Source organism: Roseateles sp. AC306 (assembly GCF_979253795.1).
This window is the reverse complement of the sequence record NZ_CEEDEB010000013.1, coordinates 1-55,353: the sequence shown is the minus strand read 5'-3', so window position 1 is coordinate 55,353 and position 55,353 is coordinate 1. Positions and strand designations below refer to the sequence as shown.

The window sequence follows — 55,353 nt, the reverse complement described above, 5'->3', positions numbered from 1 at the left end:
CTGTGGAAGCCACCGGAATGGCGGCGGCATTACAACGGTTTCCGGGATCAGGGCTGAAGGTGCTGGGCCAGGAAGGCCGCCATGCGCTCGGCGAAGTCCACGCGGTTCTTCAGCTTGCCGAAGCCGTGGCCTTCGCCGGGGTAGGTGAGCCAGACCGGCTCGTTGCCGACCTTCTTCAGCGCGTCGCGCAGGCGTTCACCATGAGCCTGGGGCGCGATCCTGTCTTCCTCGCCGACGGCCAGCAGCAACGCGGCCTTGATGCGCGCCGCCTGCCTGACTGGTGAGTTGGCCGCGAGCATTGCGGCGTCCTTGACCGGGTGGCCGACCAGCTCGGGCAGGGTGTGATTGCGCGCCTGGTCGCTGATGTCGTCGTCCACAAGCCAGGCGTTCAGGTCGCGGCCATCTCGCGCCTGGATTCTCTGGAAATCCATGGACGTCGGCAGGCTTGATGTCATATCCAACGCCTTCGTCGCGCGACTTGCGACTCCCTACCTGCCAGTCGCCGCCGCCTCGACCGGTCCGAGATGCCGGGCCAGAAACGTCTCGACGCGGCGCGCGAAGTCCAGCCGGTTCTCCGGCTTGTTGAAGCCATGGGCCTCGCCGGGATAGCTGACCCACTCCGGCGGTCGCCCCACGGCGGCCAGCGCGTCCCGCATGCGCCTGCCGTGGGCCAGCGGCACGCGCATGTCCTCCTCGCCATGGGCCAGCAGCAGCGGGGCCTTCATGCGCGCGGCCAGCTTGACGGGCGAGTGGGCGGCGATCATGGCTGCGTCCTTGGTGGCGTCGCCGACCATGTCGGGCATCGTCAGCTGGCGGGCCATGCGCCCATCGTCGGGAACAAACCAGGAGCCCTGCACCAGCAGTTCCAGGTCTGAGACGGCCACCCAGGCGACGCCGCAGCGATAGAGGTCAGGATCCTTGGCCAGGCCCATCAGCGTGGCGTAGCCGCCGTAGCTGGCGCCCATGATGCAGGCCTTGTCGCTGGCCAGCCCCTGCTTCTGCGCCCAGCGCAGCGCGTCGGTCACGTCGTCCTGCATCGCCTGGCCCCATTGCTTCCAGCCGGCGCGGAAGTGGTCGTCGCCATAGCCGGTGCTGCCGCGGAACTCCGGCTCGATGACGACGTAGCCGCGCGAGGCGAGGAATTGCGCCCAGGGGTTCCATTGCCACTCGACGCCCCGCATCCAGGGGCCGCCATGCACCAGCACGACGGCGGGCAGCGGGCCCTTGGTGTTGTCCGGTCGTGTGACCCAGACGGGCAGCTCGCGGCCATCGCGAGCGGGAATGGTCTGCAGGTCGACGCCGGCCATCTGCTCTGGAACGATGGCTTCGCGGATGCTGCCGATGGCGCGCCACTTGGGCTCGCCCGCGGGCGGCTTGGCCTGGTAGAGCCAGAACTTGCCGGGGTCGTGGTCGTTGTAGGACTTCACCAGCGCGACCATGTCCGGCTGGCCGCAGCGGCGGCAGTCGATGCGGTTCAGGCGGCCGGCCATCAGGCGGTCGACCTGGGCCTGGAACTTCTTCATGCGCTCGTCCAGCCAGACGGTGACCTGGCTGTCGGTCTTGGCGCGCACGCCCAGCAGCGCGCCCGCCTCCCTGATGAACTCGCCCTGGAAGTCGAAGCCCGGTGCGCTCACCAGTGGCGGTTCGGCCGGCGCCCGGCTCACGGCGTCGTAGCGCGCCAGCACGCTGTGGCGAGCGCCCTTGGGCACGTGGCTGACGTAGAGCGCGCCGCCGTCGTCCACGCTTTCGAGCTGGAAAGGCTGGTCGAGTACCGGCTTGTCGAAGAGCTGCTGGAATTCGCTGCCTCCCGGCGGCAGCCAGTGGGCCTGGACGCGGTTGTCCTTCAGCGTCAGCGTGGCGCGCGCCTGGCCTTGGGCGTCAAGCAGCCACTGCAGGTTGTTGCCGGGGGCGGCGCCGATGACGTGGCGCGTCTGGCCGGTGCGCGTGTTGATCCACACCGGGCTTTCGATCCGCACACCGCCCACTTCACCGATCTCGGCGAGCAGCACCGCCTCGTTCGCCTCACCGGCGCGCGGCTCGGGCACCATCAGCAAGCGGTGGTTCCAGCCGAGCGCGGTCTCGTCGGAGTCGGTGTTGATGAAGTTGTGGTTGCGCCGCACGAGCATGCGCGCCCTGCTGCCGTCGGCATTGACGGCAAACAGCCCCGGCGCATGGAAATGCCGGCCGCTGGCCTCGGCCATGTCCACCAGGCTGAACAGCAGCCGGTCCTCGTTCACCCACCGCACCCCGGAGACGTCGAGGTTGGCTGACTGCGTCACGCGTGTCAGCTTGCCGCCGGCGCCGAGGTCCATGACGACGAGGCCGACGCGGTTGGCGCCCTTGGCCGATGTGAGGGCGAGTTGCCGGCCGGAGGGCGACAGCGTGGCCTCGTTGATGTCGGCGTCCTTGAAGAACACGTCGACTGGTGGCGGCGCCGCGCTGGCGGCGAGGGTGGTGGCCGCAAGGATGGCGGCCAGCAGCTTGGGCTTGGTCATGGCTTTTGTCATGGGCGTGCAGGGTTCAGATGCTTGGCCAGGAAGGCCTCCATGCGCTGGGCGAAGTCGAGCCGGTTTTCGGGCTTGGCGAAGCCGTGGCCTTCGTTGGCGTAGGTCACCCAGACCGGCGGGTTGCCGGCGGCGCGCAGCGCGTCGCGCATGCGCTCGCCGTGAGCGAGCGGCACGCGCCGGTCGTCTTCGCCAAAGGCCAACAGCACCGGCGCCTTGATGCGCGCGGCCAGCTTGACGGGTGAATGGGCGGCAATCATGGCGGCGTCCTTGGCCGGATCGCCGACCAGGTCCGGCAGGCTGTAGGCGCGGCTGTCGGTGTCGATGTCGTCCAGCACGTTCCAGGCGCCACCGACGTAGAGGTCCAGGTCGGTCACGGCCACCCAGGCAACGCCGCAGCGGTAGAGGTCCGGGTCCTTGGCGAGTCCCATCAGCGTGCTGTAGCCGCCGTAGCTGGCGCCGGCGATGCAGGCCCTGTCGTTGGCGATGCCTTGCTTCTGTGCCCAGCGCAGGGCATCGGCCACGTCGTCCTGCATGGCCTGGCCGAACTGCTTGAAGCCGGCGCGGAAGTGGGCGTCGCCATAGCCGCTGCTGCCGCGCATCTCCGGCTCGATGACCACATAGCCTCGCGAGGCGAGGAACTGGGCGTGCGCACGCCAGCGCCAGTCAACGCCCCGCATCCAGGGACCGCCGTGCACCAGGACGACGGCCGGCAACGGGCCTTTGGTGTCGGCGCTCTTCGTGACCCAGACGGGCAGGTCGCGGCCGTCTCGGGCCTTGATGCGCTGAAGCTCCAGCACGGCCATCTGCTCGGGCTTGATGTCTTCCCGCACGGCCTTGATGAGCCGCCAACTCTTTTCGCCCTCCGGCGGCTTTGCCTGGAAGAGGTAGAGGCGGCCCGGGTCCTGGTCGCTGTAGGAGCGCACCAGGGCGACCATGTCGGGCCCGCCGCAGCGCCGGCAGTCGATACGGTTGACGTGGCCGGGGAAGAGCTTGTCGGTGCGTTCCTGGAAGGCCTTCATGGCGGCGTCGAACCACAACGTGGTCTCACCATCCACGACGAGCCGCACGCCGAGGGTCCTGCCTGCCTCATCCGTGACGAGGTCTCCCCTGAAGTCGAAGCCGGGGGTTGCGATCAGTGGCTTGACTGATGGCGCGCGGCGCTCGAAGTCGTAGCGGCTCAGTGCGTGGTAGCCCAGCGGCCCTTCCGGGCGGCTGACGAAGAGGCTGCCGTTGCTGTCCACGGCCTCGACACCGAATGGCGTGCTGAGCAATTCGCTCTCGAAGAGCTGGGTCCAGGTCTTGCTGCCCGGTGCAAGCCAATGGGCGGTCACGCGGCCCTTGTCGAGCGAGTAGGCCACGCGCGGCTCGCCCAGGCTGTCGGCGATCCAGCTGATGGCGCGCGGCACCTGCCTGTCGTCGAAGTTGCGCGTGTTGGCCGTGGCGGTGTTGAGCCACACGGGCGTCTCGTAGCTTTGTTCGTCGAGGGAGAACTCGACGAGCAGCACGTCCTCGTTGACCTTGTCCGGGGTCGATGGCGGTATCGCCAGCAGGCGGTGGTTCCAGTCGAGCGCGGGGCTCTCGAACCGGTTCGTGGAGACGCCCTTCCAGCGGCGCCGTACGAGCTGGTGGAACTTCGTGCCATCCGCCTTCACCGTGAAGAGGCCACGCGCTTCGACGGATCGGCCGCTGCCCTGGCTCAGGTCCGTCTGGCTGTAGACGAGGCGTTCGTCGTTGACCCACCGTACATCCGTCACGTCCGTATCGGCGAACTGGGCCACGCGCAGGATGCGGCCCCCGGGCGCGAGGTCGTACACCACGAGGCCGACCCGCGCCATGCCCTTGGCCGTGGTGACCGCGAGCCGCCGCCCGGAAGGCGACAGCACCGCGTCGTTGATGTCGGCGTCCTTGTAGAACACCTCGGCCGGCGGTGGCGCGGCGTACGTGGCGGCGACCAGCAGCAGGCCGGTGATCACGCCGGCCAGGCTCTTCAAAGTCATCACAGGTCTCCTCCGGCTGCTCTATGTCAGCGTTGTCATCGGCGCGCAGCATAGTGCGGCCGGCGCGGAGCCTGGTTGCTCGAATCGGCAATCCTCACATCGCCGCGCCGAGGGTGGCGCTGCTGGACAATGCTTCGCCATGACTGCTGCCTCCCCCGCCGACGCCCCCGTCGTCATCATCGGCGCCGGCCTTGCCGGACTGACCGTGGCCCTGCACCTGGCCGACCATGTGCCCGTCGTCGTCCTGGCCAAGCGCGAGCTGAACGAAGCCGCCACCGCCTGGGCGCAGGGCGGCATCGTCGGCGTGCTCGGCAGCGACGATTCCATCGAGAGCCATGTGCGCGACACGCAGGACGCCGGCGCCGGCCTGGTCGACGAGGAGGCGGCTCGCTTCATCGCCGAGCGCAGCGCCGCCGCCGTGGGCTGGCTGGTGGAGCAGGGCGTGCCGTTCACGACCGACGACACCGGACCCATGGGCCTGCACCTGACGCGCGAAGGCGGCCACGCGGTGCGCCGCATCGCCCACGCGGCCGACGCCACCGGCAAGGCCATCCACGACCAGCTGCTGGCCGTTGCCCGCGCGCACCCCAACATCAAGCTGTGCGAGCGCTGGATGGCGCTGGACCTCATCACCTCCCGCCACGCCCAGCGCGACGAGCCGACGCGCGTCTATGGCGTCTACGCGCTCGACATCGACACCCAGCGCGTCGAGACGCTGCCGGCCCGTGCCGTCGTGCTGGCCACCGGCGGCGCCGGCAAGGTCTACCGCTACACGACCAACCCCGACACCTCCACCGGCGACGGCATCGCCATGGCCTGGCGGGCGGGCTGCCGGGTGGCGAACATGGAGTTCATCCAGTTCCACCCGACCTGCCTCTACCACCCGCTGGAGCGCAGCTTTCTCATCACCGAGGCGCTGCGAGGCGAGGGCGGGCATCTCAAGTTGCCGGACGGCACGCGTTTCATGGCCGCGCACGACGAGCGCCTGGAACTCGCACCGCGCGACATCGTCGCCCGCGCCATCGACTTCGAAATGAAGAAGCACGGCCTGGACTTCGTCCTGCTGGACGCGACGCATCTCGGCGAAGCCTTCCTCATGGAGCACTTCCCCACCATCCACGCGCGCTGCCTCGCGCTTGGCATCGACATCGCGAAGCAGCCCATCCCCGTCGTGCCGGCTGTCCACTTCACCTGCGGCGGGGCGGTGACCGACCTCAGCGGCCGCTGCGACCTGCCCGGCCTGTACGCCGTGGGTGAGACCGGCTACACCGGCCTTCACGGCGCCAACCGCCTGGCCAGCAACTCGCTGCTGGAATGCGTGGTGCTCGGCCAGACCTGCGCGGCCGACATCCTCCAGCAGCCTGTTCCTGACGCCGCGCCACTGCCGGCCTGGGACGAGAGCCAGGTCGAGAACGCCGACGAGCAGGTCGTCATCGCCCACAACTGGGACGAACTGCGCCTGCTGATGTGGAACTACGTCGGCATCGTGCGCACCACCAAGCGCCTGGAACGGGCGCTGCACCGCATCAAGCTGTTGCGTGGCGAGATCGACGACTACTACGGCAGCTTCCGCGTCACGCGCGACCTGCTGGAGCTGCGCAACCTGGTCGACTGCGCGGAGCTGATCGTCCGATCGGCACTCATGCGGCATGAAAGCCGCGGTCTGCACTTCAGCCGCGATTACCCGCGCACGCTGCCGGTGAGTTTCCCGACGGTGTTGATCAGCGAGAGACGGCGGCGGTGAATCCGCTCGTCAGCTGGCCGGACTGCCCTTACTTCCGCGCCCGCAACGCCGTCCGCGCCTGCACGAAGTTGTAGGCATAGCTCACGGCCTCGGCGATGCCGTTGTCGATCTCCAGGCGCTCGTGCTCGGTCAGGTAGAAGCTGAAGTCCACCTCGTGGCGGATATAGCGCGGGGGCAGGCGGTTCAGGGCCACGCAGCAGACGTCGCAGAGCAGGTCGTTGCTGGCGGCGATGTCGGGGAAATCCTTGGCCGCATCCATGACCGCGCCGAAGACTTCGCGCTCGTGGTGGTTGTACAGGGAGCTGAAATCGGCGTTCATGGCGGGCCTTTCGAGAATGCCGATTTATAGCGCGGGAAACGCCGGGCAAGCTCCTGCGATGCAGCGCGCGCAGGTTTGGGATGTGCTGCAAGGCGCAAAGCGGAGCCGGGTTGAACACCCGGCGAGCATTTGCAACGCAGCAGAACGCCCAAAGCTGGGATGCGCTGCGCGCGAGGGGCTTGCTCGGCGTTTCCTTAGGCGGCGCCGATACCCGGCGTCATGCCGCCGGCGGCAGCCTTTCTCGCTGCGACGAAATCCAGCATGCGGTTGATGCAACCCTGGGCCTTCACGCGGACGTCTTCGTCGACGTGGATCTGCGGCTCGCCGCTTTCCAGGCAGTCCACCAGATTCGCCAGGCCGTTCATGGCCATCCACGGGCAATGCGCGCAGCTCTTGCACGTCGCGCTGTTGCCGGCGGTGGGCGCCTCGATCAGCGTCTTGCCCGGCGCCAGCTGGCGCATGCGGTGCAGGATGCCGTTGTCGGTCGCGACGATGTACTCCTGCGCCGTGCCCTCGACGACAGCCTTGATCAGCGCCGACGTGGAGCCGACGACATCGGCCTGCTCGACGACATGCTTGGGCGATTCCGGGTGCACGAGGATCAGCGCGCCGGGGTGCTGCTCGCGAAGCAGTTCCAGCTCCAGGCCGCGGAACTCGTCGTGGACGATGCAGGCGCCGTTCCACATCAGCATGTCGGCGCCGGTTTCGTCCTGGATGTAGCGGCCGAGGTGGCGGTCAGGCGCCCACAGGATCTTCTGGCCTTTGGCATGCAGGTCGGCCACGATGTCCAGCGCGCAGGAGCTGGTGACCATCCAGTCGGCGCGGGCCTTCACGGCGGCGCTGGTGTTGGCGTAGACGACGACCTGCCGGTCCGGATGGGCGTCACAGAAGGCGGCGAAGTCGTCGGCCGGGCAGCCCAGGTCCAGCGAGCAGGTGGCGTCCAGGTCGGGCATCAGCACGCGCTTCTCGGGGCTGAGGATCTTGGCCGTCTCGCCCATGAAGCGCACACCGGCGACGACCAACGTCTGCGCGGCGTGGTCGCGGCCGAAGCGGGCCATCTCCAGCGAGTCCGAGACGATGCCGCCGGTGGCCAGCGCCAGGTCCTGCAGTGCGCCTTCCACGTAGTAGTGGGCGACGAGCACGGCGTTGTGCTTCTTCAGCAGCGCATTAGCGCGCTCGGCCAGCGCGTTGCGCTCGGTCGGCGTCAGCGGTGCGGGCACCTTGGCCCAGGCGAAGGCGGTGGAGCAGGCGCCGGCGGCGTCCTGCTTGGTGTAGTCGAAGAGGGTTTGGGACATCTTGGGGCTAGGCGAGGGCGGCCGCAGTTCTTCGCCAAGTGTCGCGCAGAGCCGGCCGGATTGCCCGGCCGGTGGCATCAAGCCCTATCCCTCTCAGGGCAGGCGCAGCCAGTCGCCTTCGTTGACGCGCACGGTCAATGCCCGCTCATTGCCGCGGCGGTAGGTCACGGTCAGCACCTTGTTCCTGCCCGGCGCCGGGTCGATGCGGAAGAGCTCGTTGCGCACCTCCGCCTCCAGCCGGTCGCCGCGCACCTGGGCACGCACGGCCTCGGTCACGTCCGCCCTGCGGCCACCGTCGCCGTAACTGGCGTTCTCGATGACCAGGCGACCGTAGCCCGGCCGCACCGGGCCGGCGTCGCCTCCGCCCCGGTTGTGCCCCCAGTCCCCGCGGCCCCAGCCGATGAACTGGCTGCCGTCGACAACCATGTACTCGCGGTATTCGAAGCTGCGCTCCTGGCCGCCGCGGTCACGCGCGACGATGCGCAGCCGCTTGGTCTCGCCGGGGTCCGGGTCCACGCCGAAGCTGTCGTTGCCGAGGCGAAAGCGCTGGTCGGCCCGCGCCAGCTCGCGCAGCCGGTCGGTCACGTCCACCTCTCGGCGCGGCGTGCCATAGCTGGCGTAGAGGATGGTGAAGTCGCCGCTGTCTCCGCCACCGTTGCGGCGCTCATCGCCGTGCCAGCCGCGCGAGCCGTCGCCGTCGCCCCAGTTGCCGCGGCCCCAGCCGACGAAGCGCGAGCCTTCGATCCAGTCGCGCTCCCGGTACTCGAAGGTGCGTTCGCGACCCTGGCGGTCGCGCGCAAAAATGCGCAGCGTCTTGGTGCGGCCAGGGTCGGGGTCCACGCCGAACAGATCGTTGCTCAGCCGCATGCGCCGGTCCTGGCGGGCCAGGTCGCGCAGGCGACCGGTCACATCCGCGTGGTTGCGTTCCGTGCCGTAGCGCGCGTGCAGGATGGTGAATTCGCCGTCGTCACCGTCGCGGGCCAGTGCCGGCAGGGCCAGCCCGCCCAGTGCGGCGGCGAGCAGGGCATTGCCGGCTGCCAGCGTCCATTGGCGTCGTTGCATGGCGGTTTCCTTGTCTTTGATGCGCTCATCCTCGCATGCACATCTCAACGGTCGGGACCGCCCGGCGGTGGACAGCCCGCCTCCGGCAAACCGCCCGTGACCGCTCAACGACCCCACTCGCCGCGGCGCCAGCCGCGGAACTGGGTGCCGTCCACCCAGCTGCCTTCCAGGTAGTCGAAGCTGCGCTCCTGGCCGCCAGGTTCGCGCGTGACGATGCGCAGCCGCTTGGTGCGGCCCGGGTCGGGGTCGACGCCGAAGGTGTCGTTGCCCATGCGGAACTTCTCGTCCTGGCGAGCCAGCTCGCGCAGGCGGCGTGTCACGTCCACTTCGTGGCCGGGGGTGCCGTAGTTGGCGTAGAGGATGGTGAACTGGCCGCTGTCGCGGCCCTGGCCGTTGCCGTCGCGGTAAGGGTTGCCGGCCCAGCCGCCGTTCCAGCCCTTGTCGCCCCAGCGGCCGGCGCTCCAGCCGGTGAACTGCGAGCCATCGACCCAGGCGTATTCGGGGTACTCGAAGCGGCGCTCGCGGCCCTGGCGGTCGCGGGCGTAGATGCGCAGGATCTTGTCGCGGCCCGGGTCAGGGTCCACGCCGAAGAGGTCGTTCGTCAAGCGCACGCGGCGGTCGCGCCGGGAGATCTCGCGCAAACGGTCGGTCACGTCGGCGTGATTGTTGTCGGTGCCGTAGTGCGCACGCAGGATGGTGAACTCGCCATCGTCCGCGTTTTGCGCGAATGCGGGCGTGGCCAGCCCGGCCAGCATGGTTGCTGCGAGGCCAAGGCCCGCGCCCAGGAGGTGGTGACGTCGATTCATGGTGCCTGTCTCCGAAGTGATGGCGACAACATGCTCCCGCCGCCCGCGGTCTGGTCACGTCGGAGAGCAAGAGATTGAACCGTCAGCGGGCGTGTGGCCGGCCGCCCAGCAGGTACTCGCGCGCCAGGGCCCGCGCCCGGTGCAACCGGCTCTTCACGTTCGGCCGCGACAGGCCGGTGCGGTCGGCGATCTCTTCAATGGTCAGCTCCTCCACATCGCGCAGCAGCATGACCTCGCGGTAGTGCGCCGGCAGGGACTCCAGCGCGGCGACGAGTTCCAGCCGCAGGCCGGGCTCGTCATGCGTGACGAGCCACTGCGCGAGCTTCTCCTCGTCATAGGGGTCGTAGCGCAGCGCGACACGGCCCAGACGGCGGCATTCCCGCTGCACCAGCCGGAAGGCCCAGCCGGAGAAGGCCGCCAGCACGCGCACCGAAGGCAGCTTGCGCGAGACGATGAGCAGCGCCTCCTGCACCGCGTCGTCAACGTCGCTGATCAGGCAATGCCGCTGGGCATAGCGGCGGATGTCAGGGCGGGTGATCCTGAGCAACGCCTCCAGCGCCTGCGGGTCACCACCGTGGGCGGCGGCGAGGAGCGGCTGGTGTTGGGCGGCCAGCGTCACGGCTACTTGAGCTTGCGGCCAACCATGGCGCAGGCCGGGCAGAAGCCGAACAGCCCTGACAACACCAGCCCGCCCGCGCTCGCGGCGATCAACCAGCCTGCCATGCCGCCGACCATCGCAATTCCGGCGCCCGCCACCGCGGCGCCGAGCAAGACACGCAGCACGCGCTCGCCGTTCGGAACGTTCTTCACATAGACCATGACGCAACTCCCAATGTTCGAGGACGACCCTCGGGAGCTAAGAGGCGCCGGCAGGCGGATCGGATTCGCGGCCATCGAAATATTTTTCAAGCGCGCTCAAAAAAGCGGCTCGGCGGCATGCCGACGGTGCGCGTCACCATCGCCGTGAAGGCGCTGGCGCTGGCATAGCCCAGCTCGCTGGCAATGAGGCTCATGGGCCGGCCGCGCGCGGCCAGCGTCAGCGCGTGGGCCAGCAGCAATTGCGAGCGCCATTGCGCGAAGCTGGTACCCAGCTGCTCGCGGAACAGCCGGCTCAGCGTGCGCGGGCTGTAGCCGGCCTCCTGGGCCCATTCGTCCAGCCCGGCGTGGCGGCCGGGTTCGCGCAGCATCGCCTCGCACAGCTTGCGCAGGCGGGCGTCCTGCGGCAGGGCCACACCCAGTGCAAGCGGCCGGGCGCGTTTCAGTTCGGCAAGCACAAGGCCTTCGATGCCGCGGCGCCGCTCGGCGTCGTCCGGGTTTTCGGGCGGCTGCGGGTCGGGCTCGCCGGGCAGGGCGGCCACCAGCTCGCGCAGCAGCGGCGACACCTCCAGCACGCGGCCCACGGTCCATGCCTCGCCGGCCAGCAGGTCGGGACCGAGGTAGAGCGTGCGCAGGTCGGCCTGCTCGATAGCCGTCACGGCGTGGACGATGCCGGGCGGGATCCACACCGCGCGGGAGGGCGGCACGATGTAGGTCGAGGCTTCCGTGTTCACGCGCACGGCCCCGGTCATCGAGAACACCAGCTGCGCCCAGTCATGGCGGTGCGGCTGGATGTCGGTCAGGTGCTCCAGCATGCGGGCCTTGGCGCGCAGCGGCCGCGCAGCCGTCGGTGCGAACCGCTCGGGCGACAGGGCAGGGATGCTGGTGCGGCTGGCCATGGCTGGATTTCGATAGAACTTGACGAACCATCGTAACCGGGCCGATCCCTCCATCCCTAGAGTGCTGCGCATGGACACCGCTCTCCCTTTCGACGCCGGCCAGCAGCGCCGCCGCGACGTCACGACCATCTCCACCATCGGCGTCGCCCACGGCACCTCGCATTTCTTCCACATGCTGCTGCCGCCGCTCTTCCCGGCCTTTATCCAGGCCTTCGGATTGAGCTATTCGGAGCTGGGCCTGCTGGTGACGACCTTCTTCGTCATCTCCGGCGCGGGCCAGGCGGCGTCGGGCTTCATCGTCGACCGCATCGGCGCGCGGCCCGTGCTGTTCGCGGCGATGGCCTGCTTCTTCCTCGCCTCCATCGCGGCCGGCCTGGCACAGGGCTTCGGCGGGCTGATGCTGGCGGCGGCACTCGCCGGCTTCGGCAACGCGCCCTTCCACCCGGCGGACTTCACCATCCTGAACAAGCGCGTGTCGCAGCCGCGCCTGGGCCATGCGTTCTCGGTGCACGGCATCAGCGGCAACCTCGGCTGGGCCTTCGCGCCGGTGTTTTCCATCGGCATCGCTCAGGCGACGGGCAACTGGCGCTTCGCCTACCTCGGCACCGCGCTGATCGCCTTGGCCGTCATGGCGCTGCTGTTCTGGCAGCGCTCGGCCATCGACGACCGCCAGGGCTCCTGGGGTCACGCCAAGGCCGCTGCCGGCGCCAAGGTCGAGCATCCGATGGCCTTCCTGAAGCTGCCCTCGGTGTGGATGTGCTTCTCCTTCTTCTTCTGGACGACCGCGGCGCTGTCGGCCATCCAAAGCTTCGCCAGCCCGGCCCTGCACCAGATCTACGGTCTGCCGCTGGCGCTGACGGCCTATGTCGTCACCGGCTACATGCTGGCCGGCGCGGCCGGCATGGTGGTGGGGGGCTTCCTGGTCGCCAGGGCCGAGCGGCTGGAGCGCACGATTGCCATCGCGATGGCCTTTGCCGCAGCGATGCTGCTGCTGGTGGCCAGCGGCGTGTTGCCTGGCGGGCTGGCCGCCACCGTCGCGGCGCTGGCCGGCTTCGGCACCGGCCTGGCCGGCCCGTCGCGCGACATGCTCATCAAGCGCGCCTCGCCGCCGGGGGCGACGGGGCGCGTCTATGGCACGGTGTACTCCGGCCTGGACATCGGCTTCGCGCTGGCCGCGCCGGTGTTCGGCGCCATCCTCGACCACGGCATGCCGCGCGGCGTGTTCGCCGGCTCTGCGGCGGCGTTGACGCTGGGTATCGCGTCTGCGGCGTTCGTGGGCTTGGGCCTGTCGCGCCGGTCGGCGGCCGCCGTGCCGGCTTGAGTGGCAAGCCCGATGACCTACTACCACGGCACCAAGGCGGCCCTGAAGCCGGGCGATCTCATCGAGGCGGGTAAGCCTTCCAACTACGGCCAGCGCAGGAAGGCGAATCACGTCTACCTCTCCGCGACGCTGGACGCTGCCGTCTGGGGCGCCGAACTGGCCGCAGGCGAGGGGCCTGGCCGCATCTACATCGTCGAACCCACCGGCCCCATCGTCGACGACCCCAACCTGACGGACAAGAAGTTCCCCGGCAACCCGACGAAGTCCTATCGCTCGCGCGAGCCGCTGCGCGTGACCGGCGAAGTGGCGGAGTGGACAGGCCACTCGGCCGAGCAGCTGATGGCGATGCACGAGCACCTCGCCCGGCTCAAGGCGCAGGGCATCGAGGCCGTCGACGACTGACGCATCGGGCTGGCCGTCGCCCGTACCATGCGGCCATCGCCCACTCCTGGGTTGACCGGTCCCCGCATGAACTTCAAGAACTTCGTCAATTCGCCGGCCCTTGAGCACAAGGTCTTCCTGGCGCTGATGGTCGCGGTCAGCGCGGCCTTCGTCTGGATCCTGCTGCCCTTTGGCGCCGCGGTGTTCTGGGGGGTGGTGATCGCGATGGTCTTCATGCCGGTCCATGTCGCGCTGCTGCGCCGATGGAAGCAGCGGCGCACGCTGGCGGCGCTGGCCACGCTGCTCCTGGTCGTGCTGATGGTCGTGCTGCCGCTGACGCTGCTGACCGGCATGCTGGTGAAGGAGGGCGCTGCGCTGTACCAGCGCGTGCAGTCGGGCGAGACCAACTTCGTCCTGTACTTCGAGAAGATCGTCGCGGTGCTGCCGGCCTGGCTGCACGACCTGCTCGAGCATTTCGGGCTGACGAATGTCAACGAGCTGCAGACCCGCATCAGCGATGCCATCGGGCGCGGCAGCCAGGCGATTGCGACCTACGTCTACAGCATGGGCCAGAACGCGCTCGACTTCGTCGTCGGCTTCTTCGTCATGCTCTATCTGGCGTTCTTCCTGCTGCGCGACGGTGCTGCCCTGAGCCGGCGCATCCGCGATGCCGTGCCGCTGGCGCCCGAGCATCGGCGGCAGCTGGCGGTGAAGTTCATCACCGTGATCCGCGCCACCGTCAAGGGCAACATCCTGGTGGCTGCCGTGCAGGGCGCGTTGGGCGGCCTGGCGTTCTGGTTCTTCGGCATCAAGGGCGCGCTGCTGTGGGCGGTGTTGATGGGTTTCCTGTCGCTGCTGCCGGCCATCGGCGCGGCGCTGATCTGGCTGCCGGTGGCCCTGTACTTCCTGGTCACGGGTGCCATCTGGCAGGGCCTGACGCTGATCGCCTATGGCGTGGTGGTGATCGGGCTGGTGGACAACGTGCTGCGCCCCATCCTCGTGGGCAAGGATATCCAGATGCCCGACTATCTCGTGCTGATCTCCACCATCGGCGGCATGGCCGTCTTCGGCATCAGCGGCTTCGTCATCGGCCCCGTGATCGCGGCGATGTTCATGGCGGTGTGGGACCTGTTTGCCGCTGAGCGCGAAGAGGCCACAGCGACGCCTGAGGCCTGAGGTTCGTCCATGTCACTTCGGGGTGTTGTCGTTGCAGCGGCCTGTCTGGCAACGCTTGTCTTCGCCTGGCAGAAACGCGAGCCATTGCAGGCCTGGGTCGGGGCGGCGCAAGCGTCGGCCGCACCGGCTGCGGGCCCCTTGCGCAAATGCGTCAACGGCCAGCAGGTGTCCTATACGAACGCCCAATGCCCGCTCGGCCACAGGGAGCAGGCCGTTGCTGCGCCGCCGGTCAACGTGGTGCCGGCCACGCCCGTGCCCAAGGTGGCGCATGCCAGCAGCGCGCCCTTGCTTCACCAGGCGTTGGATGTGAAGCAGGAGGCCACGCTCAAGGACAAGATGATGGAGCGCACCATCGACGGGGTGCGCTGACGGCGCTCCCGCTAAAGTTCCAACATGACTAGACAAGTTACTGCTCCCCGTCTCGCCGGCCACAAGCTGGTCGAGGCGCTGATTGCCCAGGGCGTCGACACCGCATTCGGCGTGCCCGGCGAATCCTTTCTCGCCGTGCTCGACGGTTTCCATGAGTACGCCGACCAGATTCGCTTCATCGCCTGCCGGCAGGAAGGCGGAGCCGCCTTCATGGCCGAGGCGCAAGGCAAGCTGACCGGCCGTCCCGGCATCTGCTTCGTCACGCGCGGCCCCGGTGCAACGAACGCCAGCATCGGCCTGCACACGGCCTTCCAGGACAGCACGCCGATGATCCTCTTCATCGGCCAGGTCGCCAGTGACCAGCGCGACCGCGAGGCCTTCCAGGAGGTCGACTACCGCCAGATGTTCAGCCCCGGCACGCTGGGCATGGCCAAGTGGGTGGGTGAGGTGCATGACGCCGAGCGCCTGCCCGAGTACGTCGCTCGCGCCTTCCACACGGCCATGCAGGGCCGGCCTGGTCCTGTCGTGCTGGTGCTGCCCGAGGACATGCTGACTAAGCCGATCACGGCGCCCGTCGTCGCGCCCGCGCGGCCGGCCGAAGCCGCGCCCACCCCCGCCGCGCTGGCCGAGTTGCGGGAGCGGCTGGCTGCAGCGAAGAAGCCGCTCGTCATCGCCGGTGGCGGTGGTTGGACGCCCGAGGCGACGACCGCGCTTCAAGCCTTTGCCGAGGCCTGGCAGTTGCCCGTCGGCTGCGCCTTCCGCTTCCAGGACTTGTTCGACAACGCACACCCGAATTACGCCGGCGACGTCGGCATCGGCATCAATCCCAAGCTGGCCGCGCGGGTCAAGGAGGCCGACCTCATCCTTGCCGTGGGCCCGCGCCTGGGCGAGATGACGACCGGCGGCTACACGCTGCTGCAGGCGCCGCGGCCGGCTCAAGCGCTCATCCATATCCACGCCGGCGCCGAGGAGCTCGGCCGGGTCTACACGGCCGAGCTGCTGATCAACGCGAGCATGAGCCAGGCCGCGCCGGCGCTTGCTGAACTGCAACCGCCCACCGACATTCCCTGGCGCGACTGGACCGCCGCCGCCAACACCGACTATCAGGCCAACCTGGTGCCCACGCCGGTGGCGCCGCTGGACATGGCCGAGGTCATCCACCTCATCGACGCCAAGCTGCCCGAGGGGACCATCTTTACCAACGGCGCCGGCAACTACAGCGGCTGGCTGCATCGCTTCCACCGCTACACGGCGCTGCACCGCTTCGGCAAGACGCAGCTGGCGCCGACCTCCGGTGCGATGGGCTATGGCGTGCCGGCGGCCGTCGCGGCGGCTTTGTTGCAGGACCGCTGGGTCGTCAACATCGCCGGCGATGGCGACTTCCTGATGACCGGCCAGGAGCTGGCCACGGCCACCGGCTATGGCGCGAAGAAGCTGCTTGTCATCGTCGTCGACAACGGCACCTACGGCACCATCCGCATGCACCAGGAGCGCGAGTACCCGGGACGCGTGTCGGGTAGCGACCTCTTCAACCCCGACTTCGCCCAACTCGCCGAGGCTTACGGCTTCGCTGCGTTCAAGGCCGAGAGCACCGAACAGGTCGGCCCGGCGCTGGACGCGGCCATCGCTGCGGGCAAGCCTGCGTTGATCCACCTGCGCCTGTCCAGCGACGTCTCCACCTCCCGGTCCACGCTGACGGCTATCCGCGAAGCAGCCAAACCTAGATTCGGCAGTTGACCGCTTGCCACTTTGCACAATGCTCGATGCATCAACACCTCTTGCCATGCGCGCCGATCACCACTTCGATGACCACCGCTGCACAACCGCTGGTCTGGCGCTTCGGGCCGCTGACGGCGTTGCTCCTTCTTGTGGGCAGGAGCCCACTGCGTCGTCCCGCCTTGTCAGCGACCCGCTTCGCCAGTCCCTCGGTCGTGCCCAACTACCGAATCTAGGTTGAATCCCCATGCTTGAACTCCAACTCCGCGGCGACTACATCGAGCTCGACAAGCTGCTCAAGGCCACCGGCCTGGTAGAAAGCGGCGGCCGGGCGCGCGTGTTGATCGCGGCCGGCCAGGTCCAGGTGGACGGCCAGGTCGAGCTGCGCAAGACGGCCAAGATGCGAGCGGGGCAGGTCGTCAGCTTTGACGGCCAGCAGGTCACCGTGCTGCCTGCCGACGGCTGACAACGCTGCCCGCGGGTTCCCCCCGCCCCCCAGATGAATGCCGCTAGGGATAGCCCGGCGTTGACCTAGGGATACGAAAACGAAACACTGTTCCAACTGTTCGCTGAACCGAGTTCATTTCTGAAAGCCGCCGGGCTTTCGGGGTCTCGACAGACGATGCAGTGCGGTGCGCCTGCTGTGCCCGCTCCCCTGATTGACGCCCTCGCGAGCCGGTGCTGCGCGGGCGTCAAGCCCCCCTCGGCCTGCTGCCGATTCCCCGCCCTCTGACCGCTGTGCGCTTGCGCGCCTGACCCCTGACGGGCCGGGTGCCGGGTGGGCCTGTGCCTGCCTGCCTGTTGCGCCACGCGGCCGGGAGCGGTCATGCACAACGAATTGCGCGCCAGACGAGCGCGCCCAGGAGACACGTCCATGATTTCAAGCATGCCCAAGCGGGGCCTGCTGGCTTCGTCCATCTCGCTCGGCCTGTTGGCCTGCGGCGGCGGCCAGGAGACCCCGGCGAACTTCGCGTCCACCCAGTCCAGCGAGCAGCCGTCGCCCGGTCGCCAGGACACCACCGCGGCTGCCACGGAAACCGCCACCGCGAAGGCGCTGGCCGTCCGCGACCCGCGCCCCGTGACGCCGCCGCCCGCACCGGTCATCGACGCCAAGAGCCTGACCGACACGACCGCGCCGCTGCTGTTCGACATCGGCACGCGCACCTATGCGGCGCCGGCCACGATCAGCGGCCTGCACAACCCCAGCAACTTCCGCGCGGCACCGAAGCTGCCGGCCTGGCAGTTCGCCACCGTCGACCCGACCAATGGCGTGCTGAGCTTCGAGCGCGAAACGGCGCCGGACATCGGCTGGCACGGCCAGTCGCGCAAGGGCAAGGTGCTGGTCACCGGCGGCTCGTCGGCGGCGGCCAACCGCGTCTACACGGTGTTCAACAAGGAGCAGCTGCTGGCGGCGCTGCGCGAGGCGAAGAACGAGCCCAAGATCATCCGCATCGTCGGCCACATCGACTTCCGCTGGCGCAATGGCAACACGGTGTTCGAGGAGTACACCGGCTTCCTGGACCAGAAGAACGGCGGCAGCTTCTCCATCCCGTCCAACACCACGCTGGTGGGCATCAACGACAGCAACGGCCGCCCGGCGCGCATCACCGGCACGCAGATCCTGATCGGCATCGAGGCCGCCACAACCGCCGCCGGCCCGGAGGCCGACTTCAAGGCCTGGGTCGCCGCCGGCAAGGACCCTGAAGCGTTCCCGACCTGGACGCGCAACATCATCCTGCGCAACCTCGCCCTGGACACGCCCTGGGACGTGAACCCCGAGGACAGCGGCAATGCCTACATGGACGGCATCGCCATCACGCGCGCCCAGCAGATCTGGGTCGACCACGTCACCATCAGCGACGGCGACACGCCCGACTCGCTGGCCAGCGACACCCGCCACGACGGCTCGCTGGACATCATCCGCGGCAGCGACTACGTGACGGTGTCCAACAGCATCTTCACCAAGCACCACAAGACGACGCTCGTGGGCAACGGCGACTCCGGCCGCGCCTGGAGCGACGCCGGCCGCCTGCATGTGACGCTGACCGGCAACTGGTGGGACCACCCCTACAGCCGCCTGCCGCTGGTGCGCTTCGGCCAGCTGCACATGTACAACAACCTCGTCAGCGGCAGCACGACGACGGACGACGTCGACAAGAAGTTCGCCTCCGGCCTCGATGCGCGCTACCAGTCCGACGTCATCAACGAGAACAATTTCTACGAGTTCACCGGCCTCAAGCCCAAGGAGGTCTGCGGCAAGCTGGCCGGCGGCAAGGACGCGATCTCGATGCGCAGCAGCGGCCATCGCTTCATCAGCGACAAGGACGATCTCGGCAAGCCGATGACGGGTGTCATCGACATCGAGCTGCAGGGCTGCGAGGGCGTCCCGGTCAAGCAGAACTGGGTGCCGCCCTATGCCTATACGCTGCGCACGGCCGACGCCACGCGTGGCGCCGTGCAGGTCTCGGCCGGTGCCGGCCGCGTCGGCATGTTCGCCGTGCAGGGCCCGCTGCCGGCGCCGCTGCCGAGTTCGCCGGCGCCCAGCCCTGCGCCCACGCCGACGCCCGCGCCGAGCCCGACCCCCACGCCGCCTCCGCCGAGCCCCGCGCCGGGTCCGAACCCCGCCCCCGTGATTCCCGGCACGGCCTGCACGCCGACGCTGCCCTGCGACGTGAGCGGCGGCAACGAGCTGGTGCTCAGCCCGCTGGTGACCGTGCCGGTGCCGGCCGCAAGCTATGTGCAGGCCACGGGCACGTACACGATGTCGGGCGCGGGTGTCATCAACACCGGCAGTCCCTACACCTTCAACTTCAAGTACCGGGAGCTGACGGGCAACTTCACGTTCACCGCTCGCGTCGTCAGCCAGGGCGGCAATGCCGATTCCGCGCGTGCCGGGGTGCTGGCGATGAATGGCCTGAGCGGCACGCCGGCCTACGCCTGGACGGCGCGCTACTCGTCCACCGGCGCGATCAGGGCGGCCATCAACGGCAACAACAAATCCAACATCGGCAGTTTCTCCGCCTCGGCACTGCCGGTCTGGGTGAAGGTGGAGCGGCGTGGCAACGCGGTGTATTCGGCCGCCTCGACCGACGGCGTCACCTGGTCCGAGACCACCAACCTGACCGTGAGCGTGCCCACGCTCTACGTGGGCCTGGCGCTTTCGTCGGGCAGTAACAGCGCCACCGTCACGGCCGACTTCGACAACGTCACCGTTGTCGGCGGTCAGTAATCAAGGAGAAAACCATGAAGTACGACTACCGTCCCCTCACCGCGCTGCTGTGCGGCCTGAGCATCGCCGGCGCCGCCCAGGCCGGCGCGACCAATGCAGTGGCCTACGCCTCCCTCATCGGCCCGACCATCACCTTCAACGAACTTGCCGATGGCGCCATCGACGGCCTGCTGACCAGCGGCGGCGTGCAGTTCGGCGAGCGCTTCGCCGGCCAGGAACTGGCCGTGACCAAGGCGCCTAAGTGGCCTGGCGCGGTGGTGCAGGACTGGTTCGACGACCTCAACAACGGCACGCCTACCGCCGGCCTGACGCTGCTGGCCGGCGCGGCCGGCGCCAATCTCGGCGCCTACAACTACGGCGATGTCCACGGCGCCGCGCTGTTCGGTGCGGGCCCGCTCGTGGGTGATGCCGACGGCTTCGGCGCGATCTCGGCTCGCTTGGCGTCGCCGGTGTCCGCGCTGGGCTTCCAGCTGCGCGACATCGACTACGGCGTGGTCACGCTGAGCCTGTACCGCCTGGACGGCAGCCTGATCGAAAACGTGACCTTGAGCGGGGTCACGGACTTCGAGGCGCCGCCCGTTTTCGTCGCGTTCGCCCGCGCGGGCGGCGTGGCCGACATCGCCGGTTTCACGCTGACCCACCGCGACAGCTACTACGGCGTGTCGCTGGACAACCTCGTGCTCGCCACCGCCCCGGTGCCCGAGCCGGCCTCGGCACTGCTGCTCGTGCCGGGCCTCCTGACGCTGGCCGCCGTTGCGCGCCGCCGCCGTGCCTGCTGATCCCATCACAACCCAACGGAGACAAACCATGAAGCGCATCCTGACCCTGTCCATCCTGACCGCCGCCAGCCTCGCCGCCCAGGCCACCTCGCTGACCAACACCGACTTCGCCTTCACCGGCGTGAACGGCAATACGACGGTGGGCGGCTGGTCCTTCGTCAGCTTCGTCGACATCGCCGCCGGCACGACGATCTACTTCACCGACACCAATGTGCTGGCCACGCCCACGTCGAACGGCGTGTTCTCGACGACCGCCGAGACCTTCTGGTCCTGGACGGCCGCCGCCAATGTGGCGGCAGGCACCTCCGTCGCGCTGCGCGGCACCGGCGTCAGCGGCCAGTACGCCGCCAAGTCCGGCGCGGCCGGCGGCGCAGCCAACGGCACGGTCACCAACCTGAACGGCGGCGCATCCAACATCTCCAGCGGCGGCGACATCCTCTACGCCTTCCAGGCTGCGTCGTACACCACCAACTACCAGCCCGCCGCCATCACCTTCCTGGGTGCCATCTCCAACCGCGGCACCTACGCCAGCGCCGACAACCCGACCGCTGCCACCGGCCTGTCGGGCATCCAGCTGCGTGAGTACAAGGAGGGCGCGAACGCCACGCGCTACACGCAGTTCACGGCGCAGGTGACGACCAGCGACACGCCCTATGCCTCCGTCGCCGAGCTGAAGGCAGCGCTGGCGGTCGGCACGAACTGGACGACGGTACAGGCCTCGAACACGACGCCCATCGTGTCTGACGTGCTGGCTGTGACGGCCGTGCCGGAGCCTGAAAGCTACGCGCTGCTGCTGGCCGGCCTGGCGGTCGTGGGCGGCATCGCGCGCCGCCGCACTGCGCGCTGAACGTGCGCTGAAGAAGGCGGGTCGGCTGCGCCGGCCCGCCGCGTCAGGCGAGCAGGCTGAGCAGCCGCTCCAGCCCGCCCGCGTTGATTGCCACGCGCGCCTGCTCTCGCACCTTGGGCTTGGCGTGGTAGGCCACCGACAAGCCGGCCGCGCCCATCATGGGCAGGTCGTTGGCACCGTCGCCCACGGCGATGGCCTGGTCCGGCCGGCAGCCGATCGCCTCGCAGCAGGCCAGCAGCATCAGGCGCTTCTGCTCGCCGTCGCAGATGTCGCCCCAGTCCTGCATGACGACGCGGCCGGTGAGGGCGCCGCCCTCGATCTCCAGCTCGTTGCTGCGCACGAAGTCCATGCCCAGTTCGGCCGCGACGTGGCGCGTGAAGAAGGTGAAACCGCCGGAGACGAGCACGAGCTTGAGGCCGGCCGCCTTCAGCGCCGCGCACAGCTCGCGCGCGCCGGGGTTGAAGGTCAGCCGCTCCGCCAGCACGCGGTCCAGCACGTTGGCGGGCACGCCGGCCAGGATGGCGAGGCGCCGGCGCAGGCTGTCCTTGAAGTCGGTGATCTCGCCGCGCATCGCGGCCTCGGTGATGGCAGCCACCTCTTGACCCTTGCCGGCCAGCGCGGCGATCTCGTCGATGCACTCGATGCTGATCAGCGTCGAGTCCATGTCGAAGGCGGCTAATCTGAAGTGGGAGAGCGGCGGCAGTGCGGGGCCGTCGCGCAGGACGAGGCCTTCAGGGGCAGGGGAGGTCACGGGTCGGGATGAGCGGAGCCAGGAGAGCCCCGCATTATCCCGAGGCTGTCAGCGCCTGCGGCGCGCGGCGATCAGGCCCAGCCCACCGAGCAGCAGCGCAGCAGTGGCTGGCTCCGGCACGGGCGCCGTTTGCAGGGCAAGCTGGAAGTAGGCGTCGCCGCCGACGTGCAGGGCCTGCATGTCCACGCGCACCATATGCTCGCCGAAGCTGATGCGCGAGGCGTCCAGGCCGGCGATGTTGGTGGACAGCTGCACGCCGGTGATGACCGTGTCGTTGCCGTAGAGCGAGGTGAACAGGAAGCGGTTCTGCTGCGCGTCCAGGAAATCGGCGCCCGCGCCGGTATAGGTGTAGCGGATGTCGTTGGCGCCGAAATCGAGGCTTTGCACCGGTGCCGTCAGCACGCTGCAGAGCGAGGCCGCGCTGGGGCAGCTCAGCTCGGGGCCCGAGCCGACGACGATCTTGTCGAGCGTGTTCTGAGTCTGCGCGCCGGCGACCAGGTGGTAGTGCACGTTGACGGTCGAGTCGAGCAGGCTGCCGGCATGGGCGGCGGCAGGCAGCAGCGCAGGGACGAAGGCCGCGAGGGTCAACAAGGTCTTCTTCATTCGGTGTCTCCAACGACGATGGGGGCCGGAGGATATGAAGGCCTCGCGGCACTCGCTGCCCCTAGGTCATCGTGAAGTTACGTCTGTGGGCTTGCCCAACAGCCTCAGCACCTCTCGAACCGCTTGGGCGCGGTCCTGCGGGCTCGTCAAGGCTTTTTCAATTCGCAGCTTCTCGTTACCGACCAGCTTGATGTTGCGGTTCTTCTGGACCAGCTCGATGACGCGCATCGGGTCGATGGGCGGGTCCTTGCGGAAGTTGATGTTGATGAGCCCCGGCGCCGCGTCGATCTTGCTCACGCCGTAGGGCTTGGCCAGCACGCGCAGGCGGTGGGTGTCGAACAGCGTCTGCCCCTGTGTGGGCAGCTTGCCGAAGCGGTCGGTGATCTCCTCCAGCATCGAGTCGATCTGCTCGTTCTTCTCGGCCGTGGCCAGGCGCTTGTAGAGGCTCAGGCGCACCTGCACGTCGCCGCAGTAGGCGTCGGGCAGCAGGGCCGGCGCGTGCAGGTTGATCTCGGTGGTGGCCGCGAAAGGTGACAGCAGGTCAGGCTCCTTGCCCGCCTTCAGCGAGCGAACGGCCTCATTGAGCATGTCGTTGTAGAGCTGGAAGCCCACCTCCATCATGTTGCCGCTCTGGTTGTCGCCCAGCACCTCGCCGGCGCCGCGGATCTCCAGGTCGTGCATGGCCAGGTAGAAGCCGGAGCCGAGTTCTTCCATCGCCTGGATGGCGTCCAGCCGCTGCGTGGCCTGCTTGGTCAGGCCCTGGATGTCCGGCACCATCAGGTAGGCATAGGCCTGGTGGTGGCTGCGGCCCACGCGGCCGCGCAGCTGGTGCAGCTGCGCCAGGCCGAACTTGTCGGCGCGGGCAATGATGATGGTGTTGGCGGCCGGCACGTCGATGCCGGTCTCGATGATGGTGGAACACAGCAGGAGGTTGTGCTTGCCGGCGACGAACTCGCGCATGACGCGCTCCAGCTCGCGTTCGGGCATCTGGCCGTGGGCGATGACGCTGCGCGCCTCGGGCACCAGCTCTTCGAGCTTCTGGCGCCGGTTCTCGATGGTCTCGACCTCGTTGTGCAGGAAGTAGACCTGCCCGCCGCGCTTCAGCTCGCGCAGCACGGCCTCGCGGATGGTGCCGCTGCTCTCGGCGCGAACAAACGTCTTGATCGCCAGGCGACGCTGCGGCGCAGTGGCGATGACCGACAGGTCGCGCAGGCCTTCCAGCGCCATGCCGAGCGTGCGCGGGATCGGCGTTGCTGTCAGCGTCAGCACGTCGACCTCGGCGCGCATCGCCTTCATCGCCTCCTTGTGGCGCACGCCGAAGCGGTGCTCCTCGTCGATGACGAGCAGGCCCAGGCGGTTGAACTTGACCTCGGGCGACAGCAGCTTGTGCGTGCCGATGACGATGTCGATGGTGCCGTCGGCCAGGCCCTCCATCGCCGCCTTGATCTCCTTGGCCGAGCGGAAGCGGCTCATCTCCGCCACCTTCACCGGCCAGGCGCCGAAGCGGTCGGCGATGTTCTGGTAATGCTGCTCGGCCAGCAGCGTCGTCGGCGCCAGGATGGCGACCTGCTTGCCACCCATGACGGCGACGAAGGCCGCGCGCAGCGCCACCTCGGTCTTGCCGAAACCCACGTCGCCGCAGACGAGGCGGTCCATCGGCTTGGGCGAAATCATGTCCTGCACGACGGCGTGAATGGCGGCGCGCTGGTCCGGTGTTTCCTCGAAGCCGAAGGACGCTGCGAAGGCTTCGTAGTCGTGGCCGGAGTAGCGGAAGGCGTGGCCTTCGCGAGCGGCGCGGCGGGCGTACAGGTTCAGCAGCTCGGCGGCTGTGTCCCGCACCTGCTCTGCGGCCTTGCGCTTGGCCTTTTCCCACTGGCCGGAGCCGAGCTTGTGCAGCGGCGCTTCTTCCGCGCTCACGCCCGTGTACCGGCCGATCAGGTGCAACTGCGCCACCGGCACGTAAAGCGTCGCCTTGTCGGCGTATTCCAGGTGCAGGAACTCGCTGGTCTGCCCGTCGCCAAGATCGATGTTGACCAGGCCCTGGTAGCGCCCGATACCGTGGTTGATGTGCACGACCGGGTCGCCCACCTTCAGCTCGGACAGGTCCTTGATCAGCGCGTTGACATCGCTGACCTGCTCCTGCTTGCGACGGCGGCGCGTGGTCGGTGTCGTCGCGAACAGCTCGGTCTCGGTGAAGAGCTGGACGGACCTGTCTCCATCGACCCACAAGAAGCCCGACGCCAGCGGCGCCGCCGTGATGGCGTACTTCTCGTCGCTGGCGAGGAACTCGGCCAGGTCCTTGACCGAAGGCGGCTCGATCTTGTGGTCGCGAAGCTGTTCCAGCAGGCTTTCGCGGCGGCCCTCGCTTTCGGCCAGCAGCAGCACGCGATGCGGCGTGGCCTTCAGGTGGGCTTCCAGTCGCGCCAGCGGCTCCTGCACGCCGCGCTCGACGCTGATGTCCGGCAGCGGCCGGGCGAAGTCCACCGGGTCCGTTCCGCGCACCGACAGCACCGCATGCGGCTTCGTCAGGCCGAAGAAGTCCTCGATGGTCAGGAACAGCTCGCCCGGGGCCAGGATCGGACGCTCGGGGTCGTGTTGCAGGAAGCGGTGGCGTTCCTTGGTATCGACCCAGAAGCGCTGGATGGCCTCGTCCACCTCGCCGTGAAGCGCCAGGGCAGCGGTGTCACCGAGATAGTCGAACACCGACGCCGTCTGCTCGAAGAAGATCGGCAGGTAGTACTCGATGCCGCCGGAGGCGACGCCCTCGCCGATGTCGCGGTAGATGCGTGCCTTGGTCGGGTCGCCGTCCATCTTCTCGCGCCAGCGCTCGCGGAACTTCTTGCGTGCCGCGTCGTCCATCGGGAACTCTCGGCCGGGCAGCAGGCGAACGTCTGGCACGGGGTAGAGGCTGCGCTGGCTGTCGGGGTCGAAGGTGCGGATCGAGTCGACCTCGTCGCCAAACAGGTCGACGCGGTAGGGCACGGCGGAGCCCATGGGGAACAGGTCGATGAGGCCGCCGCGCACGGCGTACTCGCCCGGCTGCACGACCTGGCTCACGTTCGTGTAGCCGGCCAGCGTCAGCTGGGAGCGCAGCGAGGCCTCGTCCAGCCGCTGCTTCTGCTTGAAGTTGAAGGTCGTGCCGGCCAGGAAGCTGGGCGGTGCCAGGCGCGTCAACGCGGTCGACGCCGGCATCAGCACGACGTCGATGCTCTTGGTCTTGCGCGACTGCAACAGCTCCCACAGCGTGGCCAGGCGCTCGGAGATCAGGTCCTGATGCGGGCTGAAGCTGTCGTAGGGCAGGGTCTCCCAGTCGGGGAACACGGCCACCTTCAGCTCCGGCGCGAACACCTTCAGCTCGTCCTCCAGCCGCTGTGTGTCGCCAGGCTCGGCCGTGAAGATGGCGGCCATGCGGCCGGCGTCGCGCTGCTGCTGCACGAAGCGCGCGAGCAGCAGGGCATCGGCGGAGCCGACGGGGCGGGAGTGGGTGAACTTCTTGCCCGGTTGGATGACCGGCAGCGAGGACAACGTCATGGGGGCGGGGTCTGTTGGCACTGCAAACGACAACAGCCCCGAAGCGGGGCTTGGGCGCATTTTAGGGAGGCCATGCCCTTTGGCTGTGGTCCAAGGTCATCGCTAGCATCGCGGCACGTCCCACCGGAGATTCCATGCGCCGCCGCCACGCCATCAGCCTGCTCGCGACCTCACTGTCCCTTGCCTTTTCGACTCTGCCCGCCTTTGGGGCCCCCACCGAGAGCGAACGCTTCCACCAGTGGCTTGCCGCCCAGTGGGAGCTGACGCTGCAGCGCCAGCCCGTGCTGGCCACGTCCCTGGGCGACCCGCGCTACAACGACCGCCTCATCGACGAGACGACCGCCGCCTACCGCGCCGAGGCCCGGCGCGTTCTGCGCCAGCGGCTGAAGGACCTGGCCGGCTTCAACAAGGCCAGGCTGGCCCCGAAGGACCGCGTGTCCTACAGCATCCTCAAGCTCGACCTCGAGGAGGACCTGGCCGGCGAGCGCTTCCCGGAGTGGATGCAGCCCATCAGCCAGATCGGCGGTCTGCCCAACTTCCTGGCGCAGATGGGCACCGGCCAGTCCATCCAGCCCTTCAAGACGACCAAGGACTACGACGACTGGCTCAAGCGCCTGGCCCTGGCCGTGCCCACCTTCGACGGCATGATCGCCAACATGCGTGAGGGCCTCAAGGCAGGCGTGACCCAGCCCCGCGCCGTGATGGAAAAGGTACTGCCGCAGCTGACGGCGCTGGCCGTGACCGACCCGGAGAAGAGCCTGTTCTGGGGACCGATCAACAGCTTCCCGGAGGCCGTGCCGGCCGCCGACCGCGAGCGGATCACCGCCGCGATGCGCCAGCTGCTGTCCACCCAGGTGCTGCCCGCCTATGCCCGCCTGCTCGCTTTCGTGCGTGATGAGTACGCGCCCAAGGCACGGGCCAGCACGGCCTGGTCGGCCCTGCCCAATGGCAAGGCCTGGTACGCCCGCCGCGTGCGCCAGTCGACAACGCTGGCGCTGTCGCCCGACGAGATCCATGCCATCGGCCTGAAGGAAGTGGCGCGCATCCTCGGCGAGATGGATGGCGTGCGCCGCCAGGTCGGCTTCCAAGGCGACCTGAAGGCCTTCTTCAAGCACTTGAACGACGACCCGCGCTACTACTTCACCAAGCCGGAAGAGCTGCTGGCCGGCTACCGCGACCTGCAGAAGAAGATCAACGGCCTGACGCCGAAGCTCTTCGACATCGCGCCCAAGGCCGACTACGAGGTGCGCGAGGTCGAGGCCTTCCGCGCCGAGAGCGCCGCTGGTGCCTCCTACCAGGAGCCCGCAGCGGACGGCTCGCGCCCCGGTGTGTTCTACGTCAACACCTTCAACCTGAAGGCCCAGCCCATTTTCGGCATGGAGACGCTGTCACTGCACGAAGCCTCGCCCGGCCACCACTTCCAGATCGCCATCGCGCAGGAGGACAAGGAGCTGCCCGCCTTCCGCCGCTTCGGCAGCCATTACACGGCGTATGTCGAGGGCTGGGCGCTGTATGCCGAGAGCCTGGGCAAGGAGCTGGGCCTCTTCACCGACCCCTACCAGTGGTACGGCCGACTGTCGGACGAGCAGCTGCGCGCCATGCGCCTGGTGGTCGACACCGGCCTGCACCACAAAGGCTGGAGCCGCGAACAGGCCATCAAGTACATGCTGGACAACTCCTCGATGGCCGAGAGCGATGTGGTGTCGGAAGTGGAGCGCTATATCGTCTGGCCCGGCCAGGCGCTGGGCTACAAGATCGGGCAGCTGGAGATCACCAAGCTGCGTGCTGAAGCGGAGAAAGCGCTGGGCAACAGGTTCGACATCAAGGGCTTCCACCGCGTCGTGTTGACGGCGGGGCAGGTGCCGCTGCCGGTGTTGCGGGAGCTGGTGATGGAGTGGGTGAAGGCGCAGGCCGCCCGCTGATCTGCAGTTCATCCCACCGCAGCTGCAGTGCGTCGCACGGCCGGCGCGGGCGAGGTCCAGCGGCGGCTAGTCTGTGGCCCGACGCCAACGACGAGGAGCCGACATGACCCGCCGCACCCACGCCCTGCTGACATTGCTGATGGCCGCCACTGCGGCGACCACGGCGACCGCGCAGTCCGACAAGGGCTTCAGCCTCGAGGCGCATGCGCGGACGCGCGTGCAGGACGTCGGCCTGCCGGCCTACCCCGGCGCGACGCTGGCGGTGGAGCGGGGCGCCAACGGCGAGGAAGACCATTCGGGCGGCAGCTTCGGCGCCTGGATGGGCAACGTCGGCATGCGCGTCGATGCGCTCAAGTTCAAGAGCAGCGACAAGCCCGAGCAGATCGCGGCCTTCTACGCCAGGGCCATGGCACGTCAGGGCGAGGTGCTGGACTGCCGGCTGCCGTCGTCACGCATCAAGCAGGTCAAGGACGAACCCGAGCGCTTGAGCTGCGACGAGAAGCCCATCCAGCCCGGCCACTTCGAGTACCGCGTCGGCCAGCCCAAGCACATGCGCATCCTTCATGTGCACCCCGAGGGCGAAGGCACACGCTTCGAGATGGTCCGCCTGCAGCTAGGCCGCTGACATCAGGCTGGATTGCGGTGCGCCCAGCGGTACAGCAGCGGCAGCACCAGCAAGGTCAGCGCCGTGGACGACAGGATGCCGCCGATGACCACGGTGGCCAGCGGCCGCTGCACCTCGGCGCCGGTGCCGGTGGCCAGGGCCATCGGCACGAAGCCGAGGGACGCGACCAGGGCCGTCATCAGCACCGGCCGCAGCCGCGACAGTGCACCTTCGCGAACGGCCTGATCGAGCGGCAGGCCGTCGTCGCGCAGCCCGCGGATGAAGCTGAGCATCACCAGCCCGTTCAGCACCGCCACGCCCGACAGCGCGATGAAGCCCACGCCGGCGGAGATCGACAGCGGAATGTCGCGCAGCCACAGCGCCGCGATGCCGCCGGTCAGCGCGAAGGGCACGCCGGTGAACACCAGCAGCCCGTCTCGCACATTGCCGAACATCGCGAACAGCAGCACGAAGACCAAGCCCAAGGCCACCGGCACGACGACCTTCAGCCGCGCCGTGGCTGACTGCAGTTGCTCGAAGCTGCCGCCCCAGCTCGTCCAGTAGCCGCTCGGAATCTTCACCTTCTGCTGCAGGCTGGCCTGCGCCTCGGTCACAAAGGAGCCGATGTCGCGGCCACGCACATTGGCCGTGACGACGACGCGCCGCTTGCCGTTCTCGCGGCTGACCTGGTTGGGCCCCGGCGCCTCGTCGAAGCCGGCGACCTCGCCAAGTTGCACATGGGCGCCGCTAGGCAGCCGCAACGGCAGGCGCTTCAGCGCGTCGACATCGCTGCGCACGCTGTCGGGCAGCCGCACCTGGATGTCGAAGCGCCGGTCGCCCCGGAACAGCACGCCCGCCTCCTGGCCGCCGATGGCTGCGGCCACGGTCTGCTGCACGTCGGCCACGCTCAGGCCCAGGCGAGCGAGCTTGCTGCGGTCGATCTGCAAGGTCAGCATGGGCAGGCCGGTGGTCTGCTCGACCTTCACATCGGCAGCGCCCGGCACGCCCTGCAGCAGCTTCGCGATCTCTTCGGCCGTGCCCTCCATGACTTCCATGTCGTCGCCGAACACCTTCACCGCCACGTCGCTGCGCACGCCCGAGATCAGTTCGTTGAAGCGCATCTGGATGGGTTGAGTGAACTCGTAGTTGTTCCCGGGCAGGCGGCCCGCCAGGGCCTGCAGGTCCTCGACCAGGGCCGTCGTGCTGCGCCCGGGGTCGGGCCACTCGCTGCGGGGCTTCAGCATGACGAAGGTGTCGGCCACGCTGGGCGGCATGGGGTCGCTGGCGATCTCGGCCGTGCCCAGCTTGGAGAACACGCGTGCCACCTCGGGCGACTGGAGCAGCGTGCGCTCCAGCTCGCGCTGCATCTCCACGGCCTGCGTGAGGCTGGTGCCGGGGATGCGCAGCGCATGCACGGCGAAGTCGCCCTCGTCCAGGCTGGGGATGAACTCGCTGCCCATGCGCGTGGCCAACAGCGCGCTCAACGCGACGGTCACGCCGGCAATCGTCAGCACGAGCGGCGGGTGGGCGAGCGTCCAACCCAGCAGCGGCGCATAGCCACGTCGGGCCCAGGCCATCAGACGGTTGTCCTTCTCGCTGACCTTGCCATTCATCCACAGCGCCACGGTCGCAGGGATGAAGGTCACCGACAGCAGCATCGCGCCCAGCAGCGCCGCCACGACGGTGAAGGCCATCGGGTGGAACATCTTTCCCTCTACGCCGCTGAGCGCAAAGATGGGCAGATACACCACCATGATGATGAGCTGGCCGAACAGCAGCGGCCGGCGCGCCTCGCGGGCGGCGGCGAAGACCTCGGCGAAGCGTTCGTCGCGGCTCAGCGCCCGGCCCGCCGCAGCCTGGGCGTGTGCCAGCCGCCGCACGCAGTTCTCGACGATGACGACGGCGCCGTCGATGATGATGCCGAAGTCCAGCGCCCCCAGGCTCATCAGATTGGCGCTGACCTTGTTGGCCACCATGCCGCTGAAGGTGAACAGCATGGCCAGCGGAATGACAGCCGCCGTGATGACGGCCGCGCGCAGATTGCCCAGGAAGGCGAACAGCACCGCGATGACGAGCAGGGCGCCTTCGAGCAGGTTGGTCCGCACCGTCGCAATCGCCTTGTCGATCAGCGTCGTGCGGTCGTAGACCGTCTGCGCGATGACGCCGGCCGGCAGGCTGCGGTTGATCTCCTCCAGGCGCTTGTCCACGGCCAACGACACCTGGCGGCTGTTCTCGCCCATCAGCATGAACACCGTGCCCAGCACGACCTCGCGGCCGTTGTCGGTGGCCGCACCACTGCGCAGCTCGTGGCCGATGACGACGTCCGCGACGTCTCGCACGCGTACCGATCCACGGATGACGATGCCGGCGATGTCGTCGACGTCGGCCACCTGGCCCGGCGCTCGGATCAGCACCTGCTCGCCGCGCCGCTCGATATAGCCCGCGCCGACATTGGCGTTGTTGCGCTCGAGCGCCTGCACCAGCTCCCGCCAGTCGATGCCGTGGGCCGCCAGCTTGTCGGGCCACGGCGCCACCTGGTACTCCTTGGCATAGCCGCCGATGCTGTTGATCTCGGTCACCCCCGGCACGGTGCGCAGCTGCGGCTTGACGACCCAGTCCTGGATCTCGCGCAGGTCCATCGGCGTGTAGGGCGTGCCGTCGGCTTTGAGCGCACCGGGCTTGGTCTCGACCGTCCACATATAGATCTCGCCCAGCCCCGTCGCGATGGGCCCGAGCGCGGGCGACAGGCCGGCCGGCAGGCTGGCGCGCGCCTGCTGCATGCGCTCGCCCACGAGTTGGCGCGCGAAGTAGATGTCGGTGCCCTCCTTGAACACGACGGTGACCTGCGACAGGCCGTAGCGCGACAGCGAGCGTGTCTGCTCCAGGCGCGGCAGGCCAGCCATGGCCGTCTCGATGGCGAAGCTGACGCGCTGCTCGGCCTCCAGCGGCGAATAGCCCGGTGCCTCGGTGTTGATCTGCACCTGCACGTTGGTGATGTCGGGCACGGCGTCGATGGGCAGGCGCTGGTAGCTGAACACGCCCAGCACCGCCATGCCGAGCACGGTCAGCAGCACCAGCCAGCGTTGATGGATGGCGAATCGGATGAGGTTCTCGAACATCGTCGCGCCTTCAGTGATCGTGCTCGGCCCCGGCCTTGCCGATGTCGGCCTTGACCAGGAAGCTGTTCTTCGCCGCATAGCGCTCGCCGGCTTCCAGCCCCTTGAGCACTTCGACGTTCCGGCCGTCGCTGCGTCCCAGCGTCAACGGCCGTGACTCGAACTGCTGGCCATAACGGCCGAACACGACGGTGGCGCCGCGCAGTGTCTGCACCGCCTCGGTCGCGACCGCCACGGCCACCTCGGCCGCGCTGGCGCTCAGGTCCACGGTCACCGGCAGCCCCGGCCGCCACAGGCCCTTCGGGTTGGCCAGCACGAGGCGCGCGGTCGCGCTGCGGCTTTGCTCGCCAACCAGCGCGCCGACGTAGCTCAGCCGCGCCTCGCCCTGCGCCTCGAAGGCACTGGCCTTGACCCGGGCTGCCATGCCCTCCTGCAGCTGGCCGAGGTCCCTGGCCGGCACGGTCAGCTCGACCCAGACGCTGGACAGGTCGGCCAGCTGGAAGATGGGCGCGTCCTCCTTCAGCGCCTCACCGACGCTGATCTTCTTGTCGACGACGACGCCGTCAATCGGCGCGCGGATCTCGTGGCGCGTCAATGCCGAATCGCTCGCCGAGGCGCCCATTGCAGCCAGCTTCTGCCGCGCGGCGTCGACGGCGATCTCGGCTTCCTGCATGGCCTGGCGCGCGGCCAGGTAGTCCTGTTCTGCCGAGATCTTGTCCTCCCACAGCTTCTTCTCGCGCTCGTGCGTCGTGCGTGCCAGCGCCAGCCGTTTGCTGGCGGCCAGCAGCTCGCTGCGCTGGTCAGCCAGCGCCGGACTGGAGATGACGGCCAGCACCTGGCCGCGCTGCACGCGGTCGCCAGCATTCACGCGCACGGCTTCGACGAGGCCCGCCAGCCGCGGCGTGACGACGACGGCCCGGTCCTGATTGAGCTTCACCTCGCCGAGCAGCTGCAGCGTGCTGGCGATGCGCGCCGGCCCGGCGGTGGCCAACACGATGCCGTTGTGGCGCAGCTGTTCGTCGCTGACGGTGACGCGGTCCTCGATCTGCTCGAAGCGGAACTCGTGGCTCTTGCCGCCCGCCTTCGCGGTGATGGTCGCGGCGAAGGAGTGGGGCTCCTCGACGACGCCAGCGCCCTTCAGGTACGCGCCCTCGGCGCTGAAGCTGAAGGCTTGCGGCGGGCGGCCCAGGCGCTGCAGCATCACAGTCACCTCGGCCTGCGTCGGCGCCAGCGGCTTGCCGTCGCGATAGAGGTAGACGCGGAACTCCGGCTCCCTGCCGGTCTCGAAGATCGTCAGCTCCAGGCCGAAGCCGTCCTGGCTGAACAGGCGGCCACCCTGCGGGCCCTTGCTCGCTGCAGCAGCCGGCTCGGCGACGTGGGTTGTCTCGTCGGCGTGGCCGTGTTCGTCACCATGGGCATGGGGCTTGTCGTGGCGCAGGATGGCCACACCGAGCAGCAGGCCCAGGGCCAGCACGGCGGCGATGGCCACAGTGTTTTTCTTGTTCATCGCTTCAGTCCTCATTCGATGCTTGGCGGCCCAGCAGCCGGTCCAGCTCTGCGGCGGCGCGGTGGGTCTCGGCGCTGGCCTGCAGTTGCTGGCGGCGCAGTGCAAAAAGCGTGCGCTGGGCGTCCAGCACGTCCAGGAAGGCGAACTTGCCCAGCTCGTAGCCCTTGAGCGCCGCGTCATAGGCGGTCTGCGCCGTCGGCAGCACTTCGTCGCGCAGCAACTGCGCCTGCTCGCGGCCCAGCCGCAGGCGCGCAGTGGCCTGGGCCACGTCGGTGTGCAGCTTCAGCGTGACGCTGGTCAGCGCCTCGCGCGCCTGATCCTCGCGGCGGAGGGCTTCCAGCAGGCCGCCCTGGTTGCGGTCATGGATGGGCAGCGGCAGCGAGAAGCCGACGACGGCCTGCGTGCGGCCTAGCTCGGCGTCTCGTTTGGCGCCCAGCGTCACGGTCACGTCGGGCACGCGGCGCGCGCGTTCTCCCTCGGTCAAGGCCTGGCGGCGGGCGATGTCCAGGCGCGCCAGGCGCAGCGCCGGCGCGTCAGCCATCGCTTCCGGCAGGCGCTGCTCATCGGGCAGGTCGGGCAGGGCGGCCGCGTCGCCATCGGCCTGCGCCGCCGCCTGCGCGCCCTGGCCCCACAGCGCCGCCAGCCGGCCGCGTGCCAGCAGCAGGTCGCTCTGCGCTTGTGCCAGCTCGGCGCGCGTGCCGGCCTCGGCGACACGGGCCTTGGACAGCTCCAGCGGCGGCACCTTGCCGGCCTGCAGGCGCTTGTCGGCGGCGCCCGTGGCGCTGCGCGCCAGCGCCAGCGACGACTCCGCCAGCCGCTGCTGCTCCTGCGCGCCGAGCAGGTCGAAGAAGGCAGTGGCCACGGCCGCGCGCACGTCGGCCTGCCGGGCGGCCAGCGCCACGGCGGCCTGCTCGCGCGCTTGTCCGGCTGCTGCCTGGCGCGCCGCACGCTTGCCGCCCAGCTCGATGGCCTGGGACAGCTGCACGGTCGTCGTGCGCGTGGCGCTGCGGTTGTCTTCCAGCAGCACACCCAGCTCGGGGTTGAGCCGTGCGCCGGCCTGAAGTTCAGCGCCTTGCAGCGCCTGCAGCTCCAGCCGTGCGCCGGCAAGGTCGGGGTTGTGGGCGAGGGCCAGAGCTTGCGCCTCGGCCAGGGTCAGGGCATGGCTGGCGCGCACCAGCGCCATGCACAGCAGAAAGCCAACAGCAGGGCTTCGCATCGAACTCTCCAGAGGTTGTGGGACCAACGACGGCGGTTCGGCGCGGCCGGCACCCAGGGGTGCCGCGCTTCAGATCAACAGCGGAGGGAAGCGTCGCGCCGAATCAGGCGCGCGGCCAATTGGGTCGGTCCAGCCCCGGCGGAACGTGCGACCTGAGCCGCACCGCGCCGGCCGGCGCGGGGGCCACGGCTTGCGACGCGACGATGCCCTGGCCTTCAGCCAGCGGCGTCGCGCAGCCGGTGTGGTGGCAGTGACAGTGGCCGGTCTCGCAGACCGGATGCGCATCGCCCGCTGCCGCCGCTTGGGCCGGCTCACCGCTCAGCACGACGAGGTTCTGCTCGGCCAGTTCATCCACGCAGCACAGCGCCGCGCCGGCCCAGGACAGCTGGGCTGTCACGAGCAGGGCGAGGAGGGCGAGGAACCAGCGGCGCATGGGGCAGATTCTAGGAGGCTAGTTTTTTCCGCCGTCCAGCAGGGCATCACGCAGCTGCGTATCGGCCGGCGAGTCGCCGAACCAGATGCGCAGCACCAGCGTGAAGAACTCGTCGTCGCCCACCGGCTCGCCCTGGGCCTGGCCGGAGATGTAGAACTGCGTGCCCTTGCCGGGGATGAAGTCCATCGCGAAGGTGTCGCCCGAGACGAGCTTGGCCTTGCCCGAGAAGATCTCGATGAGGCGGGTGGTGGACAGCGTGTGGCGGGTCAGTTGCGCAGCGGGCGTGTTGTCGCTGATGCCGCGCAGGAAGAGCCGGCCGAGGTCGGTGCCTGGCAGGTCGCGCAGGGCGACGAACTGCAGGCGCTTCGGGCCAGGCAGCGCCAGCAGCTCGGCTGGCGTGCTCACGTGCTTGGTCGTGTAGAGGGCGATGTCGTAGGCCTTGAAGACCAGACGCACCCGGGTGCCCTTGCCGTTGAGCTGCAGCGCGCTGCCGCCCAGCTGGGCCGTGGGATCGAACTTGTTGACCGTGGGCGCGGCCGTGGCCTGAAGGCAGAGCGCCGTGCCGGCGACCAATGCGGCCATGCGGGCCTGCGCCGTGAACGTCTGGAAAGGGGTCATGTCTCCTCCGATGGATGTCTTCTCGCATCGAGTCGACGCGGCGGTTCGCATTCTGCGTGCCAACGGGTCATGACCTGTCACCGTTTGTGGTGGCGGTTCACTCCGTCAGCCGTGAATCCTCACGACGCCCGGACGACGCGCACAGGCCGGCCCACGGCCTCGCGGGCGCGCAGCTGGCCGCAGCCGCCTTCCACGTCCTGGCCGGCGGAGTCGCGCAGCTTGGTCAGCACGCCACGGCTGCACAGCTCGGCGGCGATGGCCCGCGCGCGCTCCCAGCTCGGCCGCTTGAAGGGGAGGCCCGGCGCGCTGTTGAAGGGGATCATGTTCAGCAGGCCGTAGCGGCCCTTGAGCAGGCGCACGATGCCGTCCAGCTCCTCGGGGCCGTCGTTGATGCCGTCCAGCAGCGTCCACTGGTACTGGATGGGATAGCCACTCGCGCGGGCATAGGCGTCGGCCGCCTCGACGAGTTCTTCGGGCGACAGCCGCGGCGCACGCGGCAGCAGTTCGGCGCGCTTGGCCGCGCCGGTCGTGTGCAGGCTCAGTGCCAGCGCTGGCTTGACTTCGGCGGCATTCAGCGCTTCAAAGGCGCGCTCGTCGCCCACCGTGGAGAACACCAGCTGCTTGTGCGCAAAGCCGCCCTCGCGGCCCAGCAGCGTGATCGCGTCCAGCACGCTGGCGAGGTTGTGCGAGGGCTCGCCCATGCCCATGAAGACGACCTTCTTCAGCTTCGCGTTCTTGCGCCGCGCCAGCACCACCTGGGCCACGATCTCGGCGCTGCCGACCTGGCGGATCAGGCCGTCCACGCCGGTCATGCAGAACTTGCAGCCGACCGCGCAGCCGACCTGGCTGGACACACAGACGCCGTCGCGTGGCAGCAGCACGGTCTCCACGGTCTGGCCGTCGTTCAAGCCGAGCAGCAGGCGTGCCGATTCGCCGTCGCCGCCGGCGTGTTCGCTGCGCAGCGCAACAAGCCCGTCCAGTTCGGTCATCAGCCCCGGCAGCGCCTGCATGACCGCCCTGGGCAGGAAGCCCTGCAACGGCCGCTTGCCACCGTCTAAAGGCAGCAGCTGCACCCAGTGGCGCAGCACGCGGCTTTCATGGTCGGGGTTGGCGCCGAGCGCGCGCAGGCGCTGGCGGAGATCGGCAATCAGCATGGGAACGGAGGTGACAGGGGCTGCGCGATTGTCGGCGCTATGCTGAAAAACGCTTTGCCGCGAGGAGACCCCCATGAGCCAGACGCCGACCTGCACCGCCGAAGAATGGGCCGTCCGCTGCGACCTTGCCGCCCTCTACCGCCTGGCCGCGCTGCACGGCTGGGATGACCTGATCTTCACGCACATCTCCGCCCGGGTGCCGGGCCCCGAGCATCACTTCCTCATCAACCCCTACGGCATGATGTTCGAGGAGATCACCGCCAGCAGCCTCGTCAAGGTGGACCCGGCGGGCGAGAAGGTCGCGCCCAGCGACTACAACGTCAACCCGGCCGGCTTCATCATCCACAGCGCCGTGCACGAGGCGCGCGATGACGCCCAGTTCGTCATGCATCTGCACACGGTGGCGGGCGTGGCGGTCAGCACGCAGCGCGAGGGCTTGCTGCCCATCTCGCAGCACAGCCTGTTCCCGCTGGCGTCACTCAGCTATCACGGTTATGAAGGCGTGGCGCTCAACCCCGATGAGAAGACCCGACTCGTCGCCGACCTGGGGCAGACGTCGCTGATGATGCTGCGCAACCATGGTCTGCTGACGCTGGGCCGCAGCGCCGCCGACACCTTCCTGAAGATGTTCATGCTGCAACGCGCCTGCGAGATCCAGATCGCCGCGCAGGCCGGTGGCGGTGAGCTGATCCGCATCCCGGCGCAGATCCTGGCCGGCATCCGCGCGCAAAGCGACAAGGTCATGCGCGGCTCGGGTGCGGAGCTGGCGTGGCCGGGCTTGCTGCGGCGTCTCGCGCGGCAGAACCCTGGTCACGACCACTGACGGTCACTGGAACAATGGCGCGGATGACCGATCCCCGCTTCTTCGCCCTCGTTCCCGCCGCCGGCATCGGCGAACGCTCGGGCGCCGGCATGCCCAAGCAGTACGTCGACATCGCTGGCAAGCCGATGCTGGCCCATACGCTGGTCGCACTCGCCGCAGTGCCTCGGCTCGAACAGACGCTGGTGGTGCTGTCGCCCGCCGATGACCGCTTCGAGGCGGCGCTGCCGGGTTGCAAGGCCTGGGTCGCTCGCGTCGGTGGGGCGAGCCGCGCGGAGAGCGTGCTCGGCGGCCTGTCCGAACTGAGGCGACGTGGTGCGACGGACGACGACTGGGTGCTGGTGCACGACGCCGCGCGCTGCCTGCTGCGGCGCGAGTGGGTCGATGCGCTGATCGATGCCTGCCAGCATGACGCCGTCGGCGGCCTGCTGGCCCAGCCGATTGCCGATACGCTGAAGGCCGCCGACACCGAGGGCCGCGTCACAGCGACCGTGGACCGTCGCGACAAGTGGGCTGCGCAGACGCCGCAGATGTTCCGCCTCGGTCTCGCCGAGAAGGCGCTGACCGCGATGGGGGCCGCAGCGACCGACGAGGCCAGCGCGGTGGAAGCACTGGGCCTGGCGCCGCGCCTTGTGCGCACGTCCATGGCCAATTTCAAGGTGACTTGGCCCGAGGACTTCGCGCTCGCGGCGCTCTGGCTGAGCGGCGAGCGCTGACGCAAAAAACCCGCCTCCCGGCGGGTTCGGCTGATCAGAGTTCTTCCCAGCCGTCGCCGGCCGTCAGCGCAACCGCCTTCGCCGGGCGGGCGGCGGGCGCGCGGACCGGCGCGGGCGCCTTGCGTTGGGGAGCGGACCGGGCTGCCTGCGGCTTGGCCGCTGCGCCGTCCGTCCTGAAGGTCGACACGGCTTTGACCAGCAGGTCGGCCTGGGTGCGCAAGCTGTCGGCCGCGGCGGCGCTTTCCTCCACCAGCGCGGCGTTCTGCTGCGTCACCTGGTCAAGTTGCGTCACGGCGTCGTTGATCTGGCCGATGCCGCTGGTCTGCTCGACCGTGGCGGCGCTGATCTCGGCGATCAGGTCGTTGACACGGCGTACCTGGGCGACGATGTCGTCCATCGTGCGGCCGGCTTCGGCGACCAGGCCGGTGCCGTTCTCCACCTTCTCGACACTGGCGCCGATCAGCGACTTGATCTCCTTGGCGGCTTCCGCGCTGCGCGAGGCCAGCGTGCGCACTTCACCGGCCACGACCGCGAAGCCCCGGCCCTGTTCTCCGGCACGCGCGGCCTCGACCGCTGCGTTCAGCGCCAGGATGTTGGTCTGGAAGGCGATGCCGTCGATGACGCCGATGATGTCCGAGATGCGCTTGCTGGAGGCGCTGATCTCTTCCATGGTGTGCACCACCTTGCCCACCACTTCGCCGCCCTTGGCCGCCACGCTGCTGGCCGAGCTGGCCAGCGAGGTGGCCTGCCGGGCCACGTCGGCGTTGTTGCGCACGGTGCTGGTCAGCTGCTCCATGGACGCTGCCGTCTGTTGCAGATTGCTGGCCTGCTCCTCGGTGCGCTGCGACAGGTCGGCGTTGCCGGTGGCGATCTGGCCGGAGCCGATGGCGATGCTGTCCGAGCCGCTGCGGATGTTCTCCACCATGTCGACGAGTGCGACCTGCATGCGCTGCATGGCGGCCAGCAGGCTCGAGGTGTCGCCGGCCTTGACGTCGACCGGTTGCGACAGGTCGCCGCCGGCAATGCGGCTGACCACGTCCGTCGCGTAGGACGGTTCGCCGCCGAGTTGCTTGACGATGCTGCGTGTCAGCACGATGGCCGCCGCAATGCCGACGAGCAGCGCGACGAGGCTGGAGCCGAGCATCACATTGCGGCCGACGGTGTAGTCGGCCTTGGCTTCGGCCGCAGCTTTCAGATTGAGTTCGTCTTCGAACTCGGCAAGTTCACCGAGTACCTTGAGCCAGGCGTTCTGCATGGGCTGAGCGTCTTTCATCAACACGGCAGTGGCTTCCTCGGCCTTGTTTTGCAGGCCCAGCTCCATGACCTTGTTGACGGAAGGACGGGCTGCGGCCTTGGCTTCCTTGATACGGGCGAATAGCGCCTTTTCCTCGGCGGTGGTGTCGGCAAGGTCGGCGAACATCTTGCCGAGCTTTTCTTCGGCTGAGTCGTAATCCGCGCGCGACTTTTGCAGCCGTTCCGCTTCGGCCTTCATGCTGGCCTCGTCGGTGAGCAGCACGATGTTGCGGGTTGCCGTCGCGACCTGGTTGATGGCCAGACGCATCGCGACCGCCAGGCGCGTCTCTGCGTTGTTGATGGTGACGATGTCGTCCAGCTGATCATTCAATCGCGCCATGCGCGAAATGCCGACGGCCGCGATGAGGGCCAGCAGCGTCAGCACCAGGCCGAAGCCCAGCGCCAGGCGTGAGGAAAGCTTGAGGTTGTTCATATGGATTCTTCGGTGTCTTGATTCACAGGCCGATGTCGGCATCGGTCAGGAGGCGCTCGATGTCCAGCACGGCGAGCATGCGGCGGGCGTCGCCGCCGTCGTTGATGCTGGCGATGCCGAGCAGGGCGGCGGAGGTGGCGCTCTGGCCGAGTTCGGGTGGCGGGCGGATGTCGGCGTCGGCCAACGAAAGCACGTCGGAGACGGCGTCGACCACAGTGCCGATGACGCGCGCGCCGAGGTCGAGCACGATGGTGACGGTGTCCTCGTCCCGGAACGAGGACGCGGCCTGCAGGCACAGCCGCAGTCCACCACAGGCACGATGACGCCGCGCAGGTTGATGACGCCCTTGACGACGGCCGGGGCGTGCGCAATGCGCGTCACCTGGCCATGGCCGCGGATTTCCTGCACGCGCAGGATGTCGATGGCGTATTCCTCGGCACCGACACGGAATGTCAGATATTCACGCGCACCGGTGGGCCGTGCGGCGGCGGTGGCGACCCTCTGTGACGGGGGCGGGTGCGCAACCGCGACAGCGGTTTCGACGGCAAGGGACATGCAGGCTCCTGGGGCTTGGGTGGTTCCCGGGGCAGCCGTGCTTGCAGGCATGCCGGGATGCCTGGTTTTTCGTCCAGAAGGCCCGCGCACTCCATCAGGCAGTGCCGGGGGTGACCCACTCCAAAACCTGATGCGCCACGGATGGCGGCGTTAGGCCTCAGGGTTGATCCGGAGTCACGAGCCCGTGCCGCACTGCGAACAACACCAGCTGTGGCAGGTTGCGGATGTTCAGTCGCTCCATGATCTGAGCGCGGTGGGCCTCCACGGTCTTCACGCTCAACTCGAGCTCGTAGGCGATCTCCTTCATGCTGGTGCCCGCGACCACACGCCGAAGGACGTCCACCTGGCGGGGCGTCAACGGCAGCCGGTCGATCGCTGGCGCCGGTGGCGGGGTTTCGGCGCAGGCACGCATCGCGTCCACGGCACGCTGCACCACCGGCGCCGACACGGCCGGGCTCAGGTAGCTCTGGCCGGCCTCCAGGGCCTGCAGCGCCAGCGTCAGCTCGGCGGCCGCAGCGTCCTTGAGCAGATAGCCGTCGGCCCCGGCCTGCAGCGCCTGCATGACGAAATCCGCGCTGTCGTACATCGACACGATCAGCACGCGCGTGGCCGGGCTCGCCTGCTTGATGCGCGGCAGCGCCCGGATGCCGTCGAGCCGGGGCATGTTGATGTCGAGCACCAGCACATCCGGGTGGTGCTGGCCGGCCAGCTCGATGGCCTGCTCGCCGTCCTCCGCTTCCGCGACCACCTCGTGGCCCGGCAGTTCTTCAATGAGCGATCGGATACCCGCTCGGACGAGCGAATGATCCTCAGCCAACATCACTCGGTGTGTCGTCATGGCCGGCCTGGTTTTGAACGGGCAGCCGTGCGGCAATTTTTGTGCCCTGTCCTGGTGCGGAACTGATGTTCAGTTCACCGCCCAGCAGCCGGGCGCGCTCGGCCATGCTCAGCAGGCCCAGTGTGGGCATCAGATAGACGCGGGCGCGGAGGTTTCCGGCGTCGAAGCCGATGCCGTCATCATTGATCTCCAAGGCCAGCGTGCTGCCCTGCCGGTGGATCGAGACCGAGACGCGCCGGGCATGGGCGTGGCGCAAGGCGTTGGACAGCGACTCCTGCACGATGCGATAGGCCGCGATCGCCACCTCCGGCGGCAGGGGCTCGTCCAGCGGACCGGCCTCGAAGACGATGTCCAGCCCGTGCAGCTTCTGCTGTTCGCCGAGATGCCAGCGCAGCGCCGCGCGCAGCCCGAGGGTGTCCAGCTGCGGCGGGTGCAGCATCAACGACAAGCTGCGCACGCTGCCCAGGGTGCGCTCGGTCAGGCTGGCCGCGCTGTTGACCAGCGCCAGGGCTTCGGATGACGAGATTCGCCGCTGCAGCTTGGCGAACTGCACGCGGATGGCGCTCAGGCACTGGCTGATCTCGTCATGCAGCTCGCGGGCAATGTGGCGCCTCTCGTCCTCTTGCAGCTGGATGAGACGGCCGGACAGCGCCAGCAATTCGGCGCGCTGACTATCCAGTCGCTGCCGCAGCGCGCTTTCGGGCTCGGCGTCCTGCACCAGGTGCAGAAGGGCGGGCTCGCCGGCAAGGCTTACCGGCTCGCACTTCACCGCCGCGGAGAACCCGCTGCCGTCCAGGCGGAGTCCCCGCGCTTCGCCCGAGGCGCCGGTGGCAGGCAACAAGCTGGCGAGCAGCCTGCCCGGCAATTCATCGCCGGGTGCGGCGGCAAACAGACGGCGTGCCGCCGCGTTCGCATAGGCGACCGTCCCGTTGCGGCTGACCAGCACCGCCTCGGGCAGAGCGGCCATCCAGGCCTCCGCTTGGCTGGCGGTAGCCCCGTGAACGGCTGGCGCGCGATCAGGGGCGAGGCCGCGCACCGTACACGTCCAGCCCGGCGAACAGCACATCGGCCACGGTGTCGAGCGGCAGCTCATGGGGCTCCAGCACCAGCTGGGCCATCGCGGCATCCAGCCGTTCGTCGTGCGAATAGCCCATCGCCCAGCCGGGGAACAACCGTCGCCCATCGGGGATGGGTTGGGGTTGCCATTCGCGCAGAAGCTGGTGGCGGCTGTCGGCGCGGATGGCCGTCATCAAGGTCTCCAGGGCCGCCGACGGGCCCTCGAGGATCTGCGCGAAATGCTCCCCTGAAAAGCACAACAGGCCGGTCACGCCGAGCTCGGCGTTGCGGCGGGTGGCCACCGCCAGGATGGCCCGCGGCTCGGGCCCGCAGGGGTCGATCAGGGCTGCGCTCACATAGAGCAGGCGATGGAGTTGAGGTGCTGGCAAGTCGGGTCCCGTCAAATTGGCCGACTCAGGCAATCAGCATGCCCGACGTTCATGCCGGTGGCACCGGCAAGTCCCTCCGCGGCCTACCAGGTCGGGCCGAGCAACAGATAGGCCGCCGTCTCGCCGCGCCGCGTGGTGCCCAGTGCCAGGAAGAACGGCCCGAAGCGCGTGTCGACACTGAGGAAACCGCTGGCCGCCAGCTGCCAGCCGCTGCGCGGCAGGTTGGCGAGTTTCAGGCCCGCGCCGTTGCCAACTGCCCCGGTCTCCAGGGAAAAGCCGACGCGCACCGCGCCGCCCAGGCCGACCGGCATCTCGCCGATGCGGCGCGCCATGACGACGCGGGCCAGCACCATGTTCTCGCCCAGCAGCGAACCGTCGGGCGTGCCGGACAGGCGCAGATAGCCGCCCAGCGACCGCGCCTGGCCGCGCTCGGCATGTGCAAACTCGCCATAGAGCTGGCCGGCCCATTCGCCCAGGCGGAAGGCGGCGAGGCCGAGCAGCGACGCGTTGATGACGCTGGACTCGCCGCGCGGGTGCAGCCATTCGATGCGCGCGGTCGTCCACTGGCCGCGGCTGGGGAAGGCCAGCGAGTCCAGCGAGTCGGTGTGCAGCTCGACGTATTGCTGGCCGTAGGTCTGCGCGCGCCGGCTGCCGCCCGGCACGACGGGCAGCACGACCTCGTCGTCCGCGCGCAGGCGGCCGATGCCAAAGCGCAGGTCGCCCAGGCCGGCGATGCGGTGGCCGAGTTCGAGCTGGGCGCTGGTCAGGCTGCTGGACAGGCGCAGCGCGCGCTGGCCCTGGTCGAAGAGGTCGTTGCTGCCGGCTGCGTAGCTGAGCTTGGCGCTGGCGAACCAGCGCGAGCCTGGGCCGAGTGGCTGGTAGAACTCGGTGTTGAGGCCGCGCGAGGAGCCGATGCGCGCGACGCTGCGCAGCTCGGCGCCCCAGGGGTTGAGCCAGTTGGCCACATGCATGGCCACGAGGGAGTAGCTGTTGGCGTCGGCGAAGTTGCTGTACAGCTCCAGCCCCAGGCGCACGCGGCTGGCGGCCCAGTCGGCTTCGGTCAGCTTGAACTCGACGCTGCGTTTGCCATCGCGGTCATCAATCTCGGTCTCGATGCGCTCGAAGTCGCCCGTGCCGTCCAGGCGCTCGACGGCCCGGGTCAGCTCCGCGCGACCGACCGGGTCGCCCGGGGCCAGCGCCAGCTCTGCCCGCAGCGCCTCGGCGTTGAGCCGGTTCGTGCCGCTGATCTTCAGTTCACCCAGCGGCAGCGCGGCCATCGCCGACTCTGGCGGGCCCAGGCGGCGGGCCTGCAAGGCGGCGTAGGCGGCGGGCGATGCCAGCAGGGCCAGGCGTTCGCCGGCCGCCAGCGCCGCACGCCGGCCGGTGGCCATGGCTTCGTCGGCGCGGTAGAAGTCCATGAAGCCCATGCCGCCGAGGTCGGGGTCGATGATGATGTCCCGGGCTTTCAGTTCGCGCAGCGAGCGCTGCACGTTCTGCTCGGTCAGGATCTGCAGCATCTGGTTGGCCACCATGACGGCGCTGGTGATCTCGCGCTCTTCCAGCAGCGGCGTGCCGACGTTGACGGCGATGATGATGTCGGCACCGAGCTGACGTGCCAGGTCGATGGGCAGGTTGCGCACCAGGCCGCCGTCGACGAGAGGGCGGCCGTTGACACGCAGCGGCGCGAACACGCCGGGCACGGCCATCGACGCGCGCAGGGCCTCGAACAGCGGCGTGTCCGCCTGGTCGAGCATGGCGCCGGAGAGCAGGTCCGTCGCCACGGCGCGGAACGGGATGGGCAGCTTGCGCAGCGGGTCGTCCGTGCGCGTGGCGGGCAGCAGGGAGGTCAGCGTCGCCTCCAGCTGGCCGTTGGCCGCTGCGCCGCCGGGCAGCATGGCGCCGCGCTGCAGGTTGAAGCCGAACTCGATGCGTGAGGGCAGGCGCTCGTCGTCCTCGCGGCGGCGGATGGCCAGTCGCTCGCGAGCCGGGCGGTCGGCCAAGATGGCGTTCCAGTTGGCGCTCTTCACCAGCGCTTCCAGCTCGTCCAGGCTGCGCCCCGATGCGTAGGCGCCGCCGACGACGGCGCCCATGCTGGTGCCGACGATGAGGTCCACCGGCACCTGCATCTCCTCCAGCACGCGCAGCACACCGATGTGGGCCAGGCCACGCGCGCCGCCGCCGGACAGCACGAGGCCGACCTTGGGGCGGGGCGGCAGCGTTTCGGCACGGGCCAGCTGGCAGAGCGCGAGCAGGCAGACGAACCAGCAGAAGGGGGCGAGTCGTTTCATGGCGGGGCGCACCATAGCAGGCAGCGAGAATGCCGGCATGACTCTTCCCGCGCTCCCCGCACTGAGGATTGGCGAAGGCTGGGACACCCACCAGCTCGTCACCGGCCGCCCGCTTGTCCTCGGCGGCATCACGGTCCCGCACACGCACGGCCTGCTCGGCCACTCCGACGCCGACGCGCTGGCCCATGCCATCACCGACGCGCTGCTCGGCGCCGCTGCCCTGGGCGATATCGGCAAGCTCTTTCCCGACACGGCCGCCGAGTTCAAGGGTGCCGACTCGATGGTGCTGCTGGCCGAGGCCTACCGCCGCGTGCGCGAGGCCGGGTGGCGGCTTGTGAACCTCGACACGACCATCGTCGCCCAGGCGCCCAAGATGGCGCCGCACATTCCGGCCATGCGCGCCCGTCTGGCCGAGGTGCTGGGCGTGGACGTCGGCCAGATCAACGTGAAGGCCAAGACGGCCGAGAAGATGGGCCCGGTGGGCGAGGGCCGCGCCATCGAGGCGCGCGCCGTCTGCCTGCTGTCAGCGGCCTAGGCCGAACTCGGCCAGCTCGCCGTTGCGGCGCAGCTGCGCGATGGCCACGTCCAGGGCGTTGGTGGTGGCCGGATCGGTGGCCGGGTGGCAGGCGAAGTAGAGGTCGATGCGGCCGAAGCTGTGCATCAGGCGCGGCGCCTCGCCGCCACCGGCCCGGATGACGAAGTACGCGGCGACGTCGTTGGCCAGCCAGAAGTCCACGCGCCTGGCCTGCAGCATGCGCAGCGCGGTGCCGTTGTCCTTGACGTCCTCGGCCGCCAGTCCCTGTTCCTTGAGCCAGGCGGCGGGCGATGAGTCGCGCAGCACGACGATGCTGCGGCCGCGCAGGCCTTGAGCGCCGTCGACCCGCCGGGTCTCGTCGCTGCGACCGTAGACCGCCATCGCGCCGCGCGCCCAAGGGCCTACCCACAGGAAGCGTGGCTCACGCTCCGGCGTGCGTGACAGCGCGACGGCGCAGCTGCCCGGCTTCTGCTCGGCGAGCAGCAAGGCCCGGCCCATGGGCACGATCTGCTGGCGCAGCGTGACGCCGCTGAGCGTCTGCATCCGGTCCAGCAGCGCGCCGCCCGGACCTCCAGGTTGCCCGGACGCTGACTCGAACACGCCTGCGTTCGGGTAGACGAGAACGTCCAGGACCTGCGCGCTGAGGGCGGGCCGCTGCAGCAGCAGGAGGGTCAACAGTGCGAGGTGTCGCGATAAGCGCATGACAGCGGGCGGGGCGAGCGCCCGGTGATTGCCGGCGCAGAGGTTAGCTCAGCCCGCCTGAAGCTTGAGTACCGTGATCAGCCCGCCACCGTCGGCGTTGCTGATCGTCAGCGTGCCGCCCAGGCGTTGCACCGACTTCTCGACGATGGCCAGCCCCAGCCCCGCGCCGCTGGCAGCGGTGCGGGCTGCGTCGCCCCGGTAGAAAGGCACGGTGAGGCGCTGCAGGCGGTCGGGCGGCACGCCGGGGCCGTGGTCGCGCACACGCAGCTCCACCCAGGAGCCCTGGCGCGTGGCGCTCACGTCGACACGCGCCGGCTCGCCCTCGGCATGGCCGTAGCGGCGCGCGTTCTCGAACAGGTTGAGCAGCACGCGGCCCAGCTCGGTGTCGTCGACGAAGACCTTCAGCGCCTCGCTGACCTGCACGCGAAAGCGGATCTGGTCGGGGTCGCGGAAGCCCTGTACCTCGCGTTCGACAACGTCGGTCAGCCGCGTCTCGCGCAGTTGCGTCTCGTTGGGTCGCGCGTAGTCCATGAACTTGCTGATGATGGCGTCGAGCTGATCGATGTCCTGCGCCATGAAGTGCCGTGCCTGCTCGTCGGCCACGCTCATCTCGGTTTCCAGCCGCAGGCGGGCCAGCGGCGTGCGCAGGTCGTGCGAGATGCCGGCCAGCATGACGGCGCGGTCTTCTTCCAGCTTGGCCAGCTCGCGGGCCATGCGGTTGAAGCCCATGTTGACCTCGCGGATCTCGCTGGTCATGGTGTTCTCGTCCAGGCGCGAGTCGTACTCGCCGTCCCGGATGCGGCCGGCTGCGTCGGCCAGCTCGCGCAGCGGCTGGTTGATGAGGCGCGCGATCAGCGCCGAGCCGACGACAGTGGCCAGCAGCGCAATCGCCACCCACCACCAGTTGCCGGCCAGCGAGACGGACAGCGGCGCCGGGCTGGTGCGCAGCCAGAAGGCGTCCTCGCCGACGACGTAGCGCACCCACAGTCCCGGCCTGTCGTTGACGCTGCGGGCGACGACCGTGTGTGGCCCCAGCGTGGAGGTGAGCTCGGCGGCCAGCCGCTGGGCGAAAGGGGTGGTGTCATAGGGCAGCCAGCGGTCGCTCGTCTCGGCCACGCGCACCTGCACCGTGTCGCCGCGCGACATCGACGTGATGACGGCGACGCGGTTGATCGGGTCGGTGTGCTCGAGCGCGATGCGGCTGAGCTTGACGAGGCCAGCCAGTTGCTCGGCCGACTGCAAGGCGCGCGGCTGGGCCTCCAGCAGCTTGAAGGTGTACTGCCAAGCCAGCACCGCGCCGGCCAGCAGCAGGGCCAGCCAGGCGAAAGTGCGCCAGAAGAGGTTGAGGGCGAGGTGAGGGCGGGCCATCTGTCAGTCCATTTGTGTTCGGGCCGAGCGCCGGGCCGCCCCCAAGCCGGCCCTGCGGGCGATGTGCTTGCCGGTCAATCCGGCAAGCATCGCCGTCCCCTCGGGGGACCGCCCAGGCTTGCCCGCGTACAGCGCGGCAAGACTGGGCGAGGGGCTCACGAATTTTCGTCGGGAACAAACACGTAGCCGACACCCCACACCGTCTGGATGTAGCGCGGCTGGGCGGGGTCGGCCTCCAGCATCTTGCGCAGGCGGGAGATCTGCACGTCGAGGCTGCGGTCGAAGGGCTCGAACTCGCGGCCGCGTGCCAGCTGGGCCAGCTTGTCGCGGGACAGCGGCTGGCGCGGGTGGCGCACCAGCGTCTTCAGCATCGAGAACTCGCCGGTCGTCAGCGGCAGCTGCTCGCCATTCTTCATCAGGCGGCGCAGCGCGAGGTCGAACTCGAATGGGCCGAAGGTGACGGTCATCGGCTCCTTGCTCGGCGCGCCGGGGGCTTCCGGCGGCGGGCGGCGGCGCAGCACGGCGTTGATGCGGGCCAGCAGTTCGCGGGGGTTGAAAGGCTTGGCGAGGTAGTCATCGGCGCCCACTTCCAGGCCGACGATGCGGTCCACGTCTTCCACCTTGGCCGTCAGCATGATGATGGGCGTCTGGTCGTTGGCAGCGCGCAGGCGGCGGCAGATGGTCAGGCCGTCTTCACCGGGCAGCATCAGGTCGAGCACGATGAGGTCGACCGTCTCGCGAGTGAGCTGCTTGTTCAGCGCGCGGCTGTCTTCGGCGAGCAGGACTTCAAAACCTTCCTGGGTGAGGTAGCGGCGCAGAAGATCGCGGATACGGGCGTCGTCGTCGACGACAAGAATTCGGTTCTGGCGGGGGTTCGCGCTGCTATTCATCGCGGCTCCTTAATTTGTAACAGCGCCATTGTGTTCAGGTTTGAAACCCCGGCTTGTAGGACAGGAGGCATGGCTTACAAGTCGTTGCCATCTGGCCGGGCTAAGCTGGTTTCCCCGCCTTGAAAGGAAGACTTATGCGTACGTTCGCTGTTTTGCCCGCCCTTGCAATGGCCTTGGCTGCCCATGCGCAAGCCGAGGCGCCGCGCGAGCGCTTGAGCCTGTCGGCCAGCGCCAGCGCCGAAGTCGTGCGCGACGTGCTCGGCGTCAGCTTCTCCACGACCCGCGAGGGCGTGGAAGCCGCCGCCGTGCAGGCCGCGCTCAAGCAGGCGCTGGACGCGGCGCTGGCCGAGGCGCGCAAGGTCGCCAAACCGGGGCAGGTCGATGTGCAGACCGGCGGCTTCTCGCTCTACCCGCGCCATGACCCCAAGACCGGCAAGATCAACGGCTGGCAGGGCAGCGCCGAGCTGCAGGTCGAGGGCCGCGACACCGCTGCGATCGCCCAGCTGACGGGGCGCATCAACACGCTGACGATAGCCCGCGTGGGCTACAGCCTGTCGCGTGAGTCGCGCGAGAAGGCCGAGGCCGACATCACCGCCCAGGCCATCGCCCGCTACCGCGCCAAGGCGGCGGAGTACGCGAAGCTGTTCGGATACGGCAGCTACGTGGTGGGCGAGGTCAACATCGCCAGCGACGAGAACTCGGTGCCGAGGCCCATGATGGCCATGGCCCGCATGAAGACCGAGGGTGCTGATGCGGCCCTCCCGACGGAAGCGGGCAAGGCGATCGTGACGGTGAACGTCAATGGCTCAGTTCAGCTGACCAAGTGAGCGGGCCGAGCGCCGGGCCGCTCCTGAACCGGCCCGCACCCCGCGGGGGTGGCTCGACGTAGCCGTCGAGCCGGGGCTGACATTTCTAGACAGCTGTCCAGCCGCCGTCCATCGCCCAGGCCTGGCCGCGCACGTTGATGGCCGCGTTCGAGCACAGGAAGACGGCCAGCTCGCCCAACTCGTCCGGTGTCGTGAACTGCAGCGAGGGCTGTTTCTCGGCCAGCAAACGGCGCTTGGCCTCGGCGTCGTCGACGCCATCTTTCGCTGCCAGCGCGTCGACCTGTTTCTGCACCAGCGGCGTCAGTACCCAGCCTGGGCAGATGGCGTTGACGGTGACAGGCGTCGTTGCCGTCTCCAGCGCGATGCTCTTGGTGAAGCCCACCAGGCCATGCTTGGCCGCCACATAGGCCGACTTCTGCGCCGACGCGACCAGGCCGTGCGCCGAGGCGATGTTGATGATGCGGCCCCAGCCCTTGGCCAACATGCCCGGCAGCGCCAGCCGGGTCGTGTGGAAGGCCGAGGTGAGGTTGATGGCGATGATCGCGTCCCACTTTTCGACCGGGAAGTCCTGCACCGGCGCCACATGCTGGATGCCGGCGTTGTTGACGAGGATGTCGATGCCGCCGAACTCGGCGTCCGCGTAGGCCACGAGGGCGGCGATGTCGTTGGCCTTGCTCATGTCGGCACCGTGGTAGCCGACCTTGACGCCCAGCGCCGCGACCTCGGCCTTGGGAGTGTCGGCATCGCCGAAGCCGTTCAGGATCACGTTCGCGCCCTGGCGCGCAAGCGACAGGGCGATGCCCAGGCCGATGCCGCTGGTGGAACCGGTGACGAGGGCGGTCTTGCCTTTCAACATGGAGGGTCCTTGCTACGATGGTTTCAAAGGATTGAACCATGACCCAGCCCGACCTGCGCTTCGTCAATTGCCTCGACGCCACGGGCTTGCATCGCATGGCCTATTGGGAGTGGGCCGGTCCGAGCGCGGACGCCCCGGTGCTGGTCTGCGTGCACGGCCTGTCGCGCCAGGGGCGGGACTTCGATGCGCTGGCCCGCGTCATGAGCAGCCGCTATCGCGTCGTCTGCCCCGACGTGGCCGGCCGTGGCCAGTCCGACTGGCTGCGCCAGCCCGGCGGCTACCAGATTCCGGCCTATGTGTCCGACATGGTGGCACTGCTGGCCCGGCTGGACGTGGAGCAGGTGGACTGGGTGGGCACGTCCATGGGCGGCCTCATCGGCCTCGGCGTGGCGTCGCTGCGCGGGCGCGAGGGCCAGCCCGGCCTGGTGCGCCGCCTGGTGCTGAACGACGTCGGCCCGGCCATCCGCTTCGAGGCCCTGCAGCGCATCGGCGCCTACATCGGCAAGACGCCGCGCTTCGCGTCACTGGCCGAGGGCGCGGCCTATTTGCGCACCATCTCCGAAGGCTTCGGCCCGCACGGCGACGACGCCTGGCTGGCGCTGTCCGAACCGCTGTTCCGCGAGGAGGGCGGCGAATGGCGGCTGCGCTACGACCCCGCCATCGGCCTGCCCTTTGCCGCGATCACGCCCGAGATCGCTGCCGCCGGCGAAGCTGCCCTCTGGGCCGCCTATGACACGCTGACCTGCCCGACGCTGCTGATCCGCGGCGCCGACAGCGACCTGCTGACGACCGAGACCGCCCGCGCCATGACGCAACGCGGCCCCGGCGCCCGCCTCGTCGAGCTGCCGGGCATCGGCCATGCACCTACCTTGATCCACGACGACCAGATCGCCATCGTGAGGGATTTTTTGAGTTCATGAGGTCATGAAGACAGGCTTGATGCCCGAGGGCGCCGCCACCGCGCCCATCGTTGCGTTGCTGGATGCCAGCACCGGACATTCCAACGCCGAGGTGGCCCGCGCTCGGGCCTTTGCCGAACCGCTGCTGGCCGCCGAGGCCCTGGATACCGGCGAAAACGCCCTCGCCCATGCCGACGGCGTTGCCGCCATCCTGCTGGCCATCGGCACGGCCCAGGAGCTGCAGGCGGCGGCCTACCTCGTCTACGCGGCCGACTTCCTGACGAAGCCCGAAGAGGTCGTCGCCAAGGCCTTTGGCGACAGCCATGCCAGCCTCGTCATGCACACGCGCAAGCTGGTGCAGATGCAGCGCGCCGCGCGGGCCGCCAAGGTCAGCACCGACCAGAAGGCCGAGCAGACCGAGCGCGTGCGCAAGATGCTGCTGGCCTTCTCCCGCGACCTGCGCGTGGTGCTGCTGCGCCTGGCGTCGCGGCTGCAGACGCTGCGCTGGTATGCCGCCAGCAAGACGCCTTGCCCGCTGGAGCTGGCAGCCGAGTCGCAGGCCGTGTTCGCGCCGCTGGCCAACCGGCTGGGCATCTGGCAGATCAAGTGGGAGCTGGAAGACCTGGCCTTCCGCTTTCGCGAACCCGAGGCCTACAAGGCGCTGGCCAAGGGGCTGCAGGAGAAACGCGTCGAACGCGAGCAGCGCATCGAGACCGCGCGTGCGACGCTGCAGGCCGACCTCTATGCCCAAGGCATCGCCGCCGAGGTGCAGGGCCGGCCCAAGCACCTCTACAGCATCCACAAGAAGATGCAGGGCAAGGACCTGGCGCTGGACCGCGTCTTCGACCTGCGCGCGCTACGGGTCATCGTCGCCAGCGTGGCCGACTGCTATGCCGTGCTGGCCCGGCTGCACGAGCTCTACGCGCCGGTGCCGGGCGAGTTCGACGACTACATCGCCAAGCCCAAGCCGAACGGCTACCAGTCCCTGCACACCATCGTGCTGGGGCCTGACGAGCGTGTCATGGAAGTGCAGATCCGCACGCGCGAGATGCACGACCACGCCGAGCATGGCGTCGCGGCGCACTGGGCCTACAAGGAGGCGGGCGTGCGCGGCTACGCCGGTGTCAGTGCAGCTGGCGAGTTCGAGGAGCAGGTGGCCCGCGCCCGCAAGGCCGTGCTCAACCAGCTGCTGGCCTGGGAGCGCGACACGGTGCAGGGCGCTGGCGGGGGAGAAGGCGCGCCGGCCTTCGACGACCGCATCTACGTCTTCACGCCACAGGCCACCATCGTCGAGCTGGCGCCCGGGGCAACGCCGGTGGACTTCGCCTACGCGGTGCACACCGACCTCGGCCACCGATGCCGCGGCGCCCGCATCGACGGCCAGATGCTGCCGCTGAACACGCCGCTGCACAGCGGCCAGACGGTCGAGATCATTGCCGCCAAGGAGGGCGGGCCATCGCTGGACTGGCTCAACCCCGAGCTTGGCTATCTGCAGAGCCAGCGCTCGCGTGCCAAGGTGCGGGCGTGGTTCAACGCGCTGCAGCAGGCGCAGACGATTGCCAAGGGCCGGGAACTGGTCGAGAAGCTGCTGCAGCGTGAGGGAAGGACGGCTCTCAAGCTCGACGAGCTGGCCTCACGCCTGGGATTCAAGGGTGCGGACGCGCTTTTCGAAGTGGTCGGCAAGGACGAGTACTCGCTGCGCAACATCGAGCTGCTGCTGCGCCCGCCCGAGCCCGTGGCCGACGAGGATGAGCTGCTCGCGCAGAGGCATACGCGCAACGCCAGCAGCGGCGCCCGGAGCGGCGTTCTGGTGGTGGGCATCGACTCGCTGCTGACGACGCTGTCGCGCTGCTGCCGGCCCGCGCCGCCGGACGGCATCGAGGGCTTCGTCACGCGCGGCAAGGGCGTGGCCATCCACCGCAGCGACTGCAGCAACCTTGCCGAAATGAAACGCCGCTCGCCGGAGCGCGTCATTGCGGTGGAGTGGGGCGGTGGTGAGCCCGTCGGCAAAAGCGCGCCGGTCTATCCGGTCGATGTGCTGGTGGAGGCCGGTGATCGCCAGGGGCTGCTGCGCGACGTGCTGGAGATCTTCGCCAAGGAGAAGATGAACGTCGTCGCCGTGAACACGCAGTCGCTGCAGGGCGGCGCGGCCAAGCCGAAGACCGGGGGTGGCGATACCGCGTGGATGAGCTTCACGCTCGAGTTGTCTGACGCGACCCGGCTCAACAAGGTGCTGCGTGATCTCTGCACCATCACCGGCGTGCGCTCCGCCCGCCGCAAGTGAACTGGACGGCGCTGTGAAAACCCTGCTATAGTGCGCAGCTCTTCAGGCGCGTAGCTCAGTTGGTTAGAGCACCACCTTGACATGGTGGGGGTCGTTGGTTCGAATCCAATCGCGCCTACCAAAATTGGTAGGAATCAAAAGCCCGACACGGATGAATTCGTGTCGGGCTTTTTGTTTGGTCTGTGCGCTGCAAGTGCCTGTCGCTATTGAGATTTCTGCCTGCGCATCAGCGCGTGGCCGATGACTTTGATGGTCTGGCGTTAACGCCTCAGAACTGCTTGAGCGGCCTCGAAAATTTATACGAGGCCTTTTCTCCGACACTTTTCCGCCACTGCCTGTTTTGGCAACTGAGGAAGTGACAGGAGCAGATGGCATGGCCAGCTACTACAAGCGAGGCGACTACCAATGGGAGGCGCGGATTCGCCGCAAAGGGTACCCGTTGCAAGCGCGAACCTTCGACACGAAGGCCGACGCCCACAGTTCCACGATGCGTTCGCCGCGCACTGTTTCGCCTTTGCCAAGAAGTGGTCAAGGTCTCGAATGCCATCACACATCGAGAAGCCGTACTTCTTCTCCGCCACAGAGCCGGAGCTGAGGAGTGCCTCGGCGGGCACAGAGCGGGAGCATGTCTCTGATTTCAGGATGAGTTGGCGTGAAGAGCCATGGTGGCAGCCGTCAATCTGGCTCGTCGCGTGCTGCTCGACGAGCCGTCGGTGATTGAACACCTGACGCGGGAAGGATTCGATCCGATGTCCGGAGAGCGCCAGCGTTGATAGCTGTTTCGAGTAACGAGTTGCCAAACGCTGCGCCGCGCTGAACAGATAACGCGTGACGTTCCTTTCTTGATAACGGATTTCCCTGACGAATTCGTGACCCGCATGCGGGATACGAAGGCGGACATCAAATTGGCCAAGGCAATCGATGCCCACGGCCAGATCATCTCGTTCATCTACTTCGACCTGGACCAGGGGCGGTGCGTCGAGCGCGCCTCGGGCGATCCCTATGCGCTGAGCGTCGTCCTGGTCTTCCATCCTGGTGATGAACCGGATGCGGCAGCAGACGCTGCCGACGCGGCGGCTGATGCTGTGGAGAAGGCGCTTGCGAGCCGCCTGCCTGAGGCCGGCCTGTTGATTCGCCTGAACGCCTGCTTCGCGGTGTCCGAGGAAGAGATCACGGTGAGTCAGGCCAGAGCCTTGACCGTGTGGCGCCTGGAGTACATGACCCATCGCGCCGAAGATGACCAGCTCGGTGAAATCAACGCCTGAGCCGATTGTCCAGTCGGCGGGGCGGTGATGGCGCAAGGAGCTGTGGGTCTACGCTGTTTCGAGCGCGAACGTCCGTCAACCAAGCCGTCGCTGCCCCCGACCAGACGTGGCGATGACGCCAACATATAACGTTCGTCGGGCGCAAGTTAAGCCCTCGAACATTTGCCGAACCACGAGAGCTGCAGTGGAGCTGCCACTCTACAGCGGCTGTTGCCGGCCAATTTCCTGCGATTCAATGCCGACGTCCTTGCAGCAGCTTTGTGCCCAAAGCCGAAATCCGATCTCGACGACGGAGAACGGTATGGCAGCGGGTGCCGACATCCGGGGCAGTTGGCCAGATTTACGGTCCGGGACCTAAAGCCTTCATTCGCCCACTGGTTGCGGCGCCAGTAGGGACGACCGCTGTGGAGCGGTCAAGCAGCCATCAGGGGATCTGGCCGCAACCCAACGCTCAAACCAGCGGCTACACGATGCTGCGGTACCGAGGTTCACAGGGATGCGACGCGCTCAAATCAATCAGGCAGCGGTCGCGTGGCGGGCGGCAGCGCGATTTGCCTGTTCGCTTTGGGCCGGAAAGGCAGCATCAGGACGCTACCAATGTCCGTGCTTGCCGGGTACAGC

Annotated in this window: 48 protein-coding genes, 1 tRNA gene and 1 pseudogene (1 of these 50 only partly in view); 21 read left to right on the top strand and 29 right to left on the bottom strand. The window is 68.7% G+C overall.

The window, feature by feature from the left end:
• Positions 1 to 57: the end of a sterol desaturase family protein gene (locus AC0IZJ_RS21535; RefSeq protein ID WP_471853572.1), read on the top strand. It extends 837 nt beyond the left edge of the window; only the last 57 of its 894 coding nucleotides appear in the window; its start codon lies off the left edge, out of view; it ends in the stop codon at positions 55 to 57.
• Here AC0IZJ_RS21535 and AC0IZJ_RS21530 read toward each other — a convergent pair.
• The 3 genes from AC0IZJ_RS21530 to AC0IZJ_RS21520 are packed head-to-tail and all read right to left on the bottom strand — an operon-like array spanning position 48 to position 4,504.
• Positions 48 to 431: an alpha/beta hydrolase family protein gene (locus AC0IZJ_RS21530; RefSeq protein WP_471853571.1), complete on the bottom strand. Its 384-nt coding sequence runs from the start codon at positions 429 to 431 to the stop codon at positions 48 to 50. The genes AC0IZJ_RS21535 and AC0IZJ_RS21530 overlap by 10 nt on opposite strands.
• A 57-nt stretch (positions 432 to 488) precedes the next feature.
• On the bottom strand, positions 489 to 2,495 hold the full coding sequence (locus AC0IZJ_RS21525) for a S9 family peptidase (protein ID WP_471853570.1): 2,007 nt from the start codon (positions 2,493 to 2,495) through the stop codon (positions 489 to 491).
• Between the two features lie 8 nt (positions 2,496 to 2,503).
• A complete protein-coding gene (locus AC0IZJ_RS21520) occupies positions 2,504 to 4,504 on the bottom strand; it encodes an alpha/beta hydrolase family protein (protein WP_471853569.1) in 2,001 nt (666 codons plus the stop codon).
• Positions 4,505 to 4,643: 139 nt separating this feature from the next.
• Here AC0IZJ_RS21520 and nadB point away from each other — a divergent pair, with 139 nt between their 5' ends.
• Positions 4,644 to 6,248, top strand: a complete 1,605-nt coding sequence (gene nadB / locus AC0IZJ_RS21515) for an L-aspartate oxidase (RefSeq protein ID WP_471853568.1) — start codon at positions 4,644 to 4,646, stop codon at positions 6,246 to 6,248.
• A gap of 28 nt (positions 6,249 to 6,276) precedes the next feature.
• On the opposite strand, the gene AC0IZJ_RS21510 is transcribed toward nadB, so the two are convergent.
• The 7 genes from AC0IZJ_RS21510 to AC0IZJ_RS21480 all read right to left on the bottom strand — a co-directional run bounded on the left by AC0IZJ_RS21510 (position 6,277) and on the right by AC0IZJ_RS21480 (position 11,445).
• On the bottom strand, positions 6,277 to 6,567 hold the full coding sequence (locus AC0IZJ_RS21510; RefSeq protein ID WP_471853567.1) for a late competence development ComFB family protein: 291 nt from the start codon (positions 6,565 to 6,567) through the stop codon (positions 6,277 to 6,279).
• 194 nt (positions 6,568 to 6,761) lie between these two features.
• Positions 6,762 to 7,862 (bottom strand): quinolinate synthase NadA, encoded by a 1,101-nt coding sequence (gene nadA, locus AC0IZJ_RS21505; RefSeq protein ID WP_471853565.1) that lies wholly within the window; start codon positions 7,860 to 7,862, stop codon positions 6,762 to 6,764.
• A gap of 93 nt (positions 7,863 to 7,955) precedes the next feature.
• Complete coding sequence (locus tag AC0IZJ_RS21500) at positions 7,956 to 8,924, bottom strand: DnaJ-like protein C-terminal domain-containing protein (RefSeq protein ID WP_471853564.1); 969 nt, start codon at positions 8,922 to 8,924, stop codon at positions 7,956 to 7,958.
• A gap of 104 nt (positions 8,925 to 9,028) precedes the next feature.
• On the bottom strand, positions 9,029 to 9,730 hold the full coding sequence (locus AC0IZJ_RS21495) for a hypothetical protein (RefSeq protein ID WP_471853563.1): 702 nt from the start codon (positions 9,728 to 9,730) through the stop codon (positions 9,029 to 9,031).
• An 82-nt stretch (positions 9,731 to 9,812) separates the two neighbouring features.
• Positions 9,813 to 10,349 carry an RNA polymerase sigma factor gene (locus AC0IZJ_RS21490; protein ID WP_471853561.1) on the bottom strand — a complete coding sequence of 179 codons (537 nt, stop codon included), beginning with the start codon at positions 10,347 to 10,349 and terminating at the stop codon, positions 9,813 to 9,815.
• Positions 10,350 to 10,351: 2 nt separating this feature from the next.
• Complete coding sequence (locus AC0IZJ_RS21485; protein WP_471853559.1) at positions 10,352 to 10,549, bottom strand: YgaP family membrane protein; 198 nt, start codon at positions 10,547 to 10,549, stop codon at positions 10,352 to 10,354.
• A gap of 86 nt (positions 10,550 to 10,635) precedes the next feature.
• A complete protein-coding gene (locus tag AC0IZJ_RS21480) occupies positions 10,636 to 11,445 on the bottom strand; it encodes an AraC family transcriptional regulator (RefSeq protein WP_471853558.1) in 810 nt (269 codons plus the stop codon).
• A 70-nt stretch (positions 11,446 to 11,515) separates the two neighbouring features.
• On the opposite strand from AC0IZJ_RS21480, the gene AC0IZJ_RS21475 reads away from it, so the two are divergent.
• The 9 genes from AC0IZJ_RS21475 to AC0IZJ_RS21435 all read left to right on the top strand — a co-directional run bounded on the left by AC0IZJ_RS21475 (position 11,516) and on the right by AC0IZJ_RS21435 (position 21,263).
• On the top strand, positions 11,516 to 12,766 hold the full coding sequence (locus tag AC0IZJ_RS21475; protein WP_471853557.1) for an MFS transporter: 1,251 nt from the start codon (positions 11,516 to 11,518) through the stop codon (positions 12,764 to 12,766).
• 12 nt (positions 12,767 to 12,778) lie between these two features.
• The gene (gene arr / locus AC0IZJ_RS21470) at positions 12,779 to 13,168 is read left to right on the top strand and encodes an NAD(+)--rifampin ADP-ribosyltransferase (protein WP_471853556.1); all 390 of its coding nucleotides are present in this window, start codon (positions 12,779 to 12,781) and stop codon (positions 13,166 to 13,168) included.
• Positions 13,169 to 13,234: 66 nt separating this feature from the next.
• Complete coding sequence (locus tag AC0IZJ_RS21465; RefSeq protein WP_471853555.1) at positions 13,235 to 14,323, top strand: AI-2E family transporter; 1,089 nt, start codon at positions 13,235 to 13,237, stop codon at positions 14,321 to 14,323.
• A 9-nt stretch (positions 14,324 to 14,332) separates the two neighbouring features.
• Positions 14,333 to 14,692, top strand: a complete 360-nt coding sequence (locus AC0IZJ_RS21460) for a hypothetical protein (protein WP_471853554.1) — start codon at positions 14,333 to 14,335, stop codon at positions 14,690 to 14,692.
• Between the two features lie 24 nt (positions 14,693 to 14,716).
• Positions 14,717 to 16,429, top strand: coding sequence for a thiamine pyrophosphate-binding protein (locus tag AC0IZJ_RS21455; protein ID WP_471853553.1), 1,713 nt, complete (start codon positions 14,717 to 14,719; stop codon positions 16,427 to 16,429).
• A gap of 226 nt (positions 16,430 to 16,655) precedes the next feature.
• Positions 16,656 to 16,874 carry an RNA-binding S4 domain-containing protein gene (locus AC0IZJ_RS21450; protein ID WP_471853552.1) on the top strand — a complete coding sequence of 73 codons (219 nt, stop codon included), beginning with the start codon at positions 16,656 to 16,658 and terminating at the stop codon, positions 16,872 to 16,874.
• Between the two features lie 408 nt (positions 16,875 to 17,282).
• A complete protein-coding gene (locus AC0IZJ_RS21445; RefSeq protein ID WP_471853551.1) occupies positions 17,283 to 19,637 on the top strand; it encodes a pectate lyase family protein in 2,355 nt (784 codons plus the stop codon).
• 14 nt (positions 19,638 to 19,651) lie between these two features.
• Positions 19,652 to 20,416, top strand: coding sequence for a hypothetical protein (locus tag AC0IZJ_RS21440; protein ID WP_471853550.1), 765 nt, complete (start codon positions 19,652 to 19,654; stop codon positions 20,414 to 20,416).
• A 28-nt stretch (positions 20,417 to 20,444) separates the two neighbouring features.
• A complete protein-coding gene (locus tag AC0IZJ_RS21435; RefSeq protein WP_471853549.1) occupies positions 20,445 to 21,263 on the top strand; it encodes a PEP-CTERM sorting domain-containing protein in 819 nt (272 codons plus the stop codon).
• Between the two features lie 43 nt (positions 21,264 to 21,306).
• Here the strand turns inward: AC0IZJ_RS21435 and serB are convergent, their stop codons facing one another.
• The 3 genes from serB to mfd form a co-directional block, all read right to left on the bottom strand.
• Positions 21,307 to 22,014: a phosphoserine phosphatase SerB gene (serB, locus tag AC0IZJ_RS21430; protein ID WP_471853547.1), complete on the bottom strand. Its 708-nt coding sequence runs from the start codon at positions 22,012 to 22,014 to the stop codon at positions 21,307 to 21,309.
• Positions 22,015 to 22,062: 48 nt separating this feature from the next.
• Positions 22,063 to 22,617 (bottom strand): PEP-CTERM sorting domain-containing protein, encoded by a 555-nt coding sequence (locus AC0IZJ_RS21425; protein ID WP_471853545.1) that lies wholly within the window; start codon positions 22,615 to 22,617, stop codon positions 22,063 to 22,065.
• A 66-nt stretch (positions 22,618 to 22,683) separates the two neighbouring features.
• Positions 22,684 to 26,148 carry a transcription-repair coupling factor gene (gene mfd, locus AC0IZJ_RS21420; RefSeq protein ID WP_471853544.1) on the bottom strand — a complete coding sequence of 1,155 codons (3,465 nt, stop codon included), beginning with the start codon at positions 26,146 to 26,148 and terminating at the stop codon, positions 22,684 to 22,686.
• A 134-nt stretch (positions 26,149 to 26,282) separates the two neighbouring features.
• Here mfd and AC0IZJ_RS21415 point away from each other — a divergent pair, with 134 nt between their 5' ends.
• Together AC0IZJ_RS21415 and AC0IZJ_RS21410 are read left to right on the top strand one after the other, a co-directional pair.
• Complete coding sequence (locus tag AC0IZJ_RS21415) at positions 26,283 to 28,070, top strand: DUF885 domain-containing protein (RefSeq protein WP_471853542.1); 1,788 nt, start codon at positions 26,283 to 26,285, stop codon at positions 28,068 to 28,070.
• A 103-nt stretch (positions 28,071 to 28,173) separates the two neighbouring features.
• A complete protein-coding gene (locus tag AC0IZJ_RS21410; protein ID WP_471853541.1) occupies positions 28,174 to 28,695 on the top strand; it encodes a hypothetical protein in 522 nt (173 codons plus the stop codon).
• A 2-nt stretch (positions 28,696 to 28,697) separates the two neighbouring features.
• On the opposite strand, the gene AC0IZJ_RS21405 is transcribed toward AC0IZJ_RS21410, so the two are convergent.
• The 6 genes from AC0IZJ_RS21405 to AC0IZJ_RS21380 all read right to left on the bottom strand — a co-directional run bounded on the left by AC0IZJ_RS21405 (position 28,698) and on the right by AC0IZJ_RS21380 (position 36,718).
• A complete protein-coding gene (locus tag AC0IZJ_RS21405; protein ID WP_471853540.1) occupies positions 28,698 to 31,793 on the bottom strand; it encodes an efflux RND transporter permease subunit in 3,096 nt (1,031 codons plus the stop codon).
• 10 nt (positions 31,794 to 31,803) lie between these two features.
• On the bottom strand, positions 31,804 to 33,297 hold the full coding sequence (locus AC0IZJ_RS21400) for an efflux RND transporter periplasmic adaptor subunit (protein WP_471853539.1): 1,494 nt from the start codon (positions 33,295 to 33,297) through the stop codon (positions 31,804 to 31,806).
• Between the two features lie 4 nt (positions 33,298 to 33,301).
• Positions 33,302 to 34,513 carry a TolC family protein gene (locus AC0IZJ_RS21395; protein ID WP_471853537.1) on the bottom strand — a complete coding sequence of 404 codons (1,212 nt, stop codon included), beginning with the start codon at positions 34,511 to 34,513 and terminating at the stop codon, positions 33,302 to 33,304.
• 103 nt (positions 34,514 to 34,616) lie between these two features.
• Positions 34,617 to 34,946 carry a hypothetical protein gene (locus AC0IZJ_RS21390; protein WP_471853535.1) on the bottom strand — a complete coding sequence of 110 codons (330 nt, stop codon included), beginning with the start codon at positions 34,944 to 34,946 and terminating at the stop codon, positions 34,617 to 34,619.
• 18 nt (positions 34,947 to 34,964) lie between these two features.
• Positions 34,965 to 35,564, bottom strand: coding sequence for a chalcone isomerase family protein (locus AC0IZJ_RS21385; protein ID WP_471853534.1), 600 nt, complete (start codon positions 35,562 to 35,564; stop codon positions 34,965 to 34,967).
• 119 nt (positions 35,565 to 35,683) lie between these two features.
• A complete protein-coding gene (locus AC0IZJ_RS21380; RefSeq protein WP_471853533.1) occupies positions 35,684 to 36,718 on the bottom strand; it encodes an RNA methyltransferase in 1,035 nt (344 codons plus the stop codon).
• A 73-nt stretch (positions 36,719 to 36,791) separates the two neighbouring features.
• Between AC0IZJ_RS21380 and AC0IZJ_RS21375 the strand changes: the two genes are divergently transcribed.
• Together AC0IZJ_RS21375 and ispD are read left to right on the top strand one after the other, a co-directional pair.
• Complete coding sequence (locus tag AC0IZJ_RS21375; RefSeq protein ID WP_471853531.1) at positions 36,792 to 37,541, top strand: class II aldolase/adducin family protein; 750 nt, start codon at positions 36,792 to 36,794, stop codon at positions 37,539 to 37,541.
• A gap of 23 nt (positions 37,542 to 37,564) precedes the next feature.
• On the top strand, positions 37,565 to 38,254 hold the full coding sequence (gene ispD, locus AC0IZJ_RS21370) for a 2-C-methyl-D-erythritol 4-phosphate cytidylyltransferase (protein ID WP_471853530.1): 690 nt from the start codon (positions 37,565 to 37,567) through the stop codon (positions 38,252 to 38,254).
• A 34-nt stretch (positions 38,255 to 38,288) separates the two neighbouring features.
• Here the strand turns inward: ispD and AC0IZJ_RS21365 are convergent, their stop codons facing one another.
• From AC0IZJ_RS21365 to AC0IZJ_RS21340, 6 genes and pseudogenes are all read right to left on the bottom strand, one after another.
• Positions 38,289 to 39,980, bottom strand: coding sequence for a methyl-accepting chemotaxis protein (locus AC0IZJ_RS21365; protein ID WP_471853529.1), 1,692 nt, complete (start codon positions 39,978 to 39,980; stop codon positions 38,289 to 38,291).
• A gap of 22 nt (positions 39,981 to 40,002) precedes the next feature.
• Positions 40,003 to 40,535, bottom strand: a pseudogene (locus AC0IZJ_RS21360) (chemotaxis protein CheW).
• Positions 40,536 to 40,692: 157 nt separating this feature from the next.
• Positions 40,693 to 41,373 carry a response regulator gene (locus AC0IZJ_RS21355; protein WP_471853527.1) on the bottom strand — a complete coding sequence of 227 codons (681 nt, stop codon included), beginning with the start codon at positions 41,371 to 41,373 and terminating at the stop codon, positions 40,693 to 40,695.
• Positions 41,345 to 42,340, bottom strand: a complete 996-nt coding sequence (locus AC0IZJ_RS21350) for a sensor histidine kinase (protein ID WP_471853526.1) — start codon at positions 42,338 to 42,340, stop codon at positions 41,345 to 41,347. Before AC0IZJ_RS21350 ends, AC0IZJ_RS21355 begins: the two co-directional genes overlap by 29 nt.
• A 49-nt stretch (positions 42,341 to 42,389) precedes the next feature.
• Positions 42,390 to 42,818, bottom strand: a complete 429-nt coding sequence (locus AC0IZJ_RS21345) for a BLUF domain-containing protein (protein ID WP_471853525.1) — start codon at positions 42,816 to 42,818, stop codon at positions 42,390 to 42,392.
• Between the two features lie 83 nt (positions 42,819 to 42,901).
• The gene (locus AC0IZJ_RS21340) at positions 42,902 to 45,106 is read right to left on the bottom strand and encodes a patatin-like phospholipase family protein (RefSeq protein WP_471853523.1); all 2,205 of its coding nucleotides are present in this window, start codon (positions 45,104 to 45,106) and stop codon (positions 42,902 to 42,904) included.
• A gap of 37 nt (positions 45,107 to 45,143) precedes the next feature.
• Here AC0IZJ_RS21340 and ispF point away from each other — a divergent pair, with 37 nt between their 5' ends.
• Entirely contained in the window at positions 45,144 to 45,641 is a 498-nt protein-coding gene (gene ispF, locus AC0IZJ_RS21335; protein WP_471853521.1) for a 2-C-methyl-D-erythritol 2,4-cyclodiphosphate synthase, read from the top strand.
• Here the strand turns inward: ispF and AC0IZJ_RS21330 are convergent.
• The 3 genes from AC0IZJ_RS21330 to ompR all read right to left on the bottom strand — a co-directional run bounded on the left by AC0IZJ_RS21330 (position 45,630) and on the right by ompR (position 48,601).
• Entirely contained in the window at positions 45,630 to 46,316 is a 687-nt protein-coding gene (locus AC0IZJ_RS21330; RefSeq protein WP_471853519.1) for a substrate-binding periplasmic protein, read from the bottom strand. The two genes, ispF and AC0IZJ_RS21330, sit on opposite strands and share 12 nt — an antisense overlap.
• A gap of 75 nt (positions 46,317 to 46,391) precedes the next feature.
• Positions 46,392 to 47,711, bottom strand: coding sequence for an ATP-binding protein (locus AC0IZJ_RS21325; RefSeq protein WP_471853517.1), 1,320 nt, complete (start codon positions 47,709 to 47,711; stop codon positions 46,392 to 46,394).
• A 155-nt stretch (positions 47,712 to 47,866) separates the two neighbouring features.
• Complete coding sequence (gene ompR, locus AC0IZJ_RS21320; RefSeq protein ID WP_458232797.1) at positions 47,867 to 48,601, bottom strand: osmolarity response regulator transcription factor OmpR; 735 nt, start codon at positions 48,599 to 48,601, stop codon at positions 47,867 to 47,869.
• Between the two features lie 167 nt (positions 48,602 to 48,768).
• On the opposite strand from ompR, the gene AC0IZJ_RS21315 reads away from it, so the two are divergent.
• The gene (locus AC0IZJ_RS21315) at positions 48,769 to 49,428 is read left to right on the top strand and encodes an SIMPL domain-containing protein (protein WP_471853515.1); all 660 of its coding nucleotides are present in this window, start codon (positions 48,769 to 48,771) and stop codon (positions 49,426 to 49,428) included.
• 85 nt (positions 49,429 to 49,513) lie between these two features.
• Here AC0IZJ_RS21315 and AC0IZJ_RS21310 read toward each other — a convergent pair whose 3' ends face one another.
• Positions 49,514 to 50,284: a 3-hydroxybutyrate dehydrogenase gene (locus AC0IZJ_RS21310; RefSeq protein WP_471853514.1), complete on the bottom strand. Its 771-nt coding sequence runs from the start codon at positions 50,282 to 50,284 to the stop codon at positions 49,514 to 49,516.
• Between the two features lie 38 nt (positions 50,285 to 50,322).
• On the opposite strand from AC0IZJ_RS21310, the gene AC0IZJ_RS21305 reads away from it, so the two are divergent.
• The 4 genes from AC0IZJ_RS21305 (at position 50,323) to AC0IZJ_RS21290 (ending at position 54,732) form a co-directional block, all read left to right on the top strand.
• Positions 50,323 to 51,204: an alpha/beta fold hydrolase gene (locus AC0IZJ_RS21305; RefSeq protein ID WP_471853511.1), complete on the top strand. Its 882-nt coding sequence runs from the start codon at positions 50,323 to 50,325 to the stop codon at positions 51,202 to 51,204.
• 4 nt (positions 51,205 to 51,208) lie between these two features.
• A complete protein-coding gene (locus tag AC0IZJ_RS21300) occupies positions 51,209 to 53,467 on the top strand; it encodes a RelA/SpoT family protein (RefSeq protein ID WP_471853509.1) in 2,259 nt (752 codons plus the stop codon).
• Positions 53,468 to 53,511: 44 nt separating this feature from the next.
• Positions 53,512 to 53,588, top strand: a tRNA-Val gene (locus AC0IZJ_RS21295).
• A 757-nt stretch (positions 53,589 to 54,345) separates the two neighbouring features.
• Positions 54,346 to 54,732 carry a hypothetical protein gene (locus tag AC0IZJ_RS21290; protein ID WP_471853507.1) on the top strand — a complete coding sequence of 129 codons (387 nt, stop codon included), beginning with the start codon at positions 54,346 to 54,348 and terminating at the stop codon, positions 54,730 to 54,732.
• The last annotated feature ends 621 nt before the right edge of the window (positions 54,733 to 55,353 follow it).

What these genes read in the sequence shown, in the direction of transcription:
- AC0IZJ_RS21435 (WP_471853549.1), top strand. Translation starts at nt 20,445, where the DNA reads ATGAAGCGCATCCTGACCCTGTCCATCCTGACCGCCGCCAGCCTCGCC.
- AC0IZJ_RS21425 (WP_471853545.1), bottom strand. Translation starts at nt 22,617, where the DNA reads ATGAAGAAGACCTTGTTGACCCTCGCGGCCTTCGTCCCTGCGCTGCTG.
- AC0IZJ_RS21350 (WP_471853526.1), bottom strand. Translation starts at nt 42,340, where the DNA reads ATGGCCGCTCTGCCCGAGGCGGTGCTGGTCAGCCGCAACGGGACGGTC.
- AC0IZJ_RS21380 (WP_471853533.1), bottom strand. Translation starts at nt 36,718, where the DNA reads ATGCTGATTGCCGATCTCCGCCAGCGCCTGCGCGCGCTCGGCGCCAAC.
- AC0IZJ_RS21465 (WP_471853555.1), top strand. Translation starts at nt 13,235, where the DNA reads ATGAACTTCAAGAACTTCGTCAATTCGCCGGCCCTTGAGCACAAGGTC.
- AC0IZJ_RS21290 (WP_471853507.1), top strand. Translation starts at nt 54,346, where the DNA reads ATGCGGGATACGAAGGCGGACATCAAATTGGCCAAGGCAATCGATGCC.
- AC0IZJ_RS21480 (WP_471853558.1), bottom strand. Translation starts at nt 11,445, where the DNA reads ATGGCCAGCCGCACCAGCATCCCTGCCCTGTCGCCCGAGCGGTTCGCA.
- nadB (WP_471853568.1), top strand. Translation starts at nt 4,644, where the DNA reads ATGACTGCTGCCTCCCCCGCCGACGCCCCCGTCGTCATCATCGGCGCC.
- mfd (WP_471853544.1), bottom strand. Translation starts at nt 26,148, where the DNA reads ATGACGTTGTCCTCGCTGCCGGTCATCCAACCGGGCAAGAAGTTCACC.
- AC0IZJ_RS21305 (WP_471853511.1), top strand. Translation starts at nt 50,323, where the DNA reads ATGACCCAGCCCGACCTGCGCTTCGTCAATTGCCTCGACGCCACGGGC.
- AC0IZJ_RS21355 (WP_471853527.1), bottom strand. Translation starts at nt 41,373, where the DNA reads ATGACGACACACCGAGTGATGTTGGCTGAGGATCATTCGCTCGTCCGA.
- AC0IZJ_RS21410 (WP_471853541.1), top strand. Translation starts at nt 28,174, where the DNA reads ATGACCCGCCGCACCCACGCCCTGCTGACATTGCTGATGGCCGCCACT.
- AC0IZJ_RS21455 (WP_471853553.1), top strand. Translation starts at nt 14,717, where the DNA reads ATGACTAGACAAGTTACTGCTCCCCGTCTCGCCGGCCACAAGCTGGTC.
- AC0IZJ_RS21460 (WP_471853554.1), top strand. Translation starts at nt 14,333, where the DNA reads ATGTCACTTCGGGGTGTTGTCGTTGCAGCGGCCTGTCTGGCAACGCTT.
- AC0IZJ_RS21365 (WP_471853529.1), bottom strand. Translation starts at nt 39,980, where the DNA reads ATGAACAACCTCAAGCTTTCCTCACGCCTGGCGCTGGGCTTCGGCCTG.
- AC0IZJ_RS21325 (WP_471853517.1), bottom strand. Translation starts at nt 47,711, where the DNA reads ATGGCCCGCCCTCACCTCGCCCTCAACCTCTTCTGGCGCACTTTCGCC.
- AC0IZJ_RS21405 (WP_471853540.1), bottom strand. Translation starts at nt 31,793, where the DNA reads ATGTTCGAGAACCTCATCCGATTCGCCATCCATCAACGCTGGCTGGTG.
- AC0IZJ_RS21530 (WP_471853571.1), bottom strand. Translation starts at nt 431, where the DNA reads ATGGATTTCCAGAGAATCCAGGCGCGAGATGGCCGCGACCTGAACGCC.
- AC0IZJ_RS21310 (WP_471853514.1), bottom strand. Translation starts at nt 50,284, where the DNA reads ATGTTGAAAGGCAAGACCGCCCTCGTCACCGGTTCCACCAGCGGCATC.
- AC0IZJ_RS21450 (WP_471853552.1), top strand. Translation starts at nt 16,656, where the DNA reads ATGCTTGAACTCCAACTCCGCGGCGACTACATCGAGCTCGACAAGCTG.
- AC0IZJ_RS21415 (WP_471853542.1), top strand. Translation starts at nt 26,283, where the DNA reads ATGCGCCGCCGCCACGCCATCAGCCTGCTCGCGACCTCACTGTCCCTT.
- AC0IZJ_RS21525 (WP_471853570.1), bottom strand. Translation starts at nt 2,495, where the DNA reads ATGACCAAGCCCAAGCTGCTGGCCGCCATCCTTGCGGCCACCACCCTC.
- ispF (WP_471853521.1), top strand. Translation starts at nt 45,144, where the DNA reads ATGACTCTTCCCGCGCTCCCCGCACTGAGGATTGGCGAAGGCTGGGAC.
- AC0IZJ_RS21520 (WP_471853569.1), bottom strand. Translation starts at nt 4,504, where the DNA reads ATGACTTTGAAGAGCCTGGCCGGCGTGATCACCGGCCTGCTGCTGGTC.
- ompR (WP_458232797.1), bottom strand. Translation starts at nt 48,601, where the DNA reads ATGAATAGCAGCGCGAACCCCCGCCAGAACCGAATTCTTGTCGTCGAC.
- AC0IZJ_RS21400 (WP_471853539.1), bottom strand. Translation starts at nt 33,297, where the DNA reads ATGAACAAGAAAAACACTGTGGCCATCGCCGCCGTGCTGGCCCTGGGC.
- AC0IZJ_RS21445 (WP_471853551.1), top strand. Translation starts at nt 17,283, where the DNA reads ATGATTTCAAGCATGCCCAAGCGGGGCCTGCTGGCTTCGTCCATCTCG.
- nadA (WP_471853565.1), bottom strand. Translation starts at nt 7,862, where the DNA reads ATGTCCCAAACCCTCTTCGACTACACCAAGCAGGACGCCGCCGGCGCC.
- AC0IZJ_RS21495 (WP_471853563.1), bottom strand. Translation starts at nt 9,730, where the DNA reads ATGAATCGACGTCACCACCTCCTGGGCGCGGGCCTTGGCCTCGCAGCA.
- AC0IZJ_RS21300 (WP_471853509.1), top strand. Translation starts at nt 51,209, where the DNA reads ATGAAGACAGGCTTGATGCCCGAGGGCGCCGCCACCGCGCCCATCGTT.
- AC0IZJ_RS21395 (WP_471853537.1), bottom strand. Translation starts at nt 34,513, where the DNA reads ATGCGAAGCCCTGCTGTTGGCTTTCTGCTGTGCATGGCGCTGGTGCGC.
- AC0IZJ_RS21385 (WP_471853534.1), bottom strand. Translation starts at nt 35,564, where the DNA reads ATGACCCCTTTCCAGACGTTCACGGCGCAGGCCCGCATGGCCGCATTG.
- AC0IZJ_RS21475 (WP_471853557.1), top strand. Translation starts at nt 11,516, where the DNA reads ATGGACACCGCTCTCCCTTTCGACGCCGGCCAGCAGCGCCGCCGCGAC.
- AC0IZJ_RS21510 (WP_471853567.1), bottom strand. Translation starts at nt 6,567, where the DNA reads ATGAACGCCGATTTCAGCTCCCTGTACAACCACCACGAGCGCGAAGTC.
- AC0IZJ_RS21485 (WP_471853559.1), bottom strand. Translation starts at nt 10,549, where the DNA reads ATGGTCTATGTGAAGAACGTTCCGAACGGCGAGCGCGTGCTGCGTGTC.
- AC0IZJ_RS21315 (WP_471853515.1), top strand. Translation starts at nt 48,769, where the DNA reads ATGGCCTTGGCTGCCCATGCGCAAGCCGAGGCGCCGCGCGAGCGCTTG.
- AC0IZJ_RS21340 (WP_471853523.1), bottom strand. Translation starts at nt 45,106, where the DNA reads ATGAAACGACTCGCCCCCTTCTGCTGGTTCGTCTGCCTGCTCGCGCTC.
- AC0IZJ_RS21440 (WP_471853550.1), top strand. Translation starts at nt 19,652, where the DNA reads ATGAAGTACGACTACCGTCCCCTCACCGCGCTGCTGTGCGGCCTGAGC.
- AC0IZJ_RS21375 (WP_471853531.1), top strand. Translation starts at nt 36,792, where the DNA reads ATGAGCCAGACGCCGACCTGCACCGCCGAAGAATGGGCCGTCCGCTGC.
- arr (WP_471853556.1), top strand. Translation starts at nt 12,779, where the DNA reads ATGACCTACTACCACGGCACCAAGGCGGCCCTGAAGCCGGGCGATCTC.
- ispD (WP_471853530.1), top strand. Translation starts at nt 37,565, where the DNA reads ATGACCGATCCCCGCTTCTTCGCCCTCGTTCCCGCCGCCGGCATCGGC.
- AC0IZJ_RS21390 (WP_471853535.1), bottom strand. Translation starts at nt 34,946, where the DNA reads ATGCGCCGCTGGTTCCTCGCCCTCCTCGCCCTGCTCGTGACAGCCCAG.
- AC0IZJ_RS21500 (WP_471853564.1), bottom strand. Translation starts at nt 8,924, where the DNA reads ATGCAACGACGCCAATGGACGCTGGCAGCCGGCAATGCCCTGCTCGCC.